Raw genomic sequence first — 57,671 nt, forward strand, 5'->3', positions numbered from 1 at the left:
GAGCGTTTAGCAAAAGAAGGCGTTACTTCCTATAGTCTTGTTGAGTTCCTAGGCCACTAATCTGCTCCGCACTCTTCTTACTATTTTTACTGCAGTCTCGCCCAATGGGTTGAGGCTGTGGTAGCATGGTACTATTATTATATTTATCAATGTCCCATGTTGAATAACAGTGGAATCCATGAGCTATCAGGTACTTGCCCGTAAGTGGCGCCCCCAAAAATTTTCAGACGTTGTTGGTCAGCAGCATGTGTTGACTGCACTTGCTAATGGGCTAGAGCACCAACGGCTTCATCACGCTTATCTTTTCTCGGGTACCCGCGGTGTCGGGAAAACCACGATCGCCCGCTTGTTTGCCAAAGGGTTAAACTGCGAAACGGGGATCACGGCAACACCTTGCGGAAAATGCGCCAACTGTTTGGAAATTGAACAGGGGCGATTTGTTGACCTGATTGAGATTGACGCGGCATCACGCACTAAAGTCGAAGATACGCGAGAATTACTGGATAACGTTCAATACGCACCAGCGCGTGGTCGCTTTAAAGTCTATCTTATTGACGAAGTTCACATGTTGTCGCGCCACAGTTTTAATGCGCTGCTTAAAACATTGGAAGAACCACCGGAACACGTCAAGTTTTTACTGGCGACGACCGATCCGCAAAAACTGCCTGTCACGATTTTATCCCGCTGCTTGCAGTTCCATCTAAAAGCGTTGGATGTCCCACAAATCAGCGAACAGCTTGAGTTGATCCTAAACGCGGAAAATATTGAGCACGATACTCGCGCTCGTCAGTTGATTGCCCGCGCCGCAGACGGCAGTTTGCGTGATGCATTGAGCTTGACTGACCAAGCCATCGCAATGGGACAAGGTAAGGTCACTGCGGATGTGGTGAGCCAAATGCTGGGTACCTTAGATGATGAGCAACCGCTCGCCATTATTGAAGCCTTAGTTCGTGCAGATGGTCTTGGTGTGATGGCCCAAGTCGAGCAAGCTGCTTCCCGTGGCGCTGATTGGGAAAATCTACTGGTTGAAATCCTCTCGCAGCTTCATCGCATTGCGATGATCCAACTACTGCCCGCGGAACAAGAAACCGATCCTTCCTCCACGGAAGGGCGCCTAAGACAAGTGGCACGATTAATTTCTCCAGCGGATCTTCAACTTTTCTACCAAACCTTGCTGGTGGGGCGCAAAGAACTGACATTCGCGCCAGAAAGACGCATGGGCGTGGAAATGGCGTTATTAAGAGCGCTAGCCTTCCACCCAAAGAGCATTATTGAAGAAGTGGAATTGCCGCCGAAATTAGTTTCAAGCGCGCCGACGTCCACTTTTCAGCCAGAGCCAACACCATCAACGGTAAGACGCCCGGCCCCGCAGCCTGCGAGCGCAGAGAACTTACCGGAAAATAGCCCAACATTGCAGCTATTAAAAGCCAGACAGGCACTACAAACGCCACAAAGTGAGGATCCGAGTCCAAAAAAGACTCATCCGGTGACGTCCGAAAGGGCTAAGCCGGCGGTTTCAGCACTTGAACGGCTGGCCGCGGTAACCAGCAAACATCAGCAAAATGTGATGGAAAAAGCGTCACAGAAGACGAAGCCTGCGAAGCCGAAGCCTTACCAGTGGAAGCCTCAAAATGGTGAAGTTCTTGACGCAAAAGACGCAGTAACAACGCCAACTGAAATCAAAGAGGCGTTGGAATATGAGAAAACCCCTGAATTAGCAATAAAAATCACCGAAGAAGGGCGCGAGCGTGATAGTTGGTCAGGGGAAATTGCGCAATTAAATATTCCGAAGCTAGTTGAACAATTGGCTTTGAATTCATATAAAGAAGAATTGGATGAGTCGCAAATTGTATTGCACTTGCGCTCCGCTCAACGCCATCTTGATAAACCTAACGCTCTCAAAGCGTTGCAAGACGCGTTGAGTGAACATTATGGTCGCCCTGTTGAACTGAAAATCGTTCACGATGATAATACGGCGGTGAAAACGCCGCTGGAGTGGCGTCAGGCGATTTATGAAGAGAAACTGGCGCAAGCCCGTCAGTCTATTATTGCGGATAAAACAATTCAAAAATTGCGCGCCATGTTTGATGCGCAATTGGATGAAGAGAGTATTCGCCCCGTTTAACGCTACAGTTGCGAATCTGTAGCCTCAGTTGTGAGAGAAAACTATGTTTGGTAAAGGTGGATTGGGTAACCTGATGAAACAGGCCCAGCAAATGCAAGATAAAATGCAGAAAGTTCAGGAAGAAATCGCTCAACTCGAAGCTACTGGCGAATCTGGTGCTGGCTTAGTCAAAGTGACCATCAACGGTTCACATAACTGCCGTCGTGTTGAAATCGATCCTAGCCTGTTAGAAGACGACAAAGATATGCTGGAAGACTTGATTGCTGCGGCATTCAACGACGCAGCTCGTCGTATCGAAGAAACGCAAAAAGAAAAAATGGCTAGCGTATCTAGCGGTATGCAACTGCCACCAGGCTTTAAGATGCCATTCTAATGCAAACGAGTCCGCTTCTTGAATCATTGATGGAAGCGCTGCGCTGTCTCCCCGGTGTGGGACCCAAGTCAGCGCAGCGAATGGCTTTCCAACTTCTGCAACGTGACCGTAGTGGTGGAATGCGTTTGGCTCAGTCTCTGACTCGTGCAATGTCCGAAATCGGGCATTGCCGCGATTGCCGCACATTTACTGAGCAAGACACCTGCAATATCTGCGATAACCCGCGCCGTCAGCAAAATGGGCTGATTTGCGTGGTGGAAAGCCCCGCAGATATTTATGCTATCGAACAAACCGGTCAATTCTCAGGTCGCTATTTCGTACTCATGGGGCATCTGTCACCATTAGATGGCATTGGACCGATGGATATTGGGCTAGATAGGCTCGAAGAGCGACTTGCATCGGAAAACATCACTGAAGTGATTTTGGCGACCAACCCGACAGTGGAAGGGGAGGCGACGGCGAACTATATTGGGCAGATGTGTGCGCAGTATGGGGTGGCGGCGAGCCGGATTGCGCATGGGGTGCCTGTCGGTGGGGAGTTAGAGATGGTTGACGGAACCACCCTTTCTCACTCGTTGGCGGGACGCCAACGGCTCTAAAGTCCTCGTCATTCTTTGCGCCGTAGCGTTGTTGTCTTCATGCATCAACCCTAGTCACATACTTGTGTATGCTCCCAGGGATTAATGCATTCGACGCCTAGCTACGGCACAAATTATTTAGAGGATGATGGTGGGGAGTTGTTTTTAAAATTTAAAGGCAAACCCCTCAAAGCAAAAACCTTAATTCAAAACCTTCAAAGCAAAGCATCGTAGTTTTTGGTAATTTCCTTTCGTTTAGATTAATTTGGCTACTAATTTGTAGTTAGTGGTTGAATTCTATTTTTTTGTCCCCAAATTAGTTTCCATCGATAAGTCAAAACTAACTATTAGATTGATGATATAGAGGCGATTAATGAGTATGAAAGGACAAGAAACTCGTGGGTTTCAATCAGAAGTCAAACAACTGCTACAGTTGATGATCCACTCTCTTTACTCAAACAAAGAAATTTTTCTGCGTGAGCTAATTTCCAACGCATCCGATGCGGCGGATAAACTGCGTTTTCGTGCATTATCTAAGCCTGAACTGTATGAAAATGACGGCGAACTGCGTGTGCGTATTAGCGCAGACAAAGACAAAGGTACGCTAACTATCAGTGACAACGGCATCGGTATGAGCCGTGAAGAAGTCATTGAAAACTTAGGTACTATCGCTAAATCAGGCACCAAATCATTCTTAGAATCATTAGGCAGTGACCAAGTCAAAGATAGCCAAATGATCGGCCAATTCGGTGTGGGCTTCTACTCCGCATTTATCGTTGCCGATAAAGTCACCGTTCGTAGCCGCGCCGCAGGTGCTGAAGCGAGCGAAGGGGTATTCTGGGAATCTGCTGGCGAAGGTGAATACACTATCGCAGATATCGAAAAAGCCGATCGCGGAACCGAAATCACCTTACATCTACGTGATGACGAAAAAGAGTTTTTAGATAACTGGCGCTTACGTTCCGTTATCAGCAAGTATTCTGACCATATTGCTCTGCCTGTTGAAATCGAAGAGAAAAATGAAGAAGACGGCACGGTTACTTGGGAAAAAATCAACCAAGCGAAAGCGCTGTGGACTCGCAGTAAATCTGAAATTTCAGACGAAGAATATATTGAGTTCTACAAGCATATCTCCCACGACTACGCTGACCCATTAACGTGGGCGCATAACCGTGTGGAAGGGAAACAGGAATATACCAGTCTGCTGTATATTCCATCTCAAGCCCCATTTGATTTGTGGAACCGCGACCAGCGCCACGGTTTAAAACTGTATGTTCAACGCGTCTTTATTATGGATGATGCTGAGCAGTTCATGCCTAATTACCTGCGCTTCGTTCGTGGGGTATTGGATTCCAACGATTTACCGTTGAACGTTTCCCGTGAAATTCTGCAAGACAGCGCACTGACTCGCAACTTGCGCAGTGCACTGACAAAACGTGTTCTGCAAACACTGGAAAAATTGGCGAAAAACGACGCAGAGAAATACCAAACTTTCTGGCAGCAATTCGGGCTGGTTATGAAAGAAGGCCCTGCGGAAGATATGGGCAACGGTGAAGCGATTGCAAAACTGCTGCGCTTTGCAACCACCCATAACGACAGTAGCGTACAAAATGTTTCGCTGGAAGACTACGTAAGCCGCATGGTGGAAGGTCAGGATAAGATTTACTTTATCACTGCCGATAGCTACGCTGCCGCGAAAAGCAGCCCGCATTTAGAGCTGTTCCGTAAGAAAGGCATCGAGGTTCTGCTGTTATCCGATCGCATTGACGAATGGATGATGAACTACCTCTCTGAGTTTGATGGCAAACAGTTCCAATCTGTGAGCAAAGCTGATGAGTCGTTAGACAAGTTAGCAGATGAAAACAAGGCTGAGCAAGAAGAAGCCGAGAAGCAGTTAGAGCCATTTGTTGAGCGCGTAAAAACCTTCTTGGGCGACCGTGTGAAAGAGGTGAAACTGACTCATCGTTTAACCGATACACCAGCCATTGTGACCACTGATGCTGATGAAATGAGCACCCAAATGGCGAAATTATTCGCGGCTGCGGGTCAAGCGGCGCCAGAAGTGAAATATAACTTCGAGCTGAACCCGAGTCATGCATTGGTGAAAAAAGCGTCTGAAGTGGAAGATGAAAGCGTGTTTGCAGATTGGGTGGATGTACTACTCGACCAAGCCTTGCTGGCAGAACGTGGTACGCTGGAAGATCCAAACTTATTCATCAAAAAAATCAACGAATTACTTTTAAAGTAGTCCATTAAGGTATTTTCGTTTTCGAACTTAACCACGTAAAAAAGCGATTTTTTGCGTGGTTTTTTTCTTTTGCGAAAAAAGATAAATGGGAAAACGTTTACGTGTCTTCTTGAGTCAGATGCCATGCTAATGGTATGGTAGAGCGTTTTCTTTTCAAATTATAAAAAACTAAATAGCAAGGGGTTTACGCAATGCGTATCATTCTGCTTGGCGCTCCAGGCGCTGGTAAGGGCACTCAAGCTCAATTTATTATGGAGAAGTTTGGGATCCCTCAGATTTCAACTGGCGACATGTTACGTGCCGCTGTAAAATCAGGGAGCGAATTAGGTTTACAAGCTAAAGAGTTGATGGATAACGGCAAATTAGTGACTGATGAACTGGTTATCGCATTAGTGAAAGAGCGCATCAAACAAGATGACTGTCGCAATGGCTTCTTGTTGGATGGGTTCCCGCGTACCATTCCTCAAGCGGATGCAATGAAAGAAGCAGGCATCAACGTTGATTACGTTTTAGAATTCGATGTTCCTGACGAAATCATTGTTGAGCGTATCATTGGTCGCCGTGTTCACGCACCATCAGGTCGCGTATACCACGTCACTTTCAACCCACCTAAAGTTGAAAACAAAGATGACGTAACTGGCGATGAATTAACTATCCGTAAAGACGACCAAGAAGACACGGTTCGTAAACGTTTGGTTGAATATCATGCACTGACAGCGCCATTAATCGCTTACTATCAAAATGAAGCGAAAGCGAGCAGCACTCAGTACTTCAAGTTAGACGGTACTCGCAAAGTGACTGAAGTGAGCGCAGAGTTAGCAAAAATTTTAGGCTAATTTTTCTGAGCGTGATCTAAATAGATTCAAATAAACAAGGCAGCGCAAAAACGCTGCCTTTCTTTTTGTGCCACAAGTTGGCAAAATTAGTTATTAAAATCTGTTATTGTTGGGAATGATTATCAATTAGGAGCTGTTCTAATGTTAGAAAAAAAATATGGAATTCTATTGGTAAATTTGGGAACGCCCGATGCCCCAACAACAGCAGCCGTTAAACGCTATTTAGCTGAATTCTTAACTGACCCGCGTGTTATTGATGTTTCCCCATTGATTTGGAAGCCGATTTTACATGGCGCTATTTTGCCAATCCGCGCTTCCAAAGTAGCAAAACTTTATGGCTCAATTTGGATGGATGAAGGTTCGCCATTATTGGTTTATTCACAGCGTCAGAAAGAAAAATTATCTGCATTTTTTCCTAATACGCCGATTGAGCTGGGAATGACTTACGGCTCGCCGTCAATAAAGAGTGCTATCGACAACTTGATTGCACAAGATGTGACGGAATTAGTGGTTTTACCGCTGTATCCACAATATTCATGCACCACGACTGCCGCGGTTTATGAAGCCATCACTCGCGCCTTTAAACCGATGCGGACTATCCCGTCAGTGCAGTTTATTCGCAGCTATGCGACACACCCAGCGTATATTCAAGCCTTAGCTGAATCTATCGAAGCCAGTTTTGCGGAACATGGTGAGCCGGATAGGTTGATCCTCTCTTTCCACGGTATCCCGCAGCGTTACTGCGATTCAGGGGATATTTATGATAAAGAGTGTGAGCAAACCACAGAATTATTAAAGCAGGCCCTGAAATTTCCAAGTGACCGAGTGTTAATGACTTACCAATCTCGATTTGGTCGTGAACCGTGGTTAAGCCCATACACGGATCAGACGATGAAAAAGCTACCGTCAGAGGGGGTTAAGTCAGTTCAAGTGGTTTGCCCTGGTTTTTCGGTGGACTGTTTAGAAACCTTAGAAGAAATTAGTGAGCAAAATAAAGAATTTTTCTTACATAATGGTGGTGAGCAATATCGTTATATTCCTGCACTGAATGACAGCGATATCAGCATCAATATGATTCAGTTAATTCTGAAAAATCACTTAGAAAGAGTGATTTGATAGGTAATTTCATAAAGAAGGTTAATGGTTATATCCAAAACTTAAATTTTGACTATAATTATGACCTCAATATTCAATGGTACAATTTAGAGTGCGTTGTTTGGAATTAACATGACTGAAAAAACCAATTTATCTCCAGAATTAAAAAAACAGCTAGAGCAAGATCCGCAATATAAATTGCAGCACAATGATGAGATCGATCTCATGGCGCTGGTGGCGGTTCTGTTCAAGAATAAATTATTGATTATTATTGCAACAGTCATTGTTACCGCACTGAGTATTGGGGTTGTCAAAATGTTACCTCAGAAGTGGACGAGTGAAGCGGTTATTATTCCGCCAACGTCTGAAGAGGTAAAAGAAGCTAATGAATTTTCAGCACGCTTAAATGCATTAGGCATGGAAGTTGACTTGGGTTCTCAGCGTATTTATAACGAATTTATCGTTCAATACCGTTCTAAAGTTAACCAAGAAGCCTTCGTTAAAAGCACCGATTATTTTAAAACACTGCTTGATAAACTCGAGAATAAAAATGATCCTCTCGAGGTTCAACGCTTAGTGAATCGCATCATCGCGGATTCGATTAAATTGAAATACAACGGTAAAGAAAAAGACAGTGATGATAGCGACATCGTTCTGTCATTTACCGCGCCAACAGCGGTTGAAGCGCAAGATTTAATGGATGGGTATATTCGCTATACGGCGAGTATTGTCCGTAAAAGAATGAAAACTGAAGTGGATAATGCGATTGCACGCCAACTGATTTATAGCGTTGAAGCATTAAAACAAGATACCAACAAAATCCAGATTTCTTATGATGTTAAAATTGAGCGTTTAAAACGCGCTATTACCATCGCGAAAGCCGCCGGAATTACACGTCCTATTGCAAGAGACTCAGTGGCAATTAATGATGACCCTGATTACCCAATTGCATTAGGTTCAGAAGCGTTAGAAGAAAAATTGGGCATTGAGTTAAAGAACCGCGACTTAGCGCTGATCAGTGAAAAACTGCAAAATGCAAAAGTCTATATTGAAAACTTAAACTCACTCACAACTAAAGAATTAGATTTTGAGCCAGTGAGATTTATCCTGACTCCAGATTTACCGATTACTAAAGACTCACCTAAATCGATGCTTATCGTGGCATTAGGCGCTATTCTTGGCTTTATTATGAGCTGTGCGTTTGTACTAGGTCGTGACCTATACCGTAATTATAATCAGCAAAATACTCGCCGTAAGTAATCACTCTAAAGCGTTATAAATACCTAACCGGCACCTTTTTATCGAAGGGTGCCGGTTTTGTTTTATCGTGTTAGAATACGGAAATGTTCCTTTTTTAATGTTCCCAATATGAAATTCCCCGGTCAACGCAAATCTAAACATTACTTTCCCGTCTCTCTCAGAGATCCTCTTTTACAACCGATGAAAGAGATGCTCTCTGACGATGAAAACTGCAAATCGTATATTGTGGGTATCGACCAAACGCTCGTCGATATTGAAGCCAAAATTGATGATGAATTTATTGAACGTTATCAATTAAGTAAAGGTCACTCTTTAGTTATCGAAGACGATGCGGCTGAAGCGCTCTACAAAGAGCTCACCGATAAGAAACTGATCACCCATGAGTTTGCAGGCGGCACAATAGGGAATACGCTCCACAATTACTCTGTCTTAGCCGATGACCGCTCCGTCTTATTGGGCACGATGTGCAACAATATTCAGATTGGTAGTTATGCTTATCGCTACCTCTGCCATACTTCAAGCCGTATGGATCTAAACTACCTACAAGGGGTAGATGGCCCTATCGGGCGTTGTTTTACGCTCGTGACTGATAACGGTGAACGTACGTTTGCGATTAGCCCGGGACATATGAACCGCTTACACCCCGATAGCATTCCTGAAGAGATTATTGCAGGCGCATCAGCGCTGGTATTAACGGCTTACTTAGTGCGTTGTAAGCCGGGGGAAACAATGCCGGATGCGACGATGCAAGCTATCCATTATGCGAAAAAGCATAATGTTCCCGTGGTACTGACATTGGGAACCAAGTTTGTTATCGCTCAAGATCCGCAATTCTGGCGTGATTTCCTTAAAGATCATGTCTCCGTGGTCGCCATGAACGAAGATGAGGCCTTAGAATTAACTGGCTTTAGCGACCCTCTATTGGCATCCAATATGGCATTGGATTGGGTTGACCTTGTTTTATGTACCGCAGGGCCTTCAGGGCTGTATATGGCAGGTTTTACGGAAGAAGAATATAAACGTAAAACTCAGCACCCACTACTGCCGGGAGCCATTGCTGAATTTAACCTGTATGAATTTAGCCGCGCGATGCGTATGCAAGATTGCAAACAACCTCGTCGAATTTTCTCTCATATTGAACCTTATATGGGTGGCCCAGAAAAAATCATGAACACCAATGGCGCGGGTGATGGGGCGTTATCTGCGTTACTGCATGATATTACGGCGAACTCTTATCACCGTTCAAATGTGCCGAATTCCAGTAAGCACGAACGCCAATATCTCACTTACTCCTCGCTGGCACAGGTGTGTAAGTATGCGAACCGTGTGAGTTATCAAGTTCTTTCTCAGCATTCACCGCGCTTAACCCGCGGGCTACCAGAAAAAGAAGATAGCTTAGAAGAGTCCTATTGGGATCGCTAACTTGAAGTTGGTAGTTAGAAATAAATAACACAAAAATAAAAAACACCTCGAACGAGGTGTTTTTGTTTTTATCATGATGAGAACGATTACGCTTCTTTGGCGATCCCCGCAGGGTGCTCAGCTTTAACAGCCTCAACGGCTTTTTCATCTTCTTGTTCATAGCGCATCGCTTGTGGAACAGAGATTTTAATCGCAATAAATACCGCTAAGAAACCACCCACTAATTTACCTAACAGGATTGGTAGTACCAATGTTGGTTGGAAGTTTGCGGTAAAGGCTAAGTGGTCGCCAATCGTGGCTTGAGCACAAACCCCAAAGGCCACGCACAATACTTTATCCCTTGCACGCATCTCTTTGAATAAGTGGTAAGTTGCAATGATATTTGCCATCACCATGATGAAACCCAGTGAACCTGTATCGCTCAGCTTTAATCGACGGCTGAGTGCGCTGACTAACGGTTTGCAGTAGCGTTGGAACAGGTAACAGATAGGGAATGTACCTGCGAGCATGATCCCGATATAACCTGCAATCTCGATCGCACGGAATAATTCATTTTGATCGGCAAATAACGGATCGAATCCCCAAGCCCCAAAGACTTTACTAAATACGCCGGTAAAATGTTCCACAATGGAGAAGGCTAATACTAATTTTACGAATGCATCCATGATCTTACCGAAGATCAAAAAGCCCGTAACCATTAACATTGGACGATATTTTAAGCCCGCTGCCAGCAAGAAACAGAAAACGAATAGCGGCATTAGATATTGCAGCATCGTCAAGAAATCAAGGGTGAGTTGATGCGTGGCGGGGGAGTTCGTCGAAATAATATCGCGAACCGGGATATTATTGAGTGTGATCAACAGCAATGAAGCCAATACCCCGAATGGGATTGAGATCAATCCTGCCATTGCCCCTAAGGCTAAATATTTGTGATCTTTACGGTTTAACATCGTTAAACCAACAGGGATCAGATAAACAATGGTTGCCCCTGAGGTATAACCGATCAACATCGCGGTGATCCACATATCGCGATTTGTGGTTAAGGCATCGGCTAACTGATATCCGCCCATATCCACCGCGATAATGGATAGTGCTGCGATAGAAACATCAGAGCCGACAGAGCTAAATACTGGCCCTAGGATGTAAGATATCAATTGTGAAAGTAGTGGAACGGCAGCCATGATCCCAGCTTGAGCGAGAAACACGGGACCAATAGAAAAAATACCGTTTACAAACTCTTTTCCGAGGTCGCTGGCAGGCCTGACAATCGATGCAACGGCACCAATCACGGCACCGCACATGATTAAGTAGATAATATAGTTTCCGAATTCGGCCATAGTAGGGTTTCCTTTCTTTTTTATTGTTGGAAGAATTAATTTCTGAGCTGGCGAGAACGGGCAATAATGTCGCGATACTGTTCCATTACGCCTTGCATGTTGGTTCCATCAGGGCGTGTGACGCTAGTATTGCGTCGTATCGCCATTTCATGGCTTATTCCCAAACCTTTACGAGCAAGCAAGGCAGCCCCGAGTGCTGTGACTTCACGATTTGCTGGTGCTTCAATATTTTTTTGTAATAAATTAGCTAAAAACTGCTTAAAGTACTGATTTGACGATAACCCTCCATCGACTGAAATGGACTGACCTAATGGAGAGATTTTCTCCATTGCGAAAATAACTTCGGCGGAGCGGGCGGCTATTCCTTCTAAGACCGACTGCATCATATCTTTCTTATCGGTATCTAATGAGAGTCCCGCCCATAAGCCAGCAGCGCTGCGATCCCAATAAGGGCAGCCTAAGCCTGAAAGTGCAGGCACAAACGCTAAACCACGTTTAATCGCGGGCTCATCGCGAAAATCTGAAAGCTCATCAAAATCCTCAAATAGACCGATTTTACGTGCCCAGTTGATTGCCGAGGCGGCGTTATACACACCACCATCTAAACCGAAAACAGGGGCTTCTCCTGGAAATTTCCAGCAAAGTGTGGGTAATAATCCGCTTTGATGAGTTTGTGGGATATCGCTCCCCGTCAAGGCTTGCAAAAATGCGCCAGTACCAAAGGTAATCTTGGCATCCCCTTTTTGGCGACAACCATGACCAAAGGTTCCTGCAAATTGGTCGACAATAATCGCGGTGACTGGCGTGAGATGCCCGTCGAGATTGACGGCGCCAAAGTCACCAATATTGTCGCGCAGTGGTGGCAAACAGTGGATTGGTACACCAAAAATCTCACACAGCTGTGGATCCCACTCTAGCGTATGAATGTTGAGTAAAGAGGTACGTGATGCGGAGTTATAATCCGTCACAAAAACATCGCATAAACGATCAAGGAAAAATGCATCCATAGTGCCTATGCGTAGACGATTTTTATCCGCAAGGGATTTGGCCCCCACCACATTCTCCAAAATCCATCCCATTTTGCTGGCCGAGAAATAAGGATCTAAGGGCAGCCCCGACTTTGCTTGGACAAGCGGCTCAAGTCCCGCCTCTTTAAGTTGCTGGATGGTTTTTTCAGTACGCAGATCTTGCCAAACAATTGCGTTATAAAGGGGGCGCTTAGTCTGAGCATCCCACGCAACAATACTTTCGCCTTGGTGACAAATACCAATAGCATCAACGACTTCACAACTATTCAGACACTTAATGATGTTCGTTAGGATCTCTTCAGGATCGTGCTCAACCCAACCACTGTTTAAGGTGATTTGCTTGTGTGGAATACTCATCGGGGAATGGTAATGGCCGCCTTCTTCAAAGACGACGACCCGGGTTCCCGTTGTTCCCTGATCGATAGCGGCATAACGTTGATTGAGCATCGCTGAATTTCCCAGTGTTATAAATGTTGTAAATAGGTTTGTTTTTTTGCTTACTATCGTTTAATCGGAAATAAAATCCACAAAAAACTCACAATAACTTCTGTGAATGTGATAACTGTCACAATAAGATAACAATGTGAGAAGTTTTTGGAGTGTTATTGTGATTTGTGTTGTTTTATATGTTGTGGTTGTGGGAATTATGTGGTTTTATGTGTCCAAGTTTTATATTAAGGATTTCAGCCATGAATGCTAATAATAAAAAAATGTGGGATGTCATTGTCATCGGTGGGGGGGTCATTGGCTGTGCAGTGACCCGAAAATTCACATTGATGGGCGCTAAAACACTGCTGTTAGAGCGTGGTGGCGATATTTTATCAGGAGCAAGCAAAGCAAATAGCGCGTTGTTACATACCGGTTTTGATGCCACACCAGGGACATTAGAATTGGAATGCATGCAAGATGGGTATCAGGAATTCATTGATATTAGAGAGAAAATGAATTTGCCGTTACTCAAAACAGGCGCGTTAGTCGTGGCTTGGAACGAAGAGCAGCTCAATAAGTTGCCGAGTATTGTAGAGCAAGCACACACTAACAACGTCATGGATGTGGGCATGATAGATAAAGAAGAGCTTTATCGTCGAGAGCCTCATTTGGCTGAAGGTGCGCTGGCAGCGGTTGAGGTTCCGGGGGAATCGGTGATTGACCCATGGAGCACGCCGCTGGCGTATTTAACTCAAGCCGTGAAGCACGGTGCAGAATATCAATTCCACTGTGAAGTGACTGCGGGTGAGCTAAATGCGGGAATTTGGACATTATCCACATCAAAAGGTGAGTTTTCTGCCCGATTAGTGATTAACTGTGCCGGTATTAATGGGGATATTGTGGAATCGATTTGCCACCCATCACCATTCGAAATTAAACCGCGCAAAGGTCAGTTTTTGGTATATGACAAAGCGGCTGCGGCCGATATCAATGCGATCATTTTGCCTGTACCCACAGCGATTACTAAAGGTGTTCTGTTATCGAAAACCATTTTCGGTAATTTACTGTTAGGCCCAACAGCGGAAGAACAGCAAGACCGCTGGAAAGCAGAAGTGAAACAAGAAGTCTTGCAAGATTTAATCGACCAAGGCTCACGTATGTTGCCATCACTGCATAATTACAGTGTGACGGCCACCTATGCCGGATTACGTCCCGCCACGGAAGAAAAATATTATCGAATTAATGATTACCCCGAAAGGCAGTGGATATGTGCTGGGGGAATTCGCTCAACGGGCTTAACGGCAGCGTTGGGGGTCGCCAATCACTTAGGGAAACTTTACCAAGAGAATTTTGACGCATTATTTGAGCTATCACCGCCAACTGAATTAATTTGGCCTAAGATGCCGATGCTCTCTGAATATGATGAGCGTGATTACCAATGTAAAAATAATGGCGGCATTGTGTGCCACTGTGAGTTAGTGACTCAACGAGAAATTGAAGCCGCGTTTGATTCTGACATTCCACCAGAATGTTTAGGCGCACTTCGTCGTCGAACTCGCGTCATGATGGGGCGTTGCAACGGTTTTTATTGTAGTAGTCAGGTCGCTGAAATTATTAACGACCGCTTTGACAATACCTTAGCGGTGGAGGCAGTGAAATGAGCTTAAATTACGATGTGATCATTATTGGCTCAGGGCCGGCAGGTATCGCGGCAGCACAAACATTGCGTCGCCGTGGTATTCACAATATTGCGATTTTAGAGCGTGAAGCCCACGCGGGTGGTGTCCCTCGTCATTGCCAACATCCCACTTTCGGTTTGTTAGTATTCAAACGCCCAATGAAAGGCAACCAGTTTGCGGAAAAAATTGTTAAAGACTTGGGCGATACACCAATACTAACGCGTTGCACTGTGACGCAATTACAACCTAATGGCACTTTAACAGTCACAACACCAGATGGGGTGGTTGAAATGCGCGGTAAGCGTATTTTGATTGCAACAGGTGTTCGCGAAACACCACGTCACCCACGCTTAGTTTCTGGCTTGCGTCCTCAAGGTATTTTAACTGCGGGTGCGCTACAGCAATTTGTCTATTTAAAAGGGCAAAAACCATGTTTGAACCCAGTGATCGTTGGCAGTGAGTTAGTCAGTTTCTCTGCATTATGGACATTAAAAAATGCGGGCGTAAAAGCGAAAGCCATGATTGAAAGCGGCGAACGAATTCTGGCATTCAAACCGGCTTCATTGTTTGCGAAAGCCATGGGAACCCCGGTGTATGTGAATAGCAAAATCACGGAAATTGGCGGCTTAGAAAGAGTCGAATATGTGATGGTGGAAACCGCAGGGCAAATACGCAAAATTGAGTGCGACTCTGTGATTTTTACAGGGGGCTTTGTGGGTGAAAATACGTTAATTCGTAAAAGCCACCTGAATTTTGAGGCCAATACAGGCAAACCCGTCACTGACCAGCGTAGCCGCTGTTCAGATGGCAGCTATTACGCGGCGGGTAACATGCTTCATCCTGCGGATATGGGGGATCAGTGCTATCAAGAAGGAGTGATCACCGGCGGGTATATTGCGGATGATTTATTAGCTAATCATCATCAAATGGATGTACAGCAAGGAAATAGATTGCCTGTTCGATTTGCTGAGCCAATTCGTTTTACAGTACCTGCATGTATTAATATGTCCGAAAATACTGCGAAAAATGTGGATTTCAACATTCAAGTCAACAAGGCAATAACGGGAACAATCCGTGTGATGGCGGGCAATACCGTGCTGTATGAAAAGCGTCGTCGTTGTTTACCGACTCGTCGTATTTTGCTGAAAAATATCGATTTAACAAAAATCCAAGCGAGTGCTACTGAAATTACTGTCACTGTTGTATAGTGCTGGAAATGTTAAATGGTCAGAAGGATTAAACTATGTGTGAGGGACGCTCCTCAAAAGTACGACACCAAACCATCATTGAGATGTTATCGACTCAAGGTCAGGTGTATGTACAGGAGCTTGCAACGCATTTTAATGTGGCGCAAGAAACTATCCGCCGTGATCTGAGTAAGCTTGAAACTCAAAAATTATTAAAGAAAGTTCACGGTGGGGCTGTCAATATTCAGTCCAAATTTGAGCGTAATTTTACAGAACGAGCGCAAGCTGCTGTTGATGAAAAGAAAGCGATAGCAGCTAAAGCGGCGGAATTAATTAAGCCCGGAGACACACTGTTTATTGATTTTGGTACGACGACCTTTGAGTTTAGCCAACGCATTAAGTCGATTGATAATATTACGGTGATAACAAACTCGCCGTTATTAGCGAGCACATTGCAGGAAAACCCGACCATCGAAACGATTTTGATTGGTGGGCAATTTAATGCGGCACAAAATGCCTGCTTAGGCGCAATCGCATTAAAGAATATTACGGAATTTTTCGCGGATTATGCGGTTATCGGCGCTGGTGCTTTTCATCCTCAGCATGGTGTAATGGATCAACACGTTGATGAGGCTGCCATTGCGCAAAAAATGCAGGAAAACAGCGATAAGCTGATGGTGTTAGCTGATGGAACAAAAGCCCATAAGCATGCGATTAATTTTGTGGCAGGATGGGAGAATATCGATTATCTCATTACTACCACTAAAGACTTTAAATTAACTGAAAATAAAAAACGCCCGAAAACCAAAATTATTATTGCAGATATTCTGTAAGCCATAAAAATCAAAGCATTACCCATTTAATTTATACCCTATGGAAAATAATTCATTTATTTTTCATAGGATTACTTTGCTCAAAATTCGTTAAATACGACACTAGGAATTAAAATGAAACTCTATTTTATTGCGTGCCCATACTCTGATCCCGATAGTAATATTGTGGAAATGCGTTTCCAAGCTTGTGCCCAATATGCCGCGGAATTAGCGCTTAAAGGAATTGCAACCTATAGCCAAATCACCATGACTCATCCAATCAACCAGTACTTAGCCTCTCAAGGGCAAAAAGTGGCATGGTCAGAGATTGATATGGAGTTTTTAAAGCGTTGTGATGGTTTGATTGTTCTGACGCTGGCGGGATGGGAAAAAAGCGGTGGTGTTGCCGCAGAAATTCAATTCTTCAAAGATAAAGGTTTACCTGTGTGGACTGACAGGGAATTTGCTGAACAAATGCTGAATTCATAATAAAAAAAGCCGTAACGTTAATCAGTTACGGCTTTTTTGTTTTCAATTAAAAATAAACTTAATTGACACTGAACTTAGTGGCTCGGTTTTAGATATTCATCCAAATTTTTACCATCTGGGTTGTGATTATCTTTATCCTTATCATCCGGGATAGCACAACCAAATTCGGCCACATCATTGCACATTAACGTGGTGATAGATTTTGCAATCTCATGTTCACCAATAATAATGTGGTCTGCACCGCGCTCTCTAATAAAGCTGACTTCATCATCATAGTGGGCGCGTACGACCACGGTGATATTCGGATTCAGCTCTTTGGCGGTAGCCACAATTTCACCTGCTTCATAACCGTTTGGAATGGTCAGTAACAGGGATTTTGCACATTCAATGCGGGCCAAGCTTAGGATATCTTTACTTGCACCATTACCTAAGATGGCACAGAAACCATTTTCAGCCAGCTCTTCAAAGCGTGCACGGGTATCTTCAACCACAACCAATGGGATTTCACGACGACGCAGTTTATCAGCCAGCATGCCGCCAACACGACCGTAACCAACTATCACTGCATGACCACAAATATCCACAGGGATCTGAGTCTCTTCTTCCAGTGTTTCTTCCAGAAGCTGTTCTTCGATGGTCTCGGTTTTTTCCAGATATTTATCCAATAGGCTGAATAACACTGGGTTTAACATGATAGAGACAATCGCACCGGCTAATACCAAGTTTTGCGCGTCTTTATCCATGACTCCGAGTGCTAGACCCATACCGGCCAAAATAAAGGCAAACTCACCAATTTGTGCCAAGCTGACAGAAATGGTTAATGCGGTACGGCGTGAGTGCCCAAACATTCGTACGAGCACCAGCGCGGCGGCGGATTTACCAATGATAATGATACCGAGAACAGCGAGGATCCCTAACGGTTGCTCAATGAGAACCACTGGGTCGAATAACATCCCGACAGACACGAAGAACAGTACTGCAAATGCATCACGTAACGGTAAAGTGTCCTGAGCCGCACGATGGCTCAGCTCTGATTCATTTAGCACCATGCCTGCGAAGAATGCGCCTAGTGCGAAGGAGGCGTCAAAAATCGCGACAGCAGCATAGGCGATACCTAATGCAAGCGCTAAAACCGCAAGCGTAAACAGTTCACGGGAACCTGTTGATGCCGTGCGAGATAAAATCCATGGGATAACTTTTCGCCCGATGACAATCATAATGACAATAAAGGCAATGACTTTACCTATTGTCCATCCAAGGCTCATGGCTAATTCGCCAAAACTGGCTTCATTGCTATCCATGATCCCTGCGGCAGCCGGTAACAGCACCAAGGCGAGAACCATGGCTAAGTCTTCAACGATCAGCCAGCCAATAGCGATTTGCCCGCGTTGGCTTTCAATCAGTTGTCGCTCTTCAAGTGCGCGTAGTAATACAACGGTACTGGCGGTTGAGAGACAGAGACCGAAGACAATTCCCGTAAATATGCCCCAACCGAATAACATCGATAAGCCAAGGCCTAATAAAGTTGCGACGGCTATTTGAGCGATGGCGCCGGGGATAGCAATCGCTTTTACGGCTAATAAATCTTTTAATGAGAAATGTAGACCAACACCAAACATCAAAAGAATAACCCCAATCTCAGCGAGTTCAGGGGCTAGGGTGGTGTCTGCAACAAAACCGGGGGTAAAAGGACCCGCTAACACACCCGCGGCAAGATAACCGACAAGTGGCGAAATTTTTAAGCGCTGCGCGAGCATGCCTAATATATATGCAAGGGCGAGACCACCAACAATGGTTGTAATTAAGGGCGTTGAATGCTCCATTAAGTCTCCTCTGGTTTGTTTATGAATAGGAAGGTGGGTACATGCCTTTGGCTTTCAAAATGTTGATGACGTTAATCACCATTTTGAAATACAAATTGCGTGTTCATCTATTTTAGCGGTTTTGAAAACAAATTTCTTTAAAAAATTGACTGGTTTCTAAAAAAAAATCGAGCTGATAGGGCTAAATCGTTACAAGCTTTTTATTTTAGTCATTTTTATGGAAGTCTTTTGTAAAATAAAGGAAGGGTTATCCATACTTATGAAAACATAAGTATGGATAAAATAAGGTAATAAGGCTATTTGTTGTTTATATTTGGTAACAATACAGTAAAAATACCCAATAACGGTAGAAAGGCACAATATTGATAAACTTGCTCAATACTGGTTTGGTCTGCAATATGACCCAAGACAGCAGCACCAACGCCTCCCATACCAAAGGCTAAACCAAAGAATAGCCCTGAAACCATCCCCGTTTTACCTGGGATCAATTCTTGAGCGTACACCAAAATCGCCGAAAATGCTGAGGCTAAAATCATTCCGATAATCACCGTCAGGACGCCGGTCCAGAAGAGTGACGCGTGAGGTAAAATCAACGTAAATGGGGCAACGCCAAGGATAGAAAACCAGATAACATACTTGCGTCCAATTTTATCGCCAATAGGGCCACCAATCATGGTACCCGCCGCAACGGCGAATAAAAATACAAACAAGTGAATTTGGGCGTTTTGTACCGAAACACCAAACTTATCGATTAAATAGAAAGTGTAGTAGCTGCTAATACTCGCTAAATAGAAATATTTTGAGAAAATTAAAATTAATAAAACGCTGAGAGAGCCAATCACCACTTTGCGAGGCAGTACTTTAATTTCTCCGTGAATAACGGGTTTTTTCTTTGCTGCGCGATGCTGCTGTTTATACCAACTGCTAACCTGCAAAAGAATAATAATGGCGAGTAGTGCTGCGAACGAGAACCAGCCGATGTTGCCTTTGCCATAAGGTTCAATAATCAGTGCAGCAAGTAGAGGGCCTAATGATGCGCCGAGGTTGCCACCCACTTGGAAAAAGGATTGTGCTAAACCATGGCGACCACCGGATGCCATCCTCGCCACCCGTGAAGATTCAGGATGGAATACAGAAGAGCCAGTCCCCACTAACGCGGCAGCGATTAAGATGGTTGGGAAGGTTTCAGCCATCGCTAATAATAGTAAGCCCGACAAGGTAAAGCTCATGCCTATTGGCAAAGAGTAGGGTTGTGGGTGTTTATCGGTGTAATAACCAATAATCGGCTGTAAAAGTGATGCCGTGACTTGGTAAGTGAGGGTGATCATCCCAATTTGAGCGAAGCTTAGTGAAAAATCAGATTGTAATAGGGGATAAATCGCTAATATTAGCGACTGGATCATGTCATTCAGTAAGTGGGAGACACTGATTGCCGTCAAAATACTGAAAACGGTTTTTCCCGTTTTATTAGCGGGTTTGGCGCCGCCATTCGCTGCTGTTTGCTCGCTCATCATCGTCACTTTAGTTTGTTGCGTAATTGTAACCAATATAACTAATATAGAAATTATTTAAATGGCAATATGAGTGGCATGGGCAAATTGGTGGAAAATATTAGTCGATCCAGATCTCATTTCTTTGTAACAGCGTTCTGTTTGTGCATAGCCGCTCAGATCTTGCCATCATTTTTATGCTATAAGACTGAGTCTATTAACACATGGCTTATTACCTCATAACAAACTACGTAATCGGTAGAGATTTCTATACCAGCAGGGAGAATGTATGAAACTGACATTTAAGGCATCCGCATGCGCATTAACTGTCTCGTTAGCGCTGCTACCCGCAGCGATGGCAAATGCGTGGGAAAAAGATAAAACCTACAACATCACTATTTTGCATACTAACGATCACCATGGCCATTTTTGGCACAATGAAAAAGGTGAATATGGCTTAGCGGCACAAAAAACCGTGGTTGATGAAATTCGTGACGAAGTTGCGAAGCAAGGCGGCAGCGTTTTATTACTCTCTGGTGGGGATATTAATACCGGTGTACCAGAGTCTGACTTACAAGATGCGGAGCCAGATTTTAAAGGGATGAATTTGGTGGGCTACGATGCGATGGCGCTCGGCAACCACGAATTTGATAACCCGCTAGAAGTCCTCAAACAGCAAGAGAAATGGGCAACATTCCCATTCTTATCTGCCAACATTTATCAAACCAGCACAGGCAAACGTCTGTTTAAGCCTTATCAGGTTTTTGATAAGCAAGGCGTGAAAATTGCGGTTCTGGGTTTGACCACTGATGACACGGCGAAAATCGGTAACCCTGCGAACTTCCCTGATGTTGAATTCCGAGTTCCTGCTGCTGAAGCCAAAAAAGTGGTGGAAGAGCTACGCGCAACTGAGAAACCGGACATTATTATCGCGGCAACCCATATGGGGCACTACGATGATGGCAACCACGGTTCTAACGCACCGGGGGATGTGGAAATGGCGCGCAGCTTACCAGCGGGCTATTTAGATATGATAGTGGGTGGTCACTCACAAGACCCTGTTTGTATGTCTCAAGAGAATAAAAACTACAAACAAGAAGACTATGTGCCGGGAACGCCATGTGCGCCAGACAACCAAAATGGCACCTGGATTGTTCAAGCCCATGAGTGGGGTAAATATGTGGGTCGTGCCGATTTTGAATTCAAAAACGGTAAATTCACCTTAAAACACTATCAGCTGATCCCAATTAACCTGAAGAAAAAAGTGAAGAAAGACGACGGTTCATCGGATTACGTCTACTACACACAGGAAATTGCACATAACCCTGAAATGACAAAATTGCTAACCCCTTATCAAGATAAAGGTGACCAGCAATTAGGCGTGAAAGTCGGTTCAGTGGAAGGCAAGCTAATGGGCGACCGTAATAAAGTGCGCTTTGAGCAAACCAATATGGGGCACTTACTGCTGGCGGCTCAAAAAGAGCGGGCTGGGGCGGATTTTGCCATCATGAGTGGCGGCGGCGTGCGTGATTCCATCGAAAGCGGCGATATCACCTATAAAGATGTCCTGAAAGTTCAGCCATTTGCTAACGAATTAGTGTATGTGGACTTTAAAGGCGAAGAAGTTCTGCCTTACCTGCAAGCGGTCGCTAACATGAAACCTGACTCTGGTGCTTACGGTCAGTTCTATAATGTGAGCCTGACTCTGAATGCGGATGGCACAATCAGCGATGTGAAGATTGATGGCAAACCAGTCGATAAGAATAAAACTTACCGTATGGCGACATTAAACTTTAACGCGATTGGTGGTGACGGTTATCCAGCTATCGATACTCATCCAAACTACGTGAACACTGGCTTTGTGGATGCGGAAGTGCTCAAAGGCTATATTGAGAAACATTCCCCATTAAAAGCTGCTGATTACGAGCCAAAAGGCGAGATTGTTTATAAAAATAAATAATCTGGATTGGTAACTGGGGCGGTAATCAAAAATACCGAAATCTCGGGTTCAGATATAAAGCACTCGATGAATATCATCGGGTGCTTTATTTTTTCCGCTTACTGATGACTTTTTATCTCCAGTGGACTCAATGAAACCTAAACAGGGAAGACTTGTACCAAGCAAAGAAAAAAGATCCCAGTTTTTGTTTGGCTGATCTGTTTAGCTAACATATCGATCACTATTTCTTATTTTTATTATAAAAATCATCGTCACAAACGGCTGTCGTAAATGAATCTTAGAAAATCCAACTAACTATTTGTAATAATTACATTTACTCAAAACGCTGTTCACGTTCCTCAGCGTCCTTACGCTCATGCGATCTTTCATTCTCTATCCTGTGAGTTAGTTTTTCATTCACCGACTTTGCAGCTATAGAAATGTCGGTACGATCATGGGTAATCAGCTGACTAATTGCATCTGCTTTGGATTGCATTATATTAGCCAGACTACCAGACCAGCAAGAAGGAGTCGTACACTCCGCAAATGCCTCTAAAACAACCTTTGGTTCAGGTGCTAGTTCTAATAATTTAGTTGCCATCTCAGACAAGATCGTTATTGATGTAGCCTCATCTTTTACCCAAAGATTTATGCCTGTTGCTACAGCCGCAAATATGTTGCTATCATTTTTGAAACAACACCACTCAAGTAGTGAATTCTTATCTATTTTTTCAAGAACAGAGCCATTCCTATCATTACCACGGATAAAATATAATCGTGACTGTTTTTGCCTATCTGTCCCCTCAAAAATACGACAAAGAAATTCTTCCGGCATCAATGAAACAGTCTTTTCAATAACAGTTTCAAATGAATAAAGGTAGCCATAGCTGTTGTCAATAACATCAAAAATGGTATCTAACCACTCTAGTTTTTCTGGTTCGTTACCATCAAAACGTAAAGCAGCATTAATCACACGCTCCATGTTATAATCGCTCATACTACCAGAATCATTATCATTCCTCTTAAGTCGTGATATTCCAGCTTTTAGGCCAAGTAATCTAAATTCAGCGCCAAGAATATCGATTGATTCGTCTTTGTCATGTAACCTCATGCTAAGGCCTTCTAGAACTACATCATCGCCGTTTGGCTTGCTTAAAAGCCTTGAAGTAAGGTCAAGAATGCACTCCCTAGGTAAATCAGCATATTTAGCCGCCCACAAGATTGCTCCGTACATGAATGGGTTAATATCTGAATCATCTAAAATTGCGATGCAGCGATTAAAATCATTTATAGTGAATTCTTTCCAGGGATGTAAATCGACCAATACCTTTTTAAGCTCACTATGTTGTGCACATTGATCCAGTATCTCCTGCGCTAATTCCCTATTTATAGAATCAACTTCTTCAATAAATCCCTTAAAAACTGAGAAATCTTTATTAATTTCGGGATATTTTTTCAACTCATCAACAAGATTCTGCCAATGGATTTTCTGGTCGCAAGTTCCTTTAGCTAACCCTTTCCCAAACGCAGCTCGATAAGGCATCCATTCTGAAGAAAACAAATTAGAACCTAGCTCATAGAGCTTATGATTTGAAATAGCAAAAATTTTACCTAGTCGTTGAGCATTAGCTTCAAGCCGTTTTTGAGCGTCTGTATATTTATCGCCAGCATTATGATTAAAGTCATTATCAAGAGCCCAATAATCCCTTCCTTGACTTAAGACAAAAGTTATTATTTTTGAAATCAAGTTATTAGGTTCTAACTCTTTCTCTAAAGCCACTAGGCTATCTGGTATCGGTTTTAAATTTTGACTATCTTGACTCTTAGAGTAATTAAAATAAATAACTGAACGAATCGCCTTCCAACCTTCACTCCAAGGGGAAAAAGAATGTAACTTACGAGCTGCATCGATAAGTATTTCTCTCATAGCTTCTTGATACCACATTCCTCTAAATTGATTCGCTAGAATCTGTCGGGCACTATTTTTCAATTCTAGATCATTAGAAATTCCTAACTGTAATGCACAATTAATAAAAGCATGACGCCACTCAACCAGTTCATCGTAGTTAGGTTCAAATCCAAAATCTCTTGGCTTAGCCCCAAATTCATGCAGCCCAATTCCTGACCAAGGTCCACTGTTGAGAGCTGTAGAAAGCATTTTTAGCCCTAAAGATCTACGTGTAATGGTATTTGAAATAAGACAATCATTCAGAATTTTAATACGCTGTTCTATTGAAGCGTGAGTGCCTGATAAATATGGCTGGAAGAATTTAGTGAGCTTCTGTCTTGCATCATCGTGGTTACTACTTTCTTTTTCATCATCAGCAATGCTAATTAATAACTTAGCACATAGCTCAAAGTTTTTAGGCTCATATGCTAATGCTTGTAATAGTTTGAGAGTCGTTGTTCGGCGGGGGGCGTAGTGCGTTAACTCGTTGAAATTAGAGCTAGTGAGTACTATCTGAATTCGGTTTAATAACGCATCAGGTGCCACCGGAGCGATATATTCCAACATTCTTATTTGCGAATCATCTAGCTCTAGAATTTTCCCTAACAGTCCTTCAGGTTGTAACCAATCTTCAACAATCTCGATGGCTACAGGGTGGTCATGTAACAAACCTAACCGATGAGCAAATGACATTAGTAAACGTTGGTTGTTCGAAAACTCAAAGATCGTTCTAAGTTGCTCTGTGGGAATACTATCAAGTGCTGAAGATGCTAATCTGTTCGCAATAGCCTGGGGTAAAATAGCTCGCCAATGAGCTCGTTTTTGTACTATATGCCTATCTATTAATTTTTTGACTGTGCGGAATAGTTGGTTTTTGGAGTATCCAGAAAGAGAGCCCAATACTTCTAATTCATTTTCCCCTACATCGGGATCAGAAATCGAAAATGAATATACTAAAGATAATATTTCCGCTTGCTCCTTTAAATCGTCATTCTGGTGATTACGTTGATCGAATAAACGGTTAAACAATTGAGCGTCGGATAGTTGAGCCAAACTTTCCCCCTCTTCCACCCTCTCAGCAATTGCCAAAGAGATCCTTGCATTACCATCGGCGAACTCTGCTATCCTACGAGCATTATTCTGGCCTATATTAGGAAAACGACGAAGCAGTAATTTTTCAGCGACTTCCGGTCCAACTGTCTCTATGTGAATTACCTCTGTGGTCTGTGGCTTATCATCCCTAATATCGTACTCAATAGTAATGAGTTTTACATTGTCACATGCAGTAGAAACCCTTTTAGCCAAGTCTGCATGGAGGTCTGATGGACAATTATCAAGGATCATAATTGAATGTCGGTTTTCAGAAATAAGCCTCTCCAACATTACTGTAGCCGACGGCTCTGGTTTAGCACCAGTATCAACATAAACAGCAATTGTTCTATCAAGAGCATCTGTTCCAACTGTATTTACAGTTTCATCAAAAAGCGCCTGTACGATACGCGTTTTTCCTACCCCAGATAACCCAGTAATACGAATTGCTTTATTAGTCGTTCGTACAAGGTCTCTCATCGGTCCGATTGCATCCTCAATACTAAGATTCTGACCTTTTCCTGATGGCAATGAGATCTTCACACCTTGTGCGAAAATTATCTTATCTACCGCTCCTTGCGGTGGGTTGCTCCATGCCCCATACGGCTGCCAACCAGAGTATCCTCGACCCAACTTCCTTTTCACCCATAACATCACTGACGGATGTTGGCGTACCCACTGAGTTAGTTTAGAACGGTCATAGAAGCTTAAATGTAAATTACTGCCATTAGGATCTCTGCTCACTGCATCTTGCATGGCTTCAATGCGATTGTTTAGCACTGGAGTAGTACAATCATCAGCTAAGCTGACAATAATATAACTTCCTCCTTGTGCAGCTAATAAAGAAATCGTTGATGACAGTTTTCCACCAATAACCATCTCTTTTGTAATAGCCATTTTCGGCATTGAGTGTTTTTTTGACTGAAGGATCGTATTCGGTCTTTCAAGAAACCCTGTAGTTAATTGTTTTACGGGAACGTTAACATGAACATCAATGCCACCATCTGGCGCATTGATTGAGCCAGACCAATTTACCCTAGCAGGGCTATGACCATGTGCAGCTACCTCAGCTTCAGAAAGACGAGCGATTAGTTCTTCTAATTGAACATCAGATAGTCCGAGTAATTCATCTTTTTCAATATCAAAAATGGCCATGTTTTAGTCTTTTCAAGGAAAATATTGGCAATTAAATAGCCGTAAGTGAAACTATTATATCAAGTTGGGCTAATAGTGCATGCTATAGAGTATGGGATGATAATCTGAATTGAGTCTATCAAAGATAAAATCACTTCACAGCGAAGGCTTATAGTAGATAGTTAGAAAGCGTTAGGTTGATTTATCTTAATTAAAGGTAGAACGGTAGTTTTAGAAATAAAATACTCGATGAATTTTACTGGGTGCTTTATTATTTTTAAATTAAAACGTTTGTATTTTAAGTAATTCTATCATCGTAGATGAATTCTTGCTGTTTTGCTTAGTTTTTCGAGGATAATTATGAACTACCAAGTTGTTCCTTTTTGGTTATATTCAGGAAAAATTGCTTTCTTGGGATTTTTTACATTTGTTCTTGGTTTCTTGAATATGAATGCCTTTGCTTTTTACCTATTATTCATGGGTATTGCTTGGCAGCTTTTTATTTCTTTAAATATTCATTCGCTGAAAGAAAAATATCTCATTTTAAAAGATTCAGACATCACAAACTGGTTAGTCTATATCTATGGGATACCAGTCAAAGAAATACGTAAAGAACTTAAAAACCCAAGTTTTGCCATTGAAAAACAAGCAGTTAATTTTTTCTTGTGGCGTTTTATAGCTAAAGGCGGCGTTCAGCTTTTTTTTACTATATTGCTTATTTTTCAATATATTTCGAGTCGAAGTTCAGAAGTATTAGGTATTAATATTTTATCTATTATTCTGTTAACTGTTGCCGTGCTTTTTTTATGCTATTCACTTTTTAACACAATAAAAAATATAATTTGCATCAAGCACGGTAAGCAAGTGATTGCAACATTAGTATCGCCAAGTAGCTCGCAATGGTATCAAATTCACTTTACTTATGGTGACAAAATGTTGGTACCGGCACTATCTAGGTTGCTTTCAATATAGATAAATATATAGATGAAATTGGCAGAAAATTAATAGTTTCTGCCAATAAGTTTTTTTGACAATAAGGTGTTTAGCGAGTATCTACTAATACACTGAAGTGAGAAATTAAGCCTTCTTAATATCCGCAAAGCTGGCATTTAACACACTTGCCAGATCGCTTGGTGCGAGCTCTAAATCCAAACCGCGCTTGCCGCCGGAAATAAACATAGTCGTAAATTCTTGGGCTTGGCTATCAATCACGGTCGGAAGGCGTTTTTTCTGACCTAATGGGCTGATCCCACCCAGCAAATACCCCGTAGTTTTTTGGGCAATTTGCGGGTCGGCCATTTCGACTTTTTTGACTTTAAATACCTTGGCGACAGATTTGAGATCGAGCTGCCCAGAGACTGGAGTGACAGCCACGGCTAAGGTTTTTTGATCGCCATTAAGCGCGACTAATAAGGTTTTGAAGACTTGCTTGGCATCTAAGCCTAATTTTTGGACGGCTTCATCACCAAAATTACTCTCATTGGGATCGTGATCATAGGGGTGTAGCGTGAATTTAATTTTTTGTTTTTCCAGTAATTTAACTGCCGGAGTCATAATTATTCCTTTTCTTTTTTCATGACTGGGTTTTATCAATTATCGTTTCGTAAATAATCAATTAAGCTCTGTTCACCAAATAAATGCAGCGCCCCCACGGCGACAACATAATTGCCCGTAGGCAAGGTTTTCAGCTTGCTTGCCCATTCCTGATTACGCTGGGTCATCAGCACATTATAAACCCCTTCGCTAAAGGTATTGGGTAATGTAACGCAATTTTCCGGTTGAAAATCCAGCCACCAGCTGATCATGGTTTGCAAGGAGCGGGCATTGGCACGCCAATGGATTAAGGTATCTTGCAATAATGGCAAACCATCAGCGGGTAAATCGAGCAGTAATTGCACTTGGGAGTCTACACCTTCTAGCTCAATGATGGGCTTATTTTGGGCTAGCGCGTTATGGATCAGTTGGTAATCAATCCCGTAGTGACCCCGTAAACCCAATAACTGAGCTTGGGTGGCTTGCATGGTCAGGGCGACTTGCCATGAAGGAAGATGGTCAAACTGAGTTGGGGATTGACGTATCTCTTGGCAGTATTGCAAAAACAGGGAAAATTCGGTGTCCGTTAATCTCTGGGAAATCGGCGCTATCAAGGTTGTAGACGTTGGAAAAGGGGAGTTTGCTTGAGTGATATCCGCCTCAACAATCAGACCATTTGCATGGTTGATTTTATCGAGCAAGGTCGCGGATAAGGGAAACATATTTTCAGTTCCCATATGAATACTGCCAACAATGTGCAGCTTTATATTATTAGGCAAGCGAACATCAACAGCAGGATAAGGATAATTCGGAGCCACTCCCCGGTGCAGCCAACTTTTTAAGTTTTCGAGTAGTTTTCCCATCTGATATTTATCCTGATTTAACGACTGAGACAAACAGAGTAAACAATCTTGTGGAAATTTGCGAATTACACCGCACGATACGGTCTATTACTAAAATATTGCCTATCACTAAGCAGACAAATTGCAGATAAAAAAATAGCGCCTCATCATCAGGCGCTATTCATTATATTACGTGAGTCATTATGCAAATTAGTCTTTGCGCTTTAATAGGCTTAATAGAGAGAATAAACCAAACGCACTGAAAATTAATTCGATACCGATTAATGCGGTTAACAGCGCAATTGAGGTAATCGGACCATTGCCAATTAATAAGTAAGCAATAAAGAAGTCCAGAACCCCGATAATAATCTGCATCCAACCACCCGCAGATTTAATTTGCTGGATACCGGCATATAGGCGCATTACCCCGCCAATAATAAACAGCGCTGCAATCACCATTGCCATGGCGATTAAACCCTGTAAAGGCTCTTTGATAAAAGCATAACCGACGATGCAGTAAATAATCCCGATGACAAATCCAAAGAGACGAGACCAACCTGTATAGATAGTGGTGCTCAGGATGCTCACAATGGCGCCGACGCCACTTAAGATTAATAACACGCCCACAATAGCACTGACGGCAATACCAGAGGCAACCGGATTAGCTAAACAGGCGATACCACCTAGCAATAATAACACGGCGAGAACCGCCAAAATATTACGTTGCTTTTTCACATCACCATTAGCTAAGTTGGTGAGTTTTTCGCGATTAATATTTAACATGGAACCCTCAAACAGTGAAAATAATTAAAATCACTTAATTATAGAACAGGAATGATGAAGTCACTGAGGTATTCGGGCGATTTATTGCGTTGAGTCAAAATGTTGGAAAAGCCACCTTTAAAGAATAAAGGTGGCTTGATGCGGCTATTTTTCAGGTTTGAAACGTAATAAACGGTTGGCGTTGCTGACTACGGTAATGGAAGAGAGCGCCATGGCGGCTCCTGCCACAACAGGGTTCAATAACGTACCAGTAATAGGGTATAAAATACCGGCAGCAATCGGAATACCTAGCGAGTTATACACGAAGGCCCCAAACAAGTTCTGTTTCATATTACGCAGAGTTCCTTTGGAGATAGACACTGCATCGGCAACGCCGTGTAGGCTCTGGCGCATCAAGGTAATTGACGCAGTTTCAATCGCAATGTCACTGCCGCCACCCATGGCAATCCCGACATCAGCCCGAGCGAGAGCGGGAGCATCGTTGATACCATCACCCACCATTGCCACTTTATGGCCTTTGGCTTGCAAAGCTTCAATCGCCGCAGATTTTCCGTCTGGCATCACACCCGCAATCACTTCGTCAATTCCCGCCTCTTTGGCGATTGCTTGGGCTGTAACAGGGTTATCCCCGGTTAGCATCACTAAGCGGAAGCCTTGTTTATGCAGACGGGCGAGGGCGCTAACACTATCTTCACGTAATGGGTCGCGAATAGACAGCAGTGCCGCAATCTGACCATCAACCGCCAATAGCACCGGCGTAACCCCAAGAGACGCTTGCTGATGGAGCGTTTCATCGATTTCACGGGTATCAATCTGGTTTTCAGCCAGCAGTTTCTGATTGCCGAGTAAAACGGTTTTACCCTCAACAACTGCGGTGACACCTAATCCAGCCAAAGTCCTAAATTGCTGATTGGCAACAATATCCAGACCTTTTGCTCGGCTAACAATTGCACGAGCCAGCGGGTGGTTAGAGCCACTTTCGAGGGACGCTGCAAATTGCAAAGCTTGTGATTCATTAAAGCCGTTGAACAGGTGAATATCAGTAACTTGCGGCATGCCTTCCGTTAAGGTGCCCGTTTTGTCAAAGACGATAGTATCGAGCTCGCTCGCTTGCTGTAAGGCATCGGCATCACGCACCAATACCCCAAATTCTGCAGCGCGACCGACACCGGATATAATTGACATCGGCGTTGCAAGACCTAAAGCACACGGGCAGGCAATAATCAGTACCGTGGTCGTGATAACCAGCGCGTAGGTAATTTGCGGAGCCGGGCCCACGAAATACCAAATTGCCCCTGAAATCACTGCAATAGCTACCACAACAGGGACAAACACTGCCGAAATACGGTCCGCTAATTGCCCGATTTGCGGTTTACTGCTTTGCGCTTGGCGGACTAAGTGAATAATACGCGCTAACGTGGTTTGGCTACCCACAGCGGCAGCGCGGAATAACACGGTACCATCTTGCACAACAGTTCCTGCGTGTACTGCATCGCCACGGCTTTTTTGCTGCGGGATAGGCTCACCTGTTAGCATAGCTTCATCCAGCCACACTTCGCCTTCAATGATTTCGCCATCGACAGGGACACGATCCCCAGTGGTTAAGCGTAAAACCATGCCTTGTTTCACTTGAGCAAGGGGCATATCGACTTCCCCTTGTTCGGTGACAACGCGGGCCGTTGGTGGCGTTAAATCCAACAATCGCTCTAAGGCTTTGGAGGAACGCTGGCGTGCGCGCTGCTCAAGGGCGTGACCTAAGTTAATCAGACCGATGATCATGGCGCTGGCTTCGTAATAAAGATGGCGAGCTTGTTCTGGGAACATCTCAGGCCAAATATTGACGACGATGGAGTAGAGCCAGGCCGCTCCAGTACCTAAGGCAACCAAGGTATCCATGGTGGCGCTACCATTTTTTAAGCTTTGCCATGCACTGCGATAAAAATGCCCACCTGCAAAAATCATCACCAGCAGCGTTAGCACCCCGATAGTGAGCCAAATGTTGTGGTTATCAGCGCTTAACATCATGTTGTCGCCGATCATCCCCCAAATCATCACGGGCACACCTAAAGCAAGGGCTAGCGCAGACTGCCAACGGAAGCGGCGCATATTAGCTTGCGCGACTTCTTGCTGGCGTTCACGGCGCTTGGCTTCATCTTGGATGATTTCAGCGCCATAACCTGCTTTTACAACCGCTTCAACGAGGTCATCGGGCTTCGCAGTTCCAGTGACTAACGCACTGCGTTCCGCTAAGTTCACTCGCGCGTTTTCCACGCCAGGTACGCTATTAAGTGCTTTTTGCACTTTACTGACGCAGCTGGCGCAGGTCATGCCATCGAGTAATAATTGAATGCTGTCATCGGTCACGGCAATGTCAGGTTGTTCGCCGAGGTCAGACTCTTGTGCCGGAATATCGCAAACTGCCGCTGAACCCGTTTCCGGCTGTTCAATTGATGTCTTCAGCGGCTCAGTTTTTGGGGAGCTAGCACCTTCTTGGGCAAGTTCTGCGTGGAATCCTGCGCCTTCTACCGCTGCGATTAAATCCGCTGCAGAGGCAGTGCCATAAACTTTCGCCAGTTGAGTATCTACAACCGCGGCAGCAACGCCTTCAACCGCTTCTAATGCTTGCTGGGTTTTCCCTGCGCATTTCATGCAGTTTAAGCCAGAGAGTTGCAATTCAACATTTGGCGCAGTCGCTTCAGTGGCTTCATAACCTGCATCGACAATGGTTTGAATGAGGGATTCGACGTTAGCGCTACTTTCAATTACCGCGTAATCAATAGTGACGTTGACCGATTCAACATCAGGGCGTGCTTGCAGTGCTTTTGTCACGGAGCCGACGCAATGCATGCAGCTCAAACCTTGTAAGGATAGAATTATTTTCATTTTTGATTCTCCGGGCCTTCTCATAACGAGGGGCTATAATTTGTACACAAAATCAGTCTATAATCCGCTATGTAGTTAAGGTTAAACCTTCCCACAAGGGTAAGGTCAAGGGGAATTATGAATATTAGTGAAATTGCCAAAAAAACCGGTCTGACAGCTAAAGCAATTCGCTTTTATGAAGATAAAGGGCTGATCACACCACCGGAACGCGGGGATAATAGTTATCGCTATTATCAAGCCAGACATCTCGATGAGCTGATGCTTTTAAAGCAAGCCAAAGATGTGGGGTTTACGCTGGACGAGTGCGGGGAATTACTGGGATTGTTTCGTAATCCAAGCCGACACAGTGCGGATGTGAAAAGTGCGACGATAGCGAAAATTGATGAAATTCAGCAGACGATTTTAAAGCTGTCGGCTATTCGAGATACGTTACAAGAATTAGTGGATGTCTGCCCCGGTGATGAAGGGGCAGACTGCCCGATTATTGACCATCTGGCGCGTGGCTGTTGTCACCATGGTAAGGCTTAACTTTTAGGGTGTTTCCGTCCACGGCGGTCACTTCCACTTCAGCTTCCGCTTTTAATGGGACGTCGCTGTATACGCGCCAACTGCCATCGGCGAGGCGCACGCGGCTAAACCCCTCTTCGGTATCAGTTAGCAAGCGTGCCCTGACACCAACCAGCTGGTGGCTGATTTGATTGACATCATCGGCACGGCTGGCTTTGCGGTGGCTGAGCCATTTTCGCCATAAAATCGCAGAAACGACGGTAAATACCGCAAATAAGATACCTTGCCATTCCCAACTGAGGAATGGCAATGCAAAGGTGAGCACTCCAACGGTGACGGCGGCAATGCCGGACCAAAGTAGGTAGCCACCTGTACCAAGAAGTTCAGCAATCAGCAGTAATCCCCCAAGACATAGCCAAAACCAGACGGGTTGAGTGCTGATAAATTCTATCATTCTTTAGCCTGCTTTTTGTTTGCGCCCATTTTTTTGCTTTCGCCAATGAGTTCAGTGATCCCACCAATCGCGCCCATTAAGTTGCTGGCTTCTAATGGCATCATGATCACTTTGCTATTTTCCGCTGAGCCAATGCTGGTAAGGGCGTCAGTGTATTTTTGTGCCACAAAGTAGTTGATAGCCTGCATATCACCGGCGGCGATCGCTTCAGAAACCATTTGAGTCGCTTTAGCTTCCGCTTCTGCCGCACGCTCACGCGCTTCCGCTTGTAAGAAGGCGGATTGACGTTCACCTTCCGCTTTCAAAATTTGCGACTGTTTTTCACCTTCCGCTTTTAAGATAGCCGCTTGACGAATACCTTCGGCTTCCAGAATATCGGCACGTTTGGTTCGTTCCGCTTTCATCTGGGCGTTCATCGCACTGACCAATTCTTTTGGCGGTTTGACGTCACGAATCTCAATACGGGTGATTTTTACGCCCCACGGGTTGGTGGCTTCATCCACCACGTGCAGTAAGCGGCCATTGATAGAATCACGCTGGGAGAGCATTTCATCCAGCTCCATCGCCCCAAGAACCGTACGGATGTTGGTCATGATCAGGTTCAGAACGGATAATTCTAAATTGCTGACTTCATACGCGGCACGTACTGGGTCAATCACTTGGATAAAGCAGACCGCATCAATAGTGACGTTGGCATTATCACGAGAGATAACTTCTTGGGATGGAATATCAAGGACTTGTTCCATCATATTGATACGGCGACCAATTTTATCCATAAATGGCACTAAAAGGTGTAAACCCGGTTGTAAGGTACGGGTATAACGCCCAAAGCGCTCAACTGTCCACTGGAAACCTTGCGGTACCGTTTTTACGCAGGTGGTAACGATAACAACGGCAATAATGACAAGAATAACAACTGGTAACGCACCAGACGCGAACAAATCCATAGGTAATCCTTAACTAGTAAAGTAATGAATAAACTTGGCGACGGAACTTGCTCGCAAGTGCATCACCTGTTCCCATTGCTGACATGATATCCATCATGGTTTTCTTGATTGCGCCATCCCCTGCATTTAAGTCTTTACGTAAGAAGGTGAGCAGCATGTCTAATGCCTCTTCATTGCGATTGACTTCGTGAAGCTTTAACGCCAGTTGAACGGCTAACGTGGTATTTTCTTGATCTTGATTGAATTCTTTTATCAGCTGCTGAATTTCTGGGGTATCCGCAGCTTGTTTGGTTAATTCGATTTGAGCCACTAAGCCTTGATAACGGCTATCTTTATCTTGCATTGGCACAGTGGCTAACAAGGCTTCGGCATCATCAATTAAATGTAGACCAATTTGCACTTCGGCTAATAAGAATGTGATATCGCTGTTTTTAGGCGCAAGTTGGTTGGCTTCTTTCAGTAATGGCAGAGCCTCTTGAAGTTTGCCCTCAGCCACTAGTTCAGCGGCTTGCGCGGCTTTTAACTCTTCTGGGCTTGGTAATACGCGAGAGAGTATTTGCAGCACCGCCTCTTCAGGTTGTGGACCTTCGAAGCCATCAACTGGGCGACCATTTTGCAGCACATAAACCGTCGGAACGCCTTTTAAGCCAAATTGGCTGGCGATCATTTGTTCTTCATCGCAGTTAACTTTTGCAAGGATAAATAGCCCCGCGTAATCTTGAGCAATACGCTCTAACATGTTGGTGAACTCTAAGCTTTGCGGGCTGCGTGGTGACCAAAAGTAGAACATGACAGGCATGTTCATGGATTGTTCGATGGTCTGGTGTAGGTTGGTCTCGTTAATATCAATAATTTGTGCGTTAGCTAACATAAACAGTCTCTTTAAAATTCGTTATTAATCATGTCAATGAAATGGGGGCTTAGTTCTGTTTTTTCAATCTTTCTTGCCCTGACCCGCGAGGACTTTGTCCATCAGCTTATCGGGTAATACACGTTTTAGTATACGCACAAAAACCGTTAATAATGTGACGGAGTAGCGTACACGTGGACGCGGACTCTCTAATGCCAAAATCAATTTTTTGACCACATCTTCAGGATATAACGTAAATTTTGCGGCAATTCCCGGATTCTTAACCGGCTTATCTTGCTGAGTTTGCGCCACATTTTGGGTAAAGGCACTGTGGATAGGTCCAGGCTCAATTAAGCTGACGTGAATACCAGAACCTTGTAATTCTAAGCGCAAGGCATCTGACCAAGCTTCCAGCGCATATTTGCTGGCGGCATAAGCTCCGCGACCCGGCGTTGAAATAATGCCCATTACAGAGCTGGTTTGCACGATACGACCTTCATGATGCGGCAGCATGGCGGGAAGCAGCAGGAAGGTCAATTGGTGAACTCCGAAAAAATTACTGGAAAATTGGGATTCCAATTGCTGGCGGCTCACGGTGTTCAATGGGCCATATACTCCGAATCCGGCGTTATTGAATAATCCGAAAAGTTTCCCATTACAGAGCGTCAGAACCTGCTGAGCAGCGGCTTCAACACTTACTGGGTCGTCTAAATCTAACGCCACAGTTTCGAAGCCAAGTGATTGTAATCGTTCAATATCAGCCTGTTTTCGACAGGCGGCTATCACGCGATAACCACGCTGTTTTAAAGTCTGCGCAGCGCACAACCCTATGCCACTTGACGCCCCTGTCACTAATACCGTTTTTTGCATAACTTTACCTACTCTGGGCTAAATGTTCGCTATCATATTGGTTCATTATAATTTATTTACCCAACAAATTTATTTAGCTAATAACTTTATTTGGGTAATAACTTTATTTTATGAACAACTTTATTTGGTTAATAAATAGGGCGATAGCTGTTTTTCCATAAAATCTGCAATCGTGGGCTGGGCTTGCTCAGTTGGATGAATACCATCAGGCTGGATCCATTCCGGTTTGGTGATCACGCTCTCCATAAAAAATGGGATCAGCGGAAGGTTATTTTTTTCAGCCAGCGTTGGGTACACTTTTTCAAAGCTGGATGTATAGCGTTTACCGTAGTTTGGCGGGATACGAATTTGCATTAAGAGCGGTTTAGCACCATTTTGCTCTATTTGGTCAATAATCTGTTGTAATGTTATACCTAACTGTTCAACAGATAGCCCTTGCAAACCATCATTAGCTCCCAGCTCAATCAGTACCCAGTCAGGTTTGTGCTGGGCTAGAAGAGTGGGGAGACGCTCTAACCCTTGAGAGGCGGTATTTCCACTAATACTGCCATTAATAACTAAAATCGGTGGCGACTTTTTTTGCCAACGTTCGGCAAGTAATGTTGCCCAAGCTTGCTCGGCGGGTATTCGATAGCCTGCACTAAGACTATCGCCGAGGATCAATAGTTTCGTTGCCGCGAGCGTTTGTCCGCTGGCGGTAACTAACAGGAGAAAAACCAATATATGTCGGCGCAAAATATTCTTGAAGTTCATCATCTCATTAAACGTGTTGGTCAAGGTGAACATGAACTGACTATATTGCAAGGAGTCGAGCTAATTGTCGAGTCTGGTCAGACAATTGCCTTAATTGGTGAGTCAGGATCAGGAAAATCCACCTTACTAGGCATTATTGCTGGGTTGGATGATGGCACTAGCGGCACCGTGAAGTTGCTTGACCAAGACTTAACGACCATGGACGAAGAAGCGCGGGCGCGATTACGGGCGCAAAGTGTCGGCTTTGTTTTCCAATCCTTTATGCTTATTCCAACCTTGAATGCGCTTGAAAATGTTCAATTACCTTCATTACTACGTGGCGAATCCGAAACCAAAAGTCATCAACAGGCGGTGAATTTACTGACGGATTTAGGGTTAGGAAATCGCTTAAAACACATGCCAGCTCAGCTTTCAGGTGGTGAACAACAACGGGTGGCATTGGCGCGCGCATTTAATGGCCAGCCTCAAATTTTGTTTGCCGATGAACCGACGGGGAACCTTGACCGGTATACGGGGGATAAAATCGCCGATTTGTTATTTACGATGAACAAAGAGCACGGTACCACGCTAATTTTGGTCACCCATGACAATGAGTTAGCTGCCCGTTGCCAACGTCGATTACGGTTAGTTGATGGGCAACTGAGGGAAGAGTCATGATTTGGCGCTGGTTTTGGCGTGAATGGAAAACGCCGTCTCTGTTGATTGTGTGGCTCGCGTTAACCTTGGCGGTAGCCTGCGTGCTGGCGTTAGGGCGTATCAGTGACCGCATCGAAAATAGCATGAGCTATCAGAGCCAAGAGCTATTAGCGGGGGATTTGGTACTGCGTTCATCTCATCCGAGTGAGCCAACATGGCTTTCCGCGGCTCAGCAAGCAGGGCTGACATTGAGCCAGCAGATTTCATTTTCGACCATGGCGTATTCTACTGCTGATGAAGAGGGGCGCCCGCAGTTAGTGTTAGTGAAAGCGGCAGATGCGGGGTATCCGCTATACGGTGGCTTAGTGACCGAGCCTGCGGGGTTAAAACCCACCAAAGGGCATATTCTCGTCGCTCCGAGGTTATTGGAATTACTGAACTTAAAGGTTGGCGAACAGATTGATATCGGCGATGGGACGTTTACGATTTCAGGGACGTTAATTCAGGAGCCGGATAGTGGTTTTAACCCCTTTCAAATTGCACCGAGGGTGTTGATCTCGATTGAGGATGCGCCATTAACTGGGGCGATTCAAGTCGGAAGCCGCTTAACGTATCGCGATATGTTTGCGGGTTCTCGCCAAGCGATTGATGCATTCAAAGAGAAATATGATGCTCAGTTACGTAGCGATCAGCGCTGGTATACTTTGGATGATGACAGCGGTGCGGTGGGGAAAACCTTTAAGCGCGCTCAGCAGTTTTTACTGTTATCGGTGTTGCTAACGCTGTTATTGGCGATCGCGGCGGTGGTGGTGTCGATGACCCATTATTGTCGAAGCCGTCATCAGCTTATTGCGGTTTTGAAAACACTAGGGGCTGGCCGCAGTGCGCTACGTAAGTGGATTATTGGTCAGTGGTTAGTGATTTTAGTGGCTGCGGCATTATTAGGGTCTTTGCTGGGACTGGCTTTTGAAGGCATTTTAATGCAGATATTGTCGGCAATGTTACCTAAAGCCTTGCCGAGCGCCAGTCTTTGGCCGTGGATCTGGGCGGTGGCCACGCTGTTTATCATCGCGATTATTGTGGGGATCCGTCCTTACTACCAATTAATGGGCACTCAACCTTCTCGAGTGTTACGGGAAGATGCCAAATCACCCATTTGGCCACTGTATTATTATCTGCCTGTGGTTACGTTGATTGTGGTCGGCGGGTTATTCCTGTTTGCGGGGGTAAACCCACTGTTATGGTCAATCTTACTGGGGATTGTCGTAGTAGCAGTGCTTCTGGCATTGATTGGTTGGCTAGGGTTGTGGTTGCTGAGAAAAATGCAATTTCGCCAGCTAAGCTTGCGTTTATCAGTCAGTCGCTTGTTACGCCAACCATTGCAAACTATTACGCAGATGAGCGCATTTTCACTGTCATTTATGTTATTGGCGTTATTGATTTTGGTTCGAGGGGATCTTTTAGATCGCTGGCAGCAGCAGCTCCCTGCGGATAGCCCGAACTATTTTCTGATCAATATGACTCAGTCTCAGCTTGATCCCGTAACGCAGCTTTTGAAGCAGTACCAAGTCACTCCAACGGAGTTTAATCCGGTTGTGTTAGCGCGTTTATCGGAAATAAATGATCAGTCTGCGATTGAGTGGGCGGATGCTCGCGATCCCAATAATAACACGGTTAGGCGAGAGCTTAGTTTAACGTGGCAATCAACATTGCCGCCTGCAAACGAGTTAGAGCAAGGGAGCTGGCCGCCGAAAGCGGGAGAAGTTTCCATTGAGCAAACTGTCGTTAAAGAGTTAGGGTTAAAAATCGGCGATAAGCTAACATTCAATGCAGGTTCGCAGATTTTCACGGCAAAAGTGAGTAGTATTCGTAAAGTGGATTGGGAAAGTTTGCGTCCTAATTTCTACTTTATTTTTGCGGAAGAAACGTTATCACCAATGCCAGAAACGTGGTTGAGTAGCTTCCATTATGATGGTGATGGGCAACTGTTAACTCAGTTGAGCCATCAGTATCCGACGATTAATGTGCTGGATACTGGCGCTATCATCACGCAAATTCAGCAGATTTTACAGCAGGTAAGCCAAGCTTTAGAAGTGATGGTGGTCTTGGTGATTTTCTGTGGCTTATTATTGCTACTCGCACAGATTCAAGTGGGTATGAGCCAACGAGAGCGGGAGCTGGTGGTGTATCGCACCCTCGGTGCGAGCAAAAAATTGATGCGCCGTACTTTATGGAGTGAATTTGCCTTACTCGGTGGAATGGCAGGGCTAGCTGCGGCATTTGGGGCTGAAGTCGCACTATGGTTACTGCAAACTAAGGTATTTGATTTCCCGTGGCAGCCAGAATGGCGCTTGTGGGTGCTATTACCGCTCTGTGCTGGGTTCTTATTATCGGTGTGCGGCGGTTGGTTGGGGCTGAGATTACTCGGTACTGGCAATCAACATCGCCGATTATCAAACGGCTAAATGTATAAAAAATAGAATAGCCACCTTCGTGGCTATTCTATTTAAAAATGAAAATCGGATGCTTGAGCTTCGCTGTATAAGTTTTTTAAGTTTATGTATCCGACATCAAATTCAGAAACGGAAAAGTAAAATACTCGGCCATCTGATTGTGCAATCTGTATTTTATAAACACCAACCTCTTGGCTAAAATCGAACTCATAACCGACATTAATTTTCATCTCTTTATAATTTAAATTTACCTCGTCACTCTCTGAAATATATTTCCAACTAATTATTTTTGATCTCGTTTCGCTGATGAGTTGTTCTACAAAATGTGTGATAGCGGCGGGTAACATGAACTATTCCTCAGTGTTTTTATAGGTGTATTTGGATTCAATAAGTTGTTTGGCATAGAGTAATGACTCTGAAATATCTTGCATCTGTGAATTACCTAAAGGGCATTTAGGTGTTATATTTCTTGTGGCGTTAATCTTTCTTTCTAACTCATTCAGCTTAATTAATTCATTATTGAATTCTTTTTTATCGATGATGGACATGAAATTGTTAGCAATATTCAAATGTAATTTGAATGCTATAGTGAAATTGGTGACAAGCAAAGCATATTTTTTACTAGATAGGTTATCTAATGACTGGTTGTAATAAAAAATACATTCATGAGATAAACTTAGCCCTGTAGTGCCTTTGAATTTATTTAAGGTAAATAATGATTTGTCCTTGATGCTTTTTGAAATGGTAATATTGTGAATAACTTCCATTATAGTAATTAATAAAGCAATGATAGTGGCGACAGAGGCATAGTAGGAGAATAATGTGAAATTATAATTGCTGTTCATTATAATTTCTATATTAATAGTCGATATCCATAATAGTAATGAGCTTATTATTATATATAAAACTCTTAGTTTGTTATCAAAGATTTTTTTCTTGAGCATTAATTGAGTCTCAATGTGAAAATGGAGATGGATATTAGCATAGTTGTTGATAAAGATTATTTTTGCTGGCTATTTTCAGATAAATATTGCCAGAGTTATTGGCGCTATTAAACGAACTGTCTCTAATCCTTCACAAAACCTTCATTCACCGTGGTTATGATTCCTGTGTCAATTATTGATGCGACTAAATAGGAAAATAACAATGGCTCGCCGAACTCCAATAACATTTAAGCTGACATCACTCTCTTTACTGATGGGATTACTTTCTTTTAGCACCACAGGGTTTGCTCAAAAACAAGTTCCAGCCACTCTCGCAGGGCATGCCATTTTATCGGTGGATGCGATAGTACCAACGCCGGAAAATGCACCGTCCGATATGCAATACAGCGGCAAATACACCACAGGAACCCGTGTTGATACGCTGGGTAAAGTTGAAGGGAAGTCCGATGGACGCCCAACAGGTAAGTTTGTGCCTATCAAGGGGCAGCCGTTACAAGGACATTCGGGTATCAAGCGTATGGATGATGGTACTTATTGGGTTCTGACGGATAATGGTTTTGGGAATAAAATGAATTCCCCCGATTCGATGCTCTATTTAACACAATATGATATTGATTTTAAAACGGGAAAAGCCAACCCGTTGAAAACGATTTTCTTCCACGACCCCAATAAAATCATTCCTTTTCATATTATTAACGAAAGTAGTGAACAGCGTTACTTAACGGGCAGTGACTTTGACCCAGAGAGTTTTCAATTTGCGGATGGGGCTCTATGGGTGGGAGATGAATTTGGACCTTATCTCATCAAGATGGATTTAAATGGCAAGGTGTTGGCGCTATTTGAAACGCAAGTTGAAGGCAAGAAAGTCGTTTCTCCTGACCACTACACACTGACAACGCCAGGTAAACCTGCGGATAAAGTGACTTTTCAAGTGAATCGCTCAAAAGGTTTTGAGGGAATGGCATCATCGCCGGATGGCACCAAACTTTATCCAATGCTGGAAGGCGCTTTGTGGCAGGAAGATAAGCAAGATTATGAGAATGTGAATGGTAAAAAAGCGGCGCGTATTCTTGAATTTGATGTGAAAAAACAGGATTGGACGGGGCGCAGTTGGTTATATATTTTTGAAGATAATCAAAATGCTATTGGTGATTTTAACCTGATTGATGACACTCACGGTTTGATTATCGAACGTGATAATGGCGAAGGCACTGCGGATAAAGCATGTGCGGAAGGCGCAACAAACAAAGAAAATTGCTTTAGCAATTTAGCCAAATTTAAACGTGTTTATCGCATTGAATTTTCGGATAACAATGCAGGTGGAGCAGTGGATAAGCAAGCCTATGTTAACCTGATGAATATCCAAGATCCTAATAAGCTAGCCAGAAAACCGCTAAATGATGGGGTATTTACCTTCCCATTCTTTACGATTGAAAACGTGGATGTAGTCGATAATGAACATATTATCGTCGGTAACGATAATAACTACCCGTTCTCTTCCAGCCGTGAACCCAATCAAGCGGATGATAATGAATTTATTTTGTTGAAAGTACCAGAGTTATTGAAGTAATGCGTAATCGGTTATGCCGGTAAGAAGTAGAACGTGTAAATGGATCCTTGTTTTTCCCTTGGTTTGATATTTGCTCGGGTTATCCCCGAGCTTTTTTCTTTTTAGGGGTTAATCTTTTTTTGCCTCTAAAGCAGGGGGCTTCATCATCAACGTAAAAAAGAGAATGACAATGACAGGGGCGGCGATGGTTAAAAATGCAGGGGTAAAACTACCCGTAATATCTTTAATTGCCCCTGCGATAAATGGCGCTAAACAGGCAATTGTTGAGATTAAATTGACGACGGAGAACAACTCTAAATAAGGTCCGCGCCCAAAATAATTGGACAGTAAAACACTGGACGCTAAGAAGGTCATGCCGTAGCCGACACCCACACAAATCACGAACAAAATCAGCCAGAACCATGATGTGGAGATACTTAGTGCCACGACGCCAAGCACCATGATAATTAGGCTACCAATCAATAAACGTTTCGGCTCCAGCCATTCACCCGCTGCGCCCCCTAAGAAGCGCGAAAATGCATTCACAAACGCCATGGTACTCAGCAAAGAAACCGCGATAGTCATGCCAAATCCACGTTCTTCAATGTGCGCTACTGCAAAGCTGTTTACTGTAATACCGCACCATAAGAAAGAGGTATAAGTTGCGGCAATTAAATAGAATTGCCAAGTGCGTAATGCTCGGCGAACTGTCCAAACTTCAGCGGTACGATAAATAGGCTTATTCGCATGACTAACTTGTTTTTGCATTATTTTCTTGGCGTGGTCTTGTTCTTTTTTCCCTTCACGCAATGCCAAGATAGTGATGATGGTGACAATACTCAGATAAACTGCACACAATACCCAGTGCATCCGCCAAGAGCCTAATTGATTCGATGCGTAGAAGTAAATCCAAGGACCGGCAACGCCGCCTAATCCGCCAATTGTGAAATACAATCCAAATGCCAGAGATTGTTTTTCAAATAGGCGAGAAAGTACATAGGTGCCCGGAACGGTCGCTAATAGTGTAAACCCGATGCCAATCAAGGCAGTGCCTAAGAAATAGGTGCTGATAGCTTCGGTGGAATAGAGGCTATAGAAGCCAGAGCAGAACACCAGCATCCCTAAAAGCAGCGTGAGACGAACACCGACTTTACGTATTAGCAATGAGGGTAGAAAGCTCGCTAAACCGCAGGTTAACCCGAGTAAAGTAAAACCAAAGCCTGCCTCAGTCCAACTCCACTTTAATTCGCCGATCATACTCGGTAATACTACGCCTAATGAGGTGAAGGTGGTGGCAGTAGCAAGGAAATAAACCAGTCCGAGGAGAATAAGAATCGACCATTGGTATAACGGACTAAACGGTGAGGCTTGTGTTTCTGGCATATGCACTCCAGTGGCGCCCTAGTGAGTTAGTCATCACTCACAAGTAATCACTATAAAAGTAGGGCAAAAATAGCACAATGCCCGAAATATTACTCTCGGGCACGAATAGCGCTATTTTCCCTATTTTTGGCGAGAGTACCAGCCTAATTTTGTTTTTGCCCACTCAATGCCACTTTTATACTCATTTGGCAGCATTGGGATCAAACTATCGAGGGTATTTTCGAGTTGATGAACATCACTATGAGTCAGATTTAAGTGACCCACTTTACGTACAGGGCGCACTTCTTTCTCATACCAATGTAAATGGACTAAAGGTAGATTTAACCATTCTTGGTTAACATCAGTGCCAATTAAATTGACCATCACAGCCGGGCTGAAAACTTCTGGCGTCGGCATCGGTAAATTTAAAATCGCGCGTAAGTGAAGCTCGAATTGGCTAATAGATGCGCCGTTTTGAGTCCAATGTCCACTATTATGAACGCGAGGGGCGATTTCGTTGATCAGCAGTTTATCGCCAACCACAAAACATTCCATTGCCATCACACCGACATACCCTAACTCATCCATCACGGCACTGAGCATCGCCTGTGCTTGTTGTTGCTGGGCAGGGTTTGCATCAGGGAAAGCGACGCTGGTGCGTAAAATCCCTTCTTGGTGAAGATTATGGGTGATTGGGTAGAATACGGATTTGCCGGATTGACTACGAGCACCAATCACGGAGACTTCAGCATCAAATGGGATCCCTTGCTCTACGATACATTCACCGTAAATTTCCGCTGGGAGGTTTTGTTCGTCACCGGGGCGAACACGCCATTGACCACGGCCATCGTAGCCACCCGTTCTGCGTTTCACTATCAAAAAATCACCCAGAGTGGCAAATAATTCAGGCCATTGGTCTGGAGATTCTAATCGTGCCCAAGGTGCCGTCGATAAATTTAACGAGTCGAACAGGCTTTTTTGTGGGAAGCGGTCAGCTAACCGAGGAAAAATATCACGGTTAATAAATGCATTATGACGTGCTAACTCTTTGGTTAATGGGGTTTCAGGCCAGCGCTCAATTTCAGCAGTGATCACACTTTGTTGATAAGGAACGGCTTCAGGCTCGGCATCTAACCCAACCGGAAAGACAGAAATACCCAGCGGTTCGCCTGCTTGGCGCAACATGCGACCTAATTGACCGTTACCAAGGACACAAACCGGTTTCATTACGCTTCCCTCGGATCTGGGTTATTTAATACGTCGTTGGTTTGTGCTTCACGCCATGCGGATAAGCGATTGAAGAGTTCGCTGTCATGAGTGGCTAAAATTTGTGCGGCTAGCAGAGCGGCGTTAGCTGAGCCTGCTTTCCCAATAGCAAGTGTGCCAACGGGAATGCCTTTTGGCATTTGAACGATAGAATACAGGCTATCGACACCACTTAATGCCGCGCTCTGTACAGGGACACCAAGGACAGGAACCAGCGTTTTGGCGGCTATCATTCCTGGTAAATGGGCTGCACCACCGGCACCTGCGATGATCACATCAAAGCCGTTCTGTTTGGCATTTTCAGCAAAAGAAAACAGTTTGTCTGGCGTGCGGTGTGCAGAAACAATCTCAACATGGAAAGGCAGTTGCAGTTCGGTCAGCACGTCAGCAGCATGCTGCATGGTTGTCCAATCACTTTTAGAACCCATAACAATGGCGATTTTTGCCGCAGATTGAGCAGGAACTTGGGCAGTCATTTGGTGTGATCCCTGTATTGAAAAATATCACCCTGAGGGTGGGAATGTGAATTGCCCCGATCATATCACGGTAATTGGACAAGGAAAACGTTTGCGTGATTATAAAGTAAGCAAACGGTCGTACTGACGACCAACAATTTACCTAGGTGTCTTTATCAAGATAGGAATGCTAAAAAGGAAACTATGTTAAAAAGGAAAGAAAATAAGCTCAATGCCGTTTTCGTTGATCACAAAGGCGGAACCTTCGCTGTGCCATGCGCCTAAAACTCCACGAAAATGAAGTTGACCACCGATATTAATCTCGTGGATAGCAGGGCGATGCGTATGTCCGTGGATCATCCATTGTGCTTGGTGGCGGTTTAAGGCATCAATCACCGCGTTGGAATTGACGTCCATAATGGCTTCGGATTTCATGCTGCTGGCATATTGGCTATTGCGACGCATCTTTTGCGCAATACGGCGGCGAATAAAGAGCGGTAGAAGTAAAAATACCCGTTGGATCCAAGGAGTATGGACTTTTTTACGGTAGTTTTGATAAGCGGCATCGTCGGTGCATAACGTATCGCCGTGCATAATTAAAATACGCTTATCATAAAGTTCAAGTAAAGTTTCTTGGGGCAAAATGGTCATGCCACACTGCTTTGCATAACGTTGACCCAATAAAAAATCGCGATTGCCATGAATGAAATAACAAGGAATTCCACGTTCACTCAGCTGTTTTAAGGCTTGAGCGATTTGCTGATGCAAAGGGGTATTATCATCGTCGCCAATCCAATAATTGAAAAAATCACCGAGGATATACAGGCTGTCGGCGTGGATGGCTTGCTGTTCAATAAATGCAAGAAAACCGGCGGTGATCGCCGGTTCATCTTCACTTAAATGCAAGTCTGCAATGATATAAGTGGACATAAATTCAGGGATTACTCACTGACAGTCACTTTTTCAATCACTACGTCTTCGCGAGGTACGTCTTGGTGGAAACCACTGCGACCTGTGGAAACGCCTTTGATTTTGTCAACAACGTCCATGCCTTCAACCACTTCAGCAAATACACAGTAACCCCAACCATCTGGGCGCTCTGAACGGAAGTTTAAGAAGTCATTGTCAGCGACGTTGATGAAGAATTGTGCTGTTGCTGAGTGTGGATCGTTAGTACGAGCCATTGCTAATGTACCGCGGCTGTTTTTCAGTCCGTTATTAGCTTCGTTCTTGATAGGCGCTTTAGTGTCTTTTTGGTTCATGCCCGGCTCAAAACCACCGCCTTGGATCATGAAGCCGTTAATAACACGGTGGAAAATGGTATTATTGTAGAAACCTTCACGGCAGTAGGTTAAAAAGTTTTCGACAGTGACAGGTGCTTTGTCTGCGAAAGTTTTGATAACGATGTCACCGTGATTGGTATGAAATGTAACCATAATAGCTATCCTGAATAATTGTTTTTTATGCGCTAACTTGCGAAAGCGTTGAGATCAGCAAGTTTATATCACAGATAAAACCTGACTTGAAGCGACAGTGTGTTTGCAAAATAGGTTATCCCATAACAGTGACCTAATAAATAAGGCGATAAAGTCAGGTGCTAACCTTGCTTTCTTCGGGTGATCGCGATTCAATACCGTGCTATTTTCGTAAGGTTGAATCTGGATATTTTATCCTCAACATCGCGATAATCTGATGTATGATAGATATACACGTACTAATAAAATGGAAATAAAAAGATGCTGCAGATTTTCAATACACTGAGTCGTCAAAAAGAAGAATTTAAACCCATCCATGCTGGAAAGATTGGGATGTACGTGTGTGGCATCACCATTTACGATTTGTGTCATATTGGTCACGGTCGTACCTTTGTGGCTTTCGATGCAATTAGCCGCTATTTACGCTATTTAGGTTATGACCTGAATTATGTGCGTAACGTGACGGATATTGATGACAAAATCATTAAACGTGCCGCTGAAAATAATGAAAGCGTGGAAGAGTTAACGACGCGCATGTTAGCGGAAATGCACAAAGATTTTGATGCATTAAATATCCTACGTCCAGACAGCGAACCGCGTGCTACTCGCCATATTCATGAAATCATTGAGCTAACTGAAAGCTTGATTGAGCGCGGTCATGCTTATGTTGCAGATAATGGCGATGTGATGTTTGAAGTCAAAACTGATCCAAATTACGGCTTATTATCTCGCCAAGATTTAGACCAGCTTCAAGCGGGGGCCCGTGTTGAAGTGGCTGATGTAAAACGTAATCCAATGGACTTCGTGTTATGGAAAATGTCCAAAGAGGGTGAACCAAGCTGGGAATCGCCTTGGGGATTAGGTCGTCCAGGTTGGCATATTGAATGTTCGGCAATGAACAGCAAAACATTAGGCAACCATTTTGATATTCATGGTGGCGGTTCAGATTTAATGTTCCCGCACCATGAAAATGAAATTGCACAATCTACTTGTGCCCATGATGGCCCGTACGTTAATTACTGGATGCACTCCGGTATGGTGATGGTTGATAGAGAGAAAATGTCTAAATCTCTTAATAACTTCTTTACCATCCGTGATGTCTTAGAGTACTACGATGCAGAAACTGTACGTTACTTCTTGCTTTCGGGTCACTATCGTAGCCAATTGAACTATACCGAAGAGAACTTAAAGCAAGCCCGCACCGCGTTAGAGCGTCTGTATACCGCGCTGCGTGGTACGGATAAATCAGCTGCACCAGCAGGTGGCGAAGAGTATAAGAGCCGTTTCTGTGAAGCGATGAATGACGACTTCAATACACCAGAAGCTTATTCGGCATTGTTTGATATGGCGCGTGAATTAAACCGCCTGAAAACTGAAAATATGGATGCAGCAAATGGCATGGCGGCTCAATTACGTGAGCTGGCAAAAGTGCTGGGGCTGTTAGAGCAAGATCCTGAAACTTTCCTGCAAGGTGGCGCACAAGGCGAAGATGATGCAGAAGTCGCAAAAATCGAAGCGCTGATTAAACAGCGTAACGATGCGCGTCAAAGTAAGGATTGGGCGCTGGCGGATCAGGCACGCGATGCTTTAACAGCGATGGGAATTGTGTTGGAGGATTCGTCTGCTGGCACGACGTGGCGTCGCAAATAATATTCGTCATATTTCGCGCTGTGGCGTTGTTGGCGTCACTCGGCTACTCGGGTCACATACTTATGTATGCTCCCCGAGATATCCTTGCTAGCCGCCTAGCCACAACACGAACTATTTAGAATATTGTCCTTTATCGTTTTTCACGTAATACCTGTTTGCCTACAATTTGAATAATTTAGAGAATTCAGGTTAATCAGGCTAACAAATAAGAATAAGGCCCACTAAAAATGATCTGTTTTTGGTGGGTTTTTTTATGGGAATTGCAGCTAAATTTGCAAGCGAGGGGTGGGAGATTATCGATAATGTTGAGTGAAATATTAACAGTGGAATTTAACATTGGGTCACCGAAATGGTGAATTCACTCACAATGAAAACATAGATAAGGATAAATATGTTTCCAATAAACGCTAATCGACTAACCGTATCTCAATCGACAGAATTTCCTGCATCATCAACTGCAAGCCATTTCCCTAAGCGTATTCATTCTATCCAAAATATCTCCGAACTTAGCCCTCACTTGTCTGAAGCAAAATCCGTCAAAAAAAATAGGCTAAAGTTGAAATTAAATATAGAAGCCGCTACCCAAGTTTCGGTATTCGATAAATTGACTGAAAAAACGCAGTTATTGCTGAATGAAAAAAACATTGAATACGATACGGAGAATAGAGGGCAGCGATATCCCAATATTGGTAGTGCGAAGCACACGCAAATATCAATACGGAGTGCCGATAAATCCATTGTGCCTCTCGCAGCTAATCGACTACAAATTAATGGGGAAAATTTAGCTATTCGCTGCCAATACCCCAAAGACAATGCTCAAGCCATTGAAAATCATCTATCTATGCTCATGGCAAATAAGACTCCGATATTAGTTGTCTTAGCATCAAAGCAAGAGATCCACGGTTCTGTTTTTCAAAAAGATAAGCTGCCACCTTACTTTATGAGTAATCAAAAATATGGCGCCATTGAAGTTACCACTAGGCGAGAAAAAAAAGACTATAAAGTAGAACCTAAACAAATCAATGTAGGAGAAAAATCATTAGAGTTTAGCCAATATAAAATGGATATTTTTAATGGCTATAAAAAGCATTCAATCCCTGTGATCCACGTGACTAATTGGGATGATGGTGGAACGGTGTCAACCGAGGAATTAATTAAATTAAACCGGATTATTGGAACCATTAATGAAGGCAGCTTATTTGAACTTTATAAAAATCAAGGAGTAGATATAGAAGGAGGAAATAAGCCGCTTCCCGTTATTCACTGCAAAGCGGGTATTGGTCGAACGGGGGTATTAGCGGCAAGTATGCAGTGGAGAAAGGCAGGAAATAAACTATCGATGGAAAATATCGTATTAGCGTTGCGGGAGACAGGAAGTCCGAATATGGTTCAGAATGAAGCGCAATATAGGCAATTACAAGAATTCACAAATGCACCATTATCCCCAACAAAAACAAGCAGTAAGTGGGGATTTTGATGGGATAACAAAAGGTAAGCTGAATTGGGTCTCAGCTTACCTCCATCAAGGATGTGGTTAGAACTACTCTTGTACCTTGATTTGCTCGCTTCCCATAGAAACGACTTTGCCTGCGACAATTTTGCAGCGTTTACGCGTTTCAACAACGCCATCAACTTGCACTAAGCCATCAGCAATCATTGATTTTGCCATCGCGCCACTTTCTGCCCAACCTTCAATTTTTAGCAGGTCGCATAGCTCAATATGGGGATGACCATCAAGATGAAAAATATCCATTGTGACTCCAAATTACATTAAATATCGTGGTACTCTTCGCACGCTTGTAGCGTGTTTTGAATCAGTGTAGCCACGGTCATTGGCCCAACACCGCCCGGTACTGGCGTGATCCATGCAGCGCGTTTTGACGCTTCATCGAAGTCAACATCTCCAGTCACTTTGCCATTTTCTAAGCGGTTAATACCCACATCGATAACGATAGCGCCCGGTTTGATCCATTCGCCTGGAATAAAGTTAGGTTTACCCACAGCCACGACCAGTAAATCCGCATTACGGACATGCTGTTCGAGATCTTTGGTAAAGCGATGGGTGACGGTGGTGGTGCAGCCCGCTAATAATAATTCAAGGCTCATCGGACGACCAACAATATTTGATGCGCCAATGATAACGGCATTTAAACCGTAGGTATTAATGTCATAACGTTCAAGTAAGGTAACAATCCCTCTTGGCGTACAAGGACGCAGGCGAGGGGCACGTTGACATAAGCGACCGACGTTATAAGGGTGGAAACCATCGACGTCTTTATCGGGATGAATGCGTTCAATCACTTTGACGTTATCAATGCCAGCAGGTAATGGTAATTGAACTAAGATGCCATCAATTTCATTATCTTGGTTAAGGTCATCAATCAGCTTGAGCAGTTCAGCTTCAGTCGTCGTGTCTGGTAAATCATAGGAGCGAGAAATAAAGCCAACTTCTTCGCAAGCACGTCGCTTACTGCCAACATAAATTTGAGAAGCGGGGTTAGCGCCTACGAGAATAACGGCAAGCCCTGGAGCTCGTTTACCATTGGCAATACGAGTTTGTACTTTTTGAGCAACTTCCTGTCTAATTGCTTGCGCAATCGTTTTCCCATCAATAATTTTTGCTAACATCTGTAACTTAATCCATATATGAGACACGGGGGATGCCTCTATTTTGTCAGAACTTGCTAGCAATGTCAGGTCTATCTGATAGATAAAGTAGCCATATCGTTATTTAAGTAGTGAAAAGCCATTGACTCGGCGCTCAGCAACCGTATAATTCAACGCCATCAGCCAGATAGGCTGTCTGCGCACACAATGCGCCCTTAGCTCAGTTGGATAGAGCAACGGCCTTCTAAGCCGTAGGTCACAGGTTCGAATCCTGTAGGGCGTACCATTCTCAAGTATTTCAAAGTCTACAACAGTCTATAAAACCCTTATAAAATCAGTTATCACAAGAAATCATAGTATTCCAAGGTCTAGTCACGTCTATTGAAATCTACAACTATGTGGGGGCATAATTGGGGGCATTACCCCGTTCAATAAAAATCGGTGCCCCCAGATGAAGCTAACAGCCAGACAAGTAGATACTTCCAAGCCAAAAGAGAAAGCTTATAAACTTTCTGACGGTGGGGGCATGTATTTAGAAGTTGCTCCGAATGGTTCTAAGTATTGGCGTATGAAATATAGATATGCTGGTAAAGAGAAAAGGCTGGCTTTAGGTGTATATCCATCAATATCACTCGCACAAGCTAGGGCGAAAAGAGAAGAAGCCAAGCGCATATTAGCGTTAGGTGATGATCCATCGTTGGTAAAGAAAGCCGAAAAGCGAGAAAAAGAGTCTCAGGTCAATAATAGCTTTGAGAAAATCACGCTTGAATGGCATGACTATAAAAAGCCGAATTGGTCGCAAGGCTACGCTGATGACTTATTGGAAGCCTTCCAGAAAGATATCTTCCCTTACATTGGTAAAGCTAGCATTACGGAAATTAAGCCGCTAGATATGCTAGAGGTGCTTAGAAAATTAGAAAAGCGTGGTGTGTTGGATAAGCTAAAGAAGATAAGACAGGCATGTAACCAAGTATTCCGCTATGCAATTGTGACGGGGCGGGCAGAGTATAACCCTGCATCAGAATTAGCTGGCGCACTATCTACACCAAAAGCAAAACACTTTCCTCATTTAAACGTTAATGAGTTACCTGAGTTTTTACAGGCATTATCTGTATGTAGTGGAAGTAAGATCACTCAAATTGCGACAAAGCTATTAATGATAACGGGTGTTCGTACTATTGAGCTTAGGGCTGCTGAATGGACAGAAATTGATTTTGATAAAGCTATTTGGGAAATACCAAAAGAACGTATGAAAATGCGTCGGCCTCACATGGTGCCATTATCTACACAGGCGTTAGAGTTATTCAAAGAAATACAAACCATAACAGGAAAGTTTAAGTATATCTTTCATGGTAGGAATGATGCTTCTAAGCCGATGAGTGAAGCGGCAATAAATCAGGTCATAAAGCGTATTGGTTATGATGGCAGAGCCACAGGCCACGGCTTCAGACACACAATGAGCACTATCCTACACGAACAAGGCTATAACACCGCATGGATTGAGACACAGCTAGCGCACGTTGATAAGAACTCTATCCGTGGAACGTATAACCATGCTCAGTACCTTGATGGCCGTAGAGAAATGCTTCAATGGTACGCTGATTACATGGGAGCATTAGAGAACGGGGATAATGTTGTCCACGGCAATTTTAAACGTGCTTAATCCACCAGCTACCAAATACAGAACCAGACAATAAAAGGTCTGGTTTTTTTGTACCTGAAATAGTCATAACTGGACAAATAGACAGTAATGATAGGCTGTAGTAGACTTGTGTAGACTATAAAGAATAAAGCTATGCCTAGGCTGATCCCCGAAAACTAGTACACCTCTACTAGCTGGCATAGCTCCTACAGAATGAGGGCGTGAGGTGGCGTTGTGAGTGTATTAAATAGTTTTGTTGCAGAACGGAATCAGGCTATTCAATTTCACAGGTTATTTGGAGCAATTGCGGAGCAAGAAGGGCAGCCGATTGATGTTGTCGCTGCTTTTTTTTATAGGAATCGTACAGAAATAGTTGAGGGAGTTCAATTTCCTGCATACCAATGTTATTTGTACTCAAGAATTTCTGGTTTTGACCCTGAGCCTTATGAATGGTTTCAAAATGGATGTTTGTATTTGATAAAGGCTATTGGTGAGCGATTTAAAATACGTTTTGAGGAATTACCTCGTTTCGAGCTAGGATATTATGTTGAACCAGATGAAGAAATTGGGTTGCCTAATGAATATGAAGGCTTTTTTCATGATTTTTATTTTAAATACGATGAAATTAAATCATTTTTAAACACTCATAATATCGAATTTCCTGAGCAGCTAGAGATTAATGATACTAAACCCTCAAAAAGAGAGGATTATATAGATGGTATAGCTACAGAGGAAACCGCGGCTATAACACTTTCAGCAGAACTAGACAAACCCATGAGAACAAGAGAAAGAAACAATCTTCATGCAATTATTGGTGGGTTGCTGGTTACTATTCTCAAAAATAGTAAAAAAAATCAGAGTTCTGTTATTTATGAACTAACTGAGTTGTTTCAAGATGCTGAGCCATTTTCCATAAGAAATTTAGAAGAAAAATTTTCTAAATCTAAAAAAGTTTTAAAAGATAAAGGATTTGAGTTCGATGAGTTAAAAGCTATCTCTGATGAGGTGAAAAATGATTGATTACGATAAGGAGAGCTGCGCTTCATTTCAGCGTTTATATTCATACTATCATGTTGAACAAATGGCTATGCTATGGTGTGGAATAAAGCCATCTGATTTCGATGAGGTGATCTCTGAGTGTGAATATATAAAAAGAGCCGTACCTAAACACCCATATATTGGATGTTTGGAACATCGAGCTATGGCTATCATGGATGGAATAGAAGCGAGGCAATTAGCTGTTGGACGTGATGGAAGTAATCATGAAATAAATGAGCATGACCATATAGCCCCAGAAAGAAGAACGGTGTTATTAAAAGATTTTAAAGAATGGTTAATTGAGTTTTATCCTAATGAGAAGCCCAAACTTATATTTGATGATATTGAGCGAAATATGCATACATCAATTACGGTTGAAGCATATCAAATTCTTAGGGCAGATAGAGATCACTTGCAAGTTAGAATAAATAATGCCGAAGAGGTATTTAAAGAACAAAAAAAAGAATTAGAGTTATTGAAAAGAGAAAATTTGGCTTTAAAAAATACAAATGAACAGAGTTTACCAAATATCAACTCTAGAGCAGAAAAAACATACCTAAATATAATAGGTGGGTTATTAGATGTTATTCTAGGTACATCCCCATCAGGCAAAAAATTATCTGTTTATAACAATCAAACTAACGTGATAGATGCCTTGCTTGCGAGGCATGAAGGGAAAGCGGGAATTAGCGAAAGAACATTACAAGAAAAGTTTTCTGACGCAAATAAAAGTTTAAAAGGATAATTACCGCAACTGCGGTAAAGAGTGCCGCAACTGCGGTGACGGCAATATCAAATATACATAAAGTTCCCCTGAGATCTACGGACGTCTATCTAGGCGTACTATTAATCAGATAACAGGGGGCTACATGCCAACAGTAACAACCTTTAAAGAAAATCTCATTCGCTTACCAGAAGTCATGCGTCGTACTGGCTATGGCAAAGCGTGGATTTATCGCCTAATTGAAACAGGTCAATTCCCTAAATCAGTAAAAATCGGTACTCGTTCTATTGCTTTCGTTGAATCGGAAGTTGATGAATGGATCTCTAATAAGATTGCTGAATCACGTTCTGGCGAGGTGGCTTAATGGAAAAGAAAAACCACCCGTCACAGGTGGCTTCTCAGAATAACGTTGCGTCGTCTATTCTACCAAAGAACCCACCGAAAAAACACCGTGCCCGTTTATATATGTTAGGTACAGGTATTAATGGATTTACAGAGAATGAAATATTAATTCATTGTCGCTTATCGTCAGCAAGGAACTACGCCTCGGAGTTAGAGCGCAAGTTGGATATTACACTGGATCGCATTGATGAGCCTAATCCTGATGGTATCGGGTCACACTACCGTTACCGCTTTAAAACGGCTCAAGATGTGCAGAAGGTTATTAACTTAATAAATAAACGCGCTGAACAAGGTAATTACCAAACACTGGATAAAGCACACGTAAATAATATTTTAAGCCTCTACCCGACAAAATAACGGAATAAGAAAATGAAACTAAAAAATAACAGCTTAAATGCTGGTGGATTCGCTCACCCAAAATTCAGCGACGAGCCTATTTTAATTCAACACAGAACTGAGCCGAGAATAGATAGCCGCCTGTTTGCTAAACGCGTCGGAATACAACATGAGAGCTTGGTTAATATTATTAAAAAGAATCTTACCTGCTTACGTGAATTAGGCACATTGCCAAGAAATAGTGAAAAAGAATTGTCCGATTTGAAATCGGGAAAATCAAAACGTGGTCGCTCTCAGATTTATTACCTACTGAATGAGAACCAATTTGATTTTATGTGCCGTATTGTTCGTGGGCGCAATCATGAGCAGATGACTCAATTCAAGCTGGACGTTACCAAAGCATTCAGCAAGAAACGTGCGGCTGAACCTATCCGCCGCGAATATTTGCCACATTACCATGAGTCACGCGACGCACTCAGAGACTTAGGCGCAGAGAAACATCATTACATCAATTTAGCCCGTACAGAAAACCGATTAACAGGCTTACTCACTGGCGAACGTGCCAGCGCAGACGAGCAACAATTAGGTTTATTAGTCTGTATGCAGAAAATCGAACAGGCAGCGTTTCAGGATGCTATTGATTCGGGTTTATCGGCTACTCAGGCATTGCGAGAGGTTAGCAAACGCATTGAGCAGTTCGCTAGTTTAATGAGTCCTACTGTGAGGATTGGTGGCTAATATGATGAATATCGCAGCTAATGCCTACCAAGTGAATGATTCCCTACTGGCAGGTAAGGGGGTAAGTTTAATTTACTCCCTTAATAATACTGTAGCTTTAAACTGCGGTATTACTGGCAGTCAATCAGACAAACTTTCGTCTGGTTACTCGGCTAATATTTTGGCTCAGTGCTCGGCAAAATCATTTGCTCAGCAACTGGCTAAAACTTTAGCCGATGTATCAGCGAAAATTTACGCCAATCAATCACCCAAATTTACGGGGAATCAATCAGCAAAACATTTTGCCAATCTAAAAGGTGGAGAATTTACACCATTTGCTAAAGGTGAGAAAAATCACCTTTGTAAAGGGCAGAAATCTGCCATTTTGCAAGGTTTAATCGGGGTCACTACACAAGGCAGAATTGAGTTTTTACAGTCCATAAAAGGCAAAGTAATTGAGTTTTTGGAGTCCATAAAAAAGGGCAGCCAATCGGCTACCCTTGGAAACGTCGATATTGAATACCGAGCAAGTGAGAATATTAATATTAGCTTACTTCTCTGGTATGGCAAATATCAGTTTTTAGGCTCAATGCCTCGTGACTGTAATTCTTTGCGCAGTATTCTCTTGATCCAAGTGGCTAATGTTGCGTCACCATCTTTTTTCATCTCAGCTTCCAGTTGCTCTCTAAATTCTGGCGTTAATCTCATTTGGTACTGCGGGGATCTTTTTTCCTTTCCCGTTGACATGGTAATTACCCTAATCTATTATGCATTACATGGTAACGACCATGTTACTATTATTTATGCTAATAAAGCAATGCCCCGCAGTGCGTCAACACTAACGGGGCATCTAATCACCACCGATAACGAAACTATCGAGGTAACTATGAGTAAGCATAACACACCCGTCACAGGGCGGACTAGTCTCACCCCTAACCAATCGTACAGATGGTTATTCCTCGCGTTAAACCGTAGCGATTACACCGCTAAACCTTGTCGCATTGCTGTTACAGCACCGAACGAGAACAGTGCAAGACTGATGCTTGTACGTGATTACATGCTGATATTCGCTGGTCGCTTACCTGCTATTGGAGGTAAACATCATGCGTAACCCTCAACCTAATGATTTCTACACTCACAAAAATAATGGTGAAACCGTCAAAGTTTTATCGGTTCAATTCAATCGTGTGACTTTTCAGCGAGACGGCTTTGATAGTCCTGTCATTGTTCCATTAAGCCAGTTCAGCAACGAATACACCTATGCAGGGAGGGCTTAATTATGAGTCGTTTATATCCTGATAACTATCAGCGTATTCAAGCTGAAATAACGGACATGTTAGGCAATAACACCCCTTTACACTCAGAAGAACGCAGCCGTGACCGTTTACTTAGGGTTCGAAAAGGTATGGCTCATATTCTTTGTGAGGTATTCCCTCAGATTGATGATCCAAAAAAACAAGAACTCTATTACTGGTTGGAAGCCATTAACCGTATTAGTGACGCGGAAGCCGTAGACGCTAAATCGGAGGGGAAGCATGAGTAAGCCGATTCCATTAGACAGAGCCGCATACAAGGCACAGCAAAACAATTCATTGCTTGCCGTTATCTTGGAGCAAGTGAGTAGCGATTGTTCGCGTGAGTTAATCGACCTCGTTTCTATTGCGTATGACTT

Annotated in this window: 54 protein-coding genes and 1 tRNA gene (2 of these 55 cut by a window edge); 32 read left to right on the forward strand and 23 right to left on the reverse strand. The window is 43.5% G+C overall.

The features are described 5' to 3' along the window. The 9 genes from apt to H0913_RS14305 form a co-directional block, all read left to right on the forward strand. Window positions 1–60: the end of an adenine phosphoribosyltransferase gene (apt, locus tag H0913_RS14265; protein ID WP_181477473.1), read on the forward strand. It extends 492 nt beyond the left edge of the window; the window shows 60 of its 552 coding nt (coding positions 493–552); its start codon lies beyond the left edge, outside the window; its stop codon occupies window positions 58–60. Window positions 61–178: 118 nt separating this feature from the next. Next, window positions 179–2,125 (forward strand): DNA polymerase III subunit gamma/tau, encoded by a 1,947-nt coding sequence (dnaX, locus tag H0913_RS14270; protein WP_181477474.1) that lies wholly within the window; start codon window positions 179–181, stop codon window positions 2,123–2,125. Window positions 2,126–2,168: 43 nt separating this feature from the next. After that, window positions 2,169–2,498, forward strand: a complete 330-nt coding sequence (locus H0913_RS14275; protein WP_006659291.1) for a YbaB/EbfC family nucleoid-associated protein — start codon at window positions 2,169–2,171, stop codon at window positions 2,496–2,498. After that, window positions 2,498–3,097 carry a recombination mediator RecR gene (gene recR, locus H0913_RS14280; protein WP_154602434.1) on the forward strand — a complete coding sequence of 200 codons (600 nt, stop codon included), beginning with the start codon at window positions 2,498–2,500 and terminating at the stop codon, window positions 3,095–3,097. The genes H0913_RS14275 and recR overlap by 1 nt, the downstream gene beginning before the upstream one ends. A 352-nt stretch (window positions 3,098–3,449) precedes the next feature. Further along, the gene (htpG, locus tag H0913_RS14285; RefSeq protein WP_154602435.1) at window positions 3,450–5,324 is read left to right on the forward strand and encodes a molecular chaperone HtpG; all 1,875 of its coding nucleotides are present in this window, start codon (window positions 3,450–3,452) and stop codon (window positions 5,322–5,324) included. Between the two features lie 191 nt (window positions 5,325–5,515). Then, entirely contained in the window at window positions 5,516–6,160 is a 645-nt protein-coding gene (adk, locus tag H0913_RS14290) for an adenylate kinase (protein WP_036952549.1), read from the forward strand. Window positions 6,161–6,301: 141 nt separating this feature from the next. Further along, window positions 6,302–7,276 (forward strand): ferrochelatase, encoded by a 975-nt coding sequence (hemH, locus tag H0913_RS14295; protein ID WP_154637789.1) that lies wholly within the window; start codon window positions 6,302–6,304, stop codon window positions 7,274–7,276. Window positions 7,277–7,387: 111 nt separating this feature from the next. Continuing rightward, window positions 7,388–8,515: an LPS O-antigen length regulator Wzz(fepE) gene (wzz(fepE), locus tag H0913_RS14300; protein WP_154602437.1), complete on the forward strand. Its 1,128-nt coding sequence runs from the start codon at window positions 7,388–7,390 to the stop codon at window positions 8,513–8,515. Window positions 8,516–8,623: 108 nt separating this feature from the next. Further along, window positions 8,624–9,937, forward strand: a complete 1,314-nt coding sequence (locus tag H0913_RS14305; protein WP_036952541.1) for an inosine/guanosine kinase — start codon at window positions 8,624–8,626, stop codon at window positions 9,935–9,937. Between the two features lie 86 nt (window positions 9,938–10,023). Here the strand turns inward: H0913_RS14305 and eutH are convergent, their stop codons facing one another. Together eutH and H0913_RS14315 are read right to left on the reverse strand one after the other, a co-directional pair. After that, window positions 10,024–11,274 (reverse strand): ethanolamine utilization protein EutH, encoded by a 1,251-nt coding sequence (gene eutH / locus H0913_RS14310; protein WP_036952538.1) that lies wholly within the window; start codon window positions 11,272–11,274, stop codon window positions 10,024–10,026. 35 nt (window positions 11,275–11,309) lie between these two features. After that, entirely contained in the window at window positions 11,310–12,749 is a 1,440-nt protein-coding gene (locus H0913_RS14315; RefSeq protein ID WP_154602438.1) for an FGGY family carbohydrate kinase, read from the reverse strand. A gap of 242 nt (window positions 12,750–12,991) precedes the next feature. On the opposite strand from H0913_RS14315, the gene H0913_RS14320 reads away from it, so the two are divergent. From H0913_RS14320 to H0913_RS14335, 4 genes are all read left to right on the forward strand, one after another. Then, a complete protein-coding gene (locus H0913_RS14320) occupies window positions 12,992–14,392 on the forward strand; it encodes an NAD(P)/FAD-dependent oxidoreductase (protein ID WP_154602439.1) in 1,401 nt (466 codons plus the stop codon). Beyond that, a complete protein-coding gene (locus H0913_RS14325; protein ID WP_181477475.1) occupies window positions 14,389–15,618 on the forward strand; it encodes an NAD(P)/FAD-dependent oxidoreductase in 1,230 nt (409 codons plus the stop codon). The genes H0913_RS14320 and H0913_RS14325 overlap by 4 nt, the downstream gene beginning before the upstream one ends. Window positions 15,619–15,653: 35 nt before the next feature. After that, complete coding sequence (locus tag H0913_RS14330) at window positions 15,654–16,430, forward strand: DeoR/GlpR family DNA-binding transcription regulator (protein WP_181477476.1); 777 nt, start codon at window positions 15,654–15,656, stop codon at window positions 16,428–16,430. A 114-nt stretch (window positions 16,431–16,544) separates the two neighbouring features. Next, window positions 16,545–16,898 (forward strand): DUF1937 family protein, encoded by a 354-nt coding sequence (locus H0913_RS14335; RefSeq protein ID WP_181477477.1) that lies wholly within the window; start codon window positions 16,545–16,547, stop codon window positions 16,896–16,898. Between the two features lie 74 nt (window positions 16,899–16,972). Here H0913_RS14335 and ybaL read toward each other — a convergent pair whose 3' ends face one another. Both ybaL and H0913_RS14345 read right to left on the reverse strand, forming a co-directional pair. Next, window positions 16,973–18,721, reverse strand: a complete 1,749-nt coding sequence (ybaL, locus tag H0913_RS14340) for a YbaL family putative K(+) efflux transporter (RefSeq protein ID WP_181477478.1) — start codon at window positions 18,719–18,721, stop codon at window positions 16,973–16,975. Between the two features lie 296 nt (window positions 18,722–19,017). Then, window positions 19,018–20,232 carry an MFS transporter gene (locus H0913_RS14345; RefSeq protein ID WP_154637794.1) on the reverse strand — a complete coding sequence of 405 codons (1,215 nt, stop codon included), beginning with the start codon at window positions 20,230–20,232 and terminating at the stop codon, window positions 19,018–19,020. 268 nt (window positions 20,233–20,500) lie between these two features. On the opposite strand from H0913_RS14345, the gene ushA reads away from it, so the two are divergent. After that, window positions 20,501–22,171, forward strand: a complete 1,671-nt coding sequence (gene ushA, locus H0913_RS14350) for a bifunctional UDP-sugar hydrolase/5'-nucleotidase UshA (protein WP_181477479.1) — start codon at window positions 20,501–20,503, stop codon at window positions 22,169–22,171. Window positions 22,172–22,484: 313 nt separating this feature from the next. On the opposite strand, the gene H0913_RS14355 is transcribed toward ushA, so the two are convergent. Continuing rightward, entirely contained in the window at window positions 22,485–26,342 is a 3,858-nt protein-coding gene (locus H0913_RS14355) for a hypothetical protein (RefSeq protein ID WP_181477480.1), read from the reverse strand. Between the two features lie 339 nt (window positions 26,343–26,681). On the opposite strand from H0913_RS14355, the gene H0913_RS14360 reads away from it, so the two are divergent. Then, window positions 26,682–27,293, forward strand: coding sequence for a hypothetical protein (locus tag H0913_RS14360; protein WP_181477481.1), 612 nt, complete (start codon window positions 26,682–26,684; stop codon window positions 27,291–27,293). Between the two features lie 105 nt (window positions 27,294–27,398). On the opposite strand, the gene ybaK is transcribed toward H0913_RS14360, so the two are convergent. The 4 genes from ybaK to copA all read right to left on the reverse strand — a co-directional run bounded on the left by ybaK (window position 27,399) and on the right by copA (window position 32,362). Next, window positions 27,399–27,875 carry a Cys-tRNA(Pro)/Cys-tRNA(Cys) deacylase YbaK gene (ybaK, locus tag H0913_RS14365; RefSeq protein WP_154637798.1) on the reverse strand — a complete coding sequence of 159 codons (477 nt, stop codon included), beginning with the start codon at window positions 27,873–27,875 and terminating at the stop codon, window positions 27,399–27,401. 35 nt (window positions 27,876–27,910) lie between these two features. Next, window positions 27,911–28,717: a TraB/GumN family protein gene (locus H0913_RS14370; protein WP_181477482.1), complete on the reverse strand. Its 807-nt coding sequence runs from the start codon at window positions 28,715–28,717 to the stop codon at window positions 27,911–27,913. Between the two features lie 189 nt (window positions 28,718–28,906). Next, complete coding sequence (locus H0913_RS14375) at window positions 28,907–29,479, reverse strand: HdeD family acid-resistance protein (protein ID WP_036952163.1); 573 nt, start codon at window positions 29,477–29,479, stop codon at window positions 28,907–28,909. A 144-nt stretch (window positions 29,480–29,623) separates the two neighbouring features. Then, window positions 29,624–32,362, reverse strand: a complete 2,739-nt coding sequence (copA, locus tag H0913_RS14380; RefSeq protein WP_181477483.1) for a copper-exporting P-type ATPase CopA — start codon at window positions 32,360–32,362, stop codon at window positions 29,624–29,626. Between the two features lie 117 nt (window positions 32,363–32,479). On the opposite strand from copA, the gene cueR reads away from it, so the two are divergent. Beyond that, complete coding sequence (gene cueR, locus H0913_RS14385; protein ID WP_036952159.1) at window positions 32,480–32,890, forward strand: Cu(I)-responsive transcriptional regulator; 411 nt, start codon at window positions 32,480–32,482, stop codon at window positions 32,888–32,890. Here the strand turns inward: cueR and H0913_RS14390 are convergent. The 5 genes from H0913_RS14390 to tesA all read right to left on the reverse strand — a co-directional run bounded on the left by H0913_RS14390 (window position 32,844) and on the right by tesA (window position 36,746). Then, window positions 32,844–33,323: an NfeD family protein gene (locus tag H0913_RS14390; protein WP_154602449.1), complete on the reverse strand. Its 480-nt coding sequence runs from the start codon at window positions 33,321–33,323 to the stop codon at window positions 32,844–32,846. The genes cueR and H0913_RS14390 overlap by 47 nt on opposite strands. Beyond that, entirely contained in the window at window positions 33,320–34,270 is a 951-nt protein-coding gene (locus H0913_RS14395; protein ID WP_132496720.1) for an SPFH domain-containing protein, read from the reverse strand. The genes H0913_RS14390 and H0913_RS14395 overlap by 4 nt, the downstream gene beginning before the upstream one ends. 13 nt (window positions 34,271–34,283) lie before the next feature. Next, window positions 34,284–35,141 (reverse strand): co-chaperone YbbN, encoded by an 858-nt coding sequence (locus H0913_RS14400; protein ID WP_181477484.1) that lies wholly within the window; start codon window positions 35,139–35,141, stop codon window positions 34,284–34,286. Between the two features lie 63 nt (window positions 35,142–35,204). Next, a complete protein-coding gene (locus tag H0913_RS14405) occupies window positions 35,205–35,990 on the reverse strand; it encodes an SDR family oxidoreductase (protein WP_181477485.1) in 786 nt (261 codons plus the stop codon). 120 nt (window positions 35,991–36,110) lie between these two features. Beyond that, entirely contained in the window at window positions 36,111–36,746 is a 636-nt protein-coding gene (tesA, locus tag H0913_RS14410) for a multifunctional acyl-CoA thioesterase I/protease I/lysophospholipase L1 (RefSeq protein ID WP_036952149.1), read from the reverse strand. On the opposite strand from tesA, the gene ybbA reads away from it, so the two are divergent. Together ybbA and ybbP are read left to right on the forward strand one after the other, a co-directional pair. Beyond that, the gene (gene ybbA, locus H0913_RS14415; RefSeq protein ID WP_181477486.1) at window positions 36,714–37,400 is read left to right on the forward strand and encodes a putative ABC transporter ATP-binding protein YbbA; all 687 of its coding nucleotides are present in this window, start codon (window positions 36,714–36,716) and stop codon (window positions 37,398–37,400) included. The genes tesA and ybbA overlap by 33 nt on opposite strands. Then, window positions 37,397–39,844: a putative ABC transporter permease subunit YbbP gene (gene ybbP, locus H0913_RS14420; RefSeq protein WP_154602454.1), complete on the forward strand. Its 2,448-nt coding sequence runs from the start codon at window positions 37,397–37,399 to the stop codon at window positions 39,842–39,844. Before ybbA ends, ybbP begins: the two co-directional genes overlap by 4 nt. A gap of 41 nt (window positions 39,845–39,885) precedes the next feature. Here the strand turns inward: ybbP and H0913_RS14425 are convergent, their stop codons facing one another. Continuing rightward, window positions 39,886–40,179, reverse strand: a complete 294-nt coding sequence (locus tag H0913_RS14425) for a hypothetical protein (protein WP_154602455.1) — start codon at window positions 40,177–40,179, stop codon at window positions 39,886–39,888. 3 nt (window positions 40,180–40,182) lie between these two features. Then, entirely contained in the window at window positions 40,183–40,677 is a 495-nt protein-coding gene (locus H0913_RS14430) for a hypothetical protein (protein ID WP_181477487.1), read from the reverse strand. Window positions 40,678–40,978: 301 nt separating this feature from the next. Here H0913_RS14430 and H0913_RS14435 point away from each other — a divergent pair, with 301 nt between their 5' ends. Further along, window positions 40,979–42,346 carry an esterase-like activity of phytase family protein gene (locus H0913_RS14435; protein WP_181477488.1) on the forward strand — a complete coding sequence of 456 codons (1,368 nt, stop codon included), beginning with the start codon at window positions 40,979–40,981 and terminating at the stop codon, window positions 42,344–42,346. A 108-nt stretch (window positions 42,347–42,454) separates the two neighbouring features. On the opposite strand, the gene H0913_RS14440 is transcribed toward H0913_RS14435, so the two are convergent. From H0913_RS14440 to ppiB, 5 genes are all read right to left on the reverse strand, one after another. Then, entirely contained in the window at window positions 42,455–43,708 is a 1,254-nt protein-coding gene (locus tag H0913_RS14440; protein ID WP_154602458.1) for a CynX/NimT family MFS transporter, read from the reverse strand. 120 nt (window positions 43,709–43,828) lie between these two features. Then, on the reverse strand, window positions 43,829–44,914 hold the full coding sequence (gene purK, locus H0913_RS14445; RefSeq protein WP_181477489.1) for a 5-(carboxyamino)imidazole ribonucleotide synthase: 1,086 nt from the start codon (window positions 44,912–44,914) through the stop codon (window positions 43,829–43,831). Beyond that, window positions 44,914–45,429, reverse strand: a complete 516-nt coding sequence (purE, locus tag H0913_RS14450; RefSeq protein WP_154637807.1) for a 5-(carboxyamino)imidazole ribonucleotide mutase — start codon at window positions 45,427–45,429, stop codon at window positions 44,914–44,916. Before purE ends, purK begins: the two co-directional genes overlap by 1 nt. A gap of 186 nt (window positions 45,430–45,615) precedes the next feature. Then, window positions 45,616–46,338 (reverse strand): UDP-2,3-diacylglucosamine diphosphatase, encoded by a 723-nt coding sequence (lpxH, locus tag H0913_RS14455; protein WP_154602461.1) that lies wholly within the window; start codon window positions 46,336–46,338, stop codon window positions 45,616–45,618. 11 nt (window positions 46,339–46,349) lie between these two features. Further along, a complete protein-coding gene (gene ppiB, locus H0913_RS14460) occupies window positions 46,350–46,844 on the reverse strand; it encodes a peptidylprolyl isomerase B (RefSeq protein ID WP_006659258.1) in 495 nt (164 codons plus the stop codon). A gap of 300 nt (window positions 46,845–47,144) precedes the next feature. Between ppiB and cysS the strand changes: the two genes are divergently transcribed. Together cysS and H0913_RS14470 are read left to right on the forward strand one after the other, a co-directional pair. Next, entirely contained in the window at window positions 47,145–48,533 is a 1,389-nt protein-coding gene (cysS, locus tag H0913_RS14465) for a cysteine--tRNA ligase (protein WP_154602462.1), read from the forward strand. A 391-nt stretch (window positions 48,534–48,924) separates the two neighbouring features. Further along, a complete protein-coding gene (locus H0913_RS14470; RefSeq protein WP_154602463.1) occupies window positions 48,925–50,010 on the forward strand; it encodes a protein-tyrosine phosphatase family protein in 1,086 nt (361 codons plus the stop codon). 63 nt (window positions 50,011–50,073) lie between these two features. Here H0913_RS14470 and ybcJ read toward each other — a convergent pair whose 3' ends face one another. Next, entirely contained in the window at window positions 50,074–50,286 is a 213-nt protein-coding gene (gene ybcJ / locus H0913_RS14475; RefSeq protein ID WP_108478314.1) for a ribosome-associated protein YbcJ, read from the reverse strand. A 17-nt stretch (window positions 50,287–50,303) separates the two neighbouring features. Next, a complete protein-coding gene (folD, locus tag H0913_RS14480) occupies window positions 50,304–51,161 on the reverse strand; it encodes a bifunctional methylenetetrahydrofolate dehydrogenase/methenyltetrahydrofolate cyclohydrolase FolD (protein ID WP_036952132.1) in 858 nt (285 codons plus the stop codon). 188 nt (window positions 51,162–51,349) lie between these two features. Here folD and H0913_RS14485 point away from each other — a divergent pair. The 11 genes from H0913_RS14485 to H0913_RS14535 form a co-directional block, all read left to right on the forward strand. Then, window positions 51,350–51,426, forward strand: a tRNA-Arg gene (locus tag H0913_RS14485). A 165-nt stretch (window positions 51,427–51,591) separates the two neighbouring features. Then, window positions 51,592–52,803 carry a tyrosine-type recombinase/integrase gene (locus H0913_RS14490; protein WP_181477490.1) on the forward strand — a complete coding sequence of 404 codons (1,212 nt, stop codon included), beginning with the start codon at window positions 51,592–51,594 and terminating at the stop codon, window positions 52,801–52,803. Window positions 52,804–53,016: 213 nt separating this feature from the next. Then, window positions 53,017–53,802 carry a hypothetical protein gene (locus H0913_RS14495; protein WP_181477491.1) on the forward strand — a complete coding sequence of 262 codons (786 nt, stop codon included), beginning with the start codon at window positions 53,017–53,019 and terminating at the stop codon, window positions 53,800–53,802. Continuing rightward, the gene (locus H0913_RS14500; RefSeq protein ID WP_004906547.1) at window positions 53,795–54,565 is read left to right on the forward strand and encodes a hypothetical protein; all 771 of its coding nucleotides are present in this window, start codon (window positions 53,795–53,797) and stop codon (window positions 54,563–54,565) included. Before H0913_RS14495 ends, H0913_RS14500 begins: the two co-directional genes overlap by 8 nt. A 124-nt stretch (window positions 54,566–54,689) precedes the next feature. After that, window positions 54,690–54,908 carry a helix-turn-helix transcriptional regulator gene (locus H0913_RS14505; protein ID WP_181477492.1) on the forward strand — a complete coding sequence of 73 codons (219 nt, stop codon included), beginning with the start codon at window positions 54,690–54,692 and terminating at the stop codon, window positions 54,906–54,908. Continuing rightward, a complete protein-coding gene (locus H0913_RS14510; RefSeq protein WP_181477493.1) occupies window positions 54,908–55,303 on the forward strand; it encodes a hypothetical protein in 396 nt (131 codons plus the stop codon). The genes H0913_RS14505 and H0913_RS14510 overlap by 1 nt, the downstream gene beginning before the upstream one ends. A 12-nt stretch (window positions 55,304–55,315) precedes the next feature. Then, the gene (locus H0913_RS14515) at window positions 55,316–56,020 is read left to right on the forward strand and encodes a Rha family transcriptional regulator (RefSeq protein ID WP_181477494.1); all 705 of its coding nucleotides are present in this window, start codon (window positions 55,316–55,318) and stop codon (window positions 56,018–56,020) included. A gap of 865 nt (window positions 56,021–56,885) precedes the next feature. Then, entirely contained in the window at window positions 56,886–57,110 is a 225-nt protein-coding gene (locus tag H0913_RS14520; protein WP_166185487.1) for a host cell division inhibitor Icd-like protein, read from the forward strand. After that, complete coding sequence (locus H0913_RS14525) at window positions 57,103–57,276, forward strand: DUF4222 domain-containing protein (protein WP_004265088.1); 174 nt, start codon at window positions 57,103–57,105, stop codon at window positions 57,274–57,276. Before H0913_RS14520 ends, H0913_RS14525 begins: the two co-directional genes overlap by 8 nt. 2 nt (window positions 57,277–57,278) lie before the next feature. Then, the gene (locus H0913_RS14530) at window positions 57,279–57,542 is read left to right on the forward strand and encodes a hypothetical protein (protein ID WP_181477495.1); all 264 of its coding nucleotides are present in this window, start codon (window positions 57,279–57,281) and stop codon (window positions 57,540–57,542) included. Continuing rightward, a protein-coding gene (locus H0913_RS14535) for a hypothetical protein (RefSeq protein ID WP_004255431.1) crosses the window boundary here: on the forward strand, window positions 57,535–57,671 show its 5' portion. The gene runs 43 nt beyond the window's last position; 137 of the gene's 180 nt are visible here — the first part of the coding sequence; it begins with the start codon at window positions 57,535–57,537; its stop codon lies beyond the right edge, outside the window. Before H0913_RS14530 ends, H0913_RS14535 begins: the two co-directional genes overlap by 8 nt.

The sequence above is a fragment of the Providencia rettgeri genome, assembly GCF_013702265.1.
GTDB lineage: Bacteria > Pseudomonadota > Gammaproteobacteria > Enterobacterales > Enterobacteriaceae > Providencia > Providencia zhijiangensis.

Bases quoted from the DNA above. Each gene is read 5' to 3' on its own strand.
- dnaX (WP_181477474.1), top strand. From the start codon at position 179: ATGAGCTATCAGGTACTTGCCCGTAAGTGGCGCCCCCAAAAATTTTCA.
- H0913_RS14275 (WP_006659291.1), top strand. From the start codon at position 2,169: ATGTTTGGTAAAGGTGGATTGGGTAACCTGATGAAACAGGCCCAGCAA.
- recR (WP_154602434.1), top strand. From the start codon at position 2,498: ATGCAAACGAGTCCGCTTCTTGAATCATTGATGGAAGCGCTGCGCTGT.
- htpG (WP_154602435.1), top strand. From the start codon at position 3,450: ATGAGTATGAAAGGACAAGAAACTCGTGGGTTTCAATCAGAAGTCAAA.
- adk (WP_036952549.1), top strand. From the start codon at position 5,516: ATGCGTATCATTCTGCTTGGCGCTCCAGGCGCTGGTAAGGGCACTCAA.
- hemH (WP_154637789.1), top strand. From the start codon at position 6,302: ATGTTAGAAAAAAAATATGGAATTCTATTGGTAAATTTGGGAACGCCC.
- H0913_RS14305 (WP_036952541.1), top strand. From the start codon at position 8,624: ATGAAATTCCCCGGTCAACGCAAATCTAAACATTACTTTCCCGTCTCT.
- eutH (WP_036952538.1), bottom strand. From the start codon at position 11,274: ATGGCCGAATTCGGAAACTATATTATCTACTTAATCATGTGCGGTGCC.
- H0913_RS14315 (WP_154602438.1), bottom strand. From the start codon at position 12,749: ATGCTCAATCAACGTTATGCCGCTATCGATCAGGGAACAACGGGAACC.
- H0913_RS14320 (WP_154602439.1), top strand. From the start codon at position 12,992: ATGAATGCTAATAATAAAAAAATGTGGGATGTCATTGTCATCGGTGGG.
- H0913_RS14325 (WP_181477475.1), top strand. From the start codon at position 14,389: ATGAGCTTAAATTACGATGTGATCATTATTGGCTCAGGGCCGGCAGGT.
- H0913_RS14330 (WP_181477476.1), top strand. From the start codon at position 15,654: ATGTGTGAGGGACGCTCCTCAAAAGTACGACACCAAACCATCATTGAG.
- H0913_RS14335 (WP_181477477.1), top strand. From the start codon at position 16,545: ATGAAACTCTATTTTATTGCGTGCCCATACTCTGATCCCGATAGTAAT.
- ybaL (WP_181477478.1), bottom strand. From the start codon at position 18,721: ATGGAGCATTCAACGCCCTTAATTACAACCATTGTTGGTGGTCTCGCC.
- H0913_RS14345 (WP_154637794.1), bottom strand. From the start codon at position 20,232: ATGAGCGAGCAAACAGCAGCGAATGGCGGCGCCAAACCCGCTAATAAA.
- ushA (WP_181477479.1), top strand. From the start codon at position 20,501: ATGAAACTGACATTTAAGGCATCCGCATGCGCATTAACTGTCTCGTTA.
- H0913_RS14355 (WP_181477480.1), bottom strand. From the start codon at position 26,342: ATGGCCATTTTTGATATTGAAAAAGATGAATTACTCGGACTATCTGAT.
- H0913_RS14360 (WP_181477481.1), top strand. From the start codon at position 26,682: ATGAACTACCAAGTTGTTCCTTTTTGGTTATATTCAGGAAAAATTGCT.
- ybaK (WP_154637798.1), bottom strand. From the start codon at position 27,875: ATGACTCCGGCAGTTAAATTACTGGAAAAACAAAAAATTAAATTCACG.
- H0913_RS14370 (WP_181477482.1), bottom strand. From the start codon at position 28,717: ATGGGAAAACTACTCGAAAACTTAAAAAGTTGGCTGCACCGGGGAGTG.
- H0913_RS14375 (WP_036952163.1), bottom strand. From the start codon at position 29,479: ATGTTAAATATTAATCGCGAAAAACTCACCAACTTAGCTAATGGTGAT.
- copA (WP_181477483.1), bottom strand. From the start codon at position 32,362: ATGAAAATAATTCTATCCTTACAAGGTTTGAGCTGCATGCATTGCGTC.
- cueR (WP_036952159.1), top strand. From the start codon at position 32,480: ATGAATATTAGTGAAATTGCCAAAAAAACCGGTCTGACAGCTAAAGCA.
- H0913_RS14390 (WP_154602449.1), bottom strand. From the start codon at position 33,323: ATGATAGAATTTATCAGCACTCAACCCGTCTGGTTTTGGCTATGTCTT.
- H0913_RS14395 (WP_132496720.1), bottom strand. From the start codon at position 34,270: ATGGATTTGTTCGCGTCTGGTGCGTTACCAGTTGTTATTCTTGTCATT.
- H0913_RS14400 (WP_181477484.1), bottom strand. From the start codon at position 35,141: ATGTTAGCTAACGCACAAATTATTGATATTAACGAGACCAACCTACAC.
- H0913_RS14405 (WP_181477485.1), bottom strand. From the start codon at position 35,990: ATGCAAAAAACGGTATTAGTGACAGGGGCGTCAAGTGGCATAGGGTTG.
- ybbA (WP_181477486.1), top strand. From the start codon at position 36,714: ATGTCGGCGCAAAATATTCTTGAAGTTCATCATCTCATTAAACGTGTT.
- tesA (WP_036952149.1), bottom strand. From the start codon at position 36,746: ATGATGAACTTCAAGAATATTTTGCGCCGACATATATTGGTTTTTCTC.
- ybbP (WP_154602454.1), top strand. From the start codon at position 37,397: ATGATTTGGCGCTGGTTTTGGCGTGAATGGAAAACGCCGTCTCTGTTG.
- H0913_RS14425 (WP_154602455.1), bottom strand. From the start codon at position 40,179: ATGTTACCCGCCGCTATCACACATTTTGTAGAACAACTCATCAGCGAA.
- H0913_RS14430 (WP_181477487.1), bottom strand. From the start codon at position 40,677: ATGAACAGCAATTATAATTTCACATTATTCTCCTACTATGCCTCTGTC.
- H0913_RS14435 (WP_181477488.1), top strand. From the start codon at position 40,979: ATGGCTCGCCGAACTCCAATAACATTTAAGCTGACATCACTCTCTTTA.
- H0913_RS14440 (WP_154602458.1), bottom strand. From the start codon at position 43,708: ATGCCAGAAACACAAGCCTCACCGTTTAGTCCGTTATACCAATGGTCG.
- purK (WP_181477489.1), bottom strand. From the start codon at position 44,914: ATGAAACCGGTTTGTGTCCTTGGTAACGGTCAATTAGGTCGCATGTTG.
- purE (WP_154637807.1), bottom strand. From the start codon at position 45,429: ATGACTGCCCAAGTTCCTGCTCAATCTGCGGCAAAAATCGCCATTGTT.
- lpxH (WP_154602461.1), bottom strand. From the start codon at position 46,338: ATGTCCACTTATATCATTGCAGACTTGCATTTAAGTGAAGATGAACCG.
- ppiB (WP_006659258.1), bottom strand. From the start codon at position 46,844: ATGGTTACATTTCATACCAATCACGGTGACATCGTTATCAAAACTTTC.
- cysS (WP_154602462.1), top strand. From the start codon at position 47,145: ATGCTGCAGATTTTCAATACACTGAGTCGTCAAAAAGAAGAATTTAAA.
- H0913_RS14470 (WP_154602463.1), top strand. From the start codon at position 48,925: ATGTTTCCAATAAACGCTAATCGACTAACCGTATCTCAATCGACAGAA.
- ybcJ (WP_108478314.1), bottom strand. From the start codon at position 50,286: ATGGATATTTTTCATCTTGATGGTCATCCCCATATTGAGCTATGCGAC.
- folD (WP_036952132.1), bottom strand. From the start codon at position 51,161: ATGTTAGCAAAAATTATTGATGGGAAAACGATTGCGCAAGCAATTAGA.
- H0913_RS14490 (WP_181477490.1), top strand. From the start codon at position 51,592: ATGAAGCTAACAGCCAGACAAGTAGATACTTCCAAGCCAAAAGAGAAA.
- H0913_RS14500 (WP_004906547.1), top strand. From the start codon at position 53,795: ATGATTGATTACGATAAGGAGAGCTGCGCTTCATTTCAGCGTTTATAT.
- H0913_RS14505 (WP_181477492.1), top strand. From the start codon at position 54,690: ATGCCAACAGTAACAACCTTTAAAGAAAATCTCATTCGCTTACCAGAA.
- H0913_RS14510 (WP_181477493.1), top strand. From the start codon at position 54,908: ATGGAAAAGAAAAACCACCCGTCACAGGTGGCTTCTCAGAATAACGTT.
- H0913_RS14515 (WP_181477494.1), top strand. From the start codon at position 55,316: ATGAAACTAAAAAATAACAGCTTAAATGCTGGTGGATTCGCTCACCCA.
- H0913_RS14520 (WP_166185487.1), top strand. From the start codon at position 56,886: ATGAGTAAGCATAACACACCCGTCACAGGGCGGACTAGTCTCACCCCT.
- H0913_RS14525 (WP_004265088.1), top strand. From the start codon at position 57,103: ATGCGTAACCCTCAACCTAATGATTTCTACACTCACAAAAATAATGGT.
- H0913_RS14530 (WP_181477495.1), top strand. From the start codon at position 57,279: ATGAGTCGTTTATATCCTGATAACTATCAGCGTATTCAAGCTGAAATA.